34 protein-coding genes and 3 pseudogenes are annotated in these 44,721 nt (G+C 58.7%); 22 read left to right on the forward strand and 15 right to left on the reverse strand.

The annotated features are described in order from the left end of the window. Nucleotides 1–874 precede the first annotated feature (874 nt). The 7 genes and pseudogenes from IPK32_16835 to IPK32_16865 all read right to left on the reverse strand — a co-directional run bounded on the left by IPK32_16835 (nt 875) and on the right by IPK32_16865 (nt 7,883). The gene (locus tag IPK32_16835; protein MBK8093591.1) at nt 875–1,684 is read right to left on the reverse strand and encodes a hypothetical protein; all 810 of its coding nucleotides are present in this window, start codon (nt 1,682–1,684) and stop codon (nt 875–877) included. Nucleotides 1,685–2,187: 503 nt separating this feature from the next. After that, the gene (locus IPK32_16840) at nt 2,188–2,529 is read right to left on the reverse strand and encodes a hypothetical protein (GenBank protein MBK8093592.1); all 342 of its coding nucleotides are present in this window, start codon (nt 2,527–2,529) and stop codon (nt 2,188–2,190) included. Between the two features lie 865 nt (nt 2,530–3,394). Then, the gene (locus IPK32_16845) at nt 3,395–3,550 is read right to left on the reverse strand and encodes a hypothetical protein (protein ID MBK8093593.1); all 156 of its coding nucleotides are present in this window, start codon (nt 3,548–3,550) and stop codon (nt 3,395–3,397) included. 1,584 nt (nt 3,551–5,134) lie between these two features. Then, complete coding sequence (locus IPK32_16850) at nt 5,135–5,305, reverse strand: hypothetical protein (GenBank protein MBK8093594.1); 171 nt, start codon at nt 5,303–5,305, stop codon at nt 5,135–5,137. Between the two features lie 199 nt (nt 5,306–5,504). Continuing rightward, nucleotides 5,505–5,960 carry a hypothetical protein gene (locus IPK32_16855; GenBank protein ID MBK8093595.1) on the reverse strand — a complete coding sequence of 152 codons (456 nt, stop codon included), beginning with the start codon at nt 5,958–5,960 and terminating at the stop codon, nt 5,505–5,507. Nucleotides 5,961–6,177: 217 nt separating this feature from the next. Further along, a pseudogene (locus IPK32_16860) lies at nt 6,178–7,573 on the reverse strand (ABC transporter permease). A gap of 28 nt (nt 7,574–7,601) precedes the next feature. Then, nucleotides 7,602–7,883 (reverse strand): hypothetical protein, encoded by a 282-nt coding sequence (locus IPK32_16865; protein ID MBK8093596.1) that lies wholly within the window; start codon nt 7,881–7,883, stop codon nt 7,602–7,604. Between the two features lie 140 nt (nt 7,884–8,023). On the opposite strand from IPK32_16865, the gene IPK32_16870 reads away from it, so the two are divergent. From IPK32_16870 to IPK32_16895, 6 genes are all read left to right on the forward strand, one after another. After that, the gene (locus tag IPK32_16870; protein ID MBK8093597.1) at nt 8,024–8,893 is read left to right on the forward strand and encodes a CPBP family intramembrane metalloprotease; all 870 of its coding nucleotides are present in this window, start codon (nt 8,024–8,026) and stop codon (nt 8,891–8,893) included. Then, a complete protein-coding gene (locus IPK32_16875; protein MBK8093598.1) occupies nt 8,890–9,597 on the forward strand; it encodes a PepSY domain-containing protein in 708 nt (235 codons plus the stop codon). Before IPK32_16870 ends, IPK32_16875 begins: the two co-directional genes overlap by 4 nt. 93 nt (nt 9,598–9,690) lie before the next feature. Next, nucleotides 9,691–11,304, forward strand: coding sequence for a right-handed parallel beta-helix repeat-containing protein (locus IPK32_16880; protein ID MBK8093599.1), 1,614 nt, complete (start codon nt 9,691–9,693; stop codon nt 11,302–11,304). 45 nt (nt 11,305–11,349) lie between these two features. Beyond that, a complete protein-coding gene (locus tag IPK32_16885; protein MBK8093600.1) occupies nt 11,350–13,299 on the forward strand; it encodes an AAA family ATPase in 1,950 nt (649 codons plus the stop codon). Then, the gene (locus IPK32_16890) at nt 13,296–14,531 is read left to right on the forward strand and encodes a hypothetical protein (protein ID MBK8093601.1); all 1,236 of its coding nucleotides are present in this window, start codon (nt 13,296–13,298) and stop codon (nt 14,529–14,531) included. The genes IPK32_16885 and IPK32_16890 overlap by 4 nt, the downstream gene beginning before the upstream one ends. A gap of 27 nt (nt 14,532–14,558) precedes the next feature. Beyond that, the gene (locus tag IPK32_16895; protein MBK8093602.1) at nt 14,559–15,131 is read left to right on the forward strand and encodes a hypothetical protein; all 573 of its coding nucleotides are present in this window, start codon (nt 14,559–14,561) and stop codon (nt 15,129–15,131) included. Nucleotides 15,132–15,163: 32 nt separating this feature from the next. On the opposite strand, the gene IPK32_16900 is transcribed toward IPK32_16895, so the two are convergent. The 3 genes from IPK32_16900 to IPK32_16910 are packed head-to-tail and all read right to left on the reverse strand — an operon-like array spanning nt 15,164 to nt 17,291. Beyond that, nucleotides 15,164–15,448, reverse strand: a complete 285-nt coding sequence (locus tag IPK32_16900; GenBank protein MBK8093603.1) for a hypothetical protein — start codon at nt 15,446–15,448, stop codon at nt 15,164–15,166. Next, the gene (locus IPK32_16905; protein MBK8093604.1) at nt 15,382–16,575 is read right to left on the reverse strand and encodes a HAMP domain-containing protein; all 1,194 of its coding nucleotides are present in this window, start codon (nt 16,573–16,575) and stop codon (nt 15,382–15,384) included. Before IPK32_16905 ends, IPK32_16900 begins: the two co-directional genes overlap by 67 nt. Next, nucleotides 16,572–17,291 carry a response regulator transcription factor gene (locus IPK32_16910; protein MBK8093605.1) on the reverse strand — a complete coding sequence of 240 codons (720 nt, stop codon included), beginning with the start codon at nt 17,289–17,291 and terminating at the stop codon, nt 16,572–16,574. The genes IPK32_16905 and IPK32_16910 overlap by 4 nt, the downstream gene beginning before the upstream one ends. Nucleotides 17,292–17,366: 75 nt before the next feature. On the opposite strand from IPK32_16910, the pseudogene IPK32_16915 reads away from it, so the two are divergent. After that, a pseudogene (locus tag IPK32_16915) lies at nt 17,367–18,224 on the forward strand (YHYH protein). A gap of 276 nt (nt 18,225–18,500) precedes the next feature. Beyond that, on the forward strand, nt 18,501–19,340 hold the full coding sequence (locus IPK32_16920) for a DUF1566 domain-containing protein (protein ID MBK8093606.1): 840 nt from the start codon (nt 18,501–18,503) through the stop codon (nt 19,338–19,340). 33 nt (nt 19,341–19,373) lie between these two features. Here the strand turns inward: IPK32_16920 and IPK32_16925 are convergent, their stop codons facing one another. Next, nucleotides 19,374–19,985 carry a restriction endonuclease gene (locus IPK32_16925; GenBank protein MBK8093607.1) on the reverse strand — a complete coding sequence of 204 codons (612 nt, stop codon included), beginning with the start codon at nt 19,983–19,985 and terminating at the stop codon, nt 19,374–19,376. Further along, nucleotides 19,982–20,995: a site-specific DNA-methyltransferase gene (locus tag IPK32_16930; protein MBK8093608.1), complete on the reverse strand. Its 1,014-nt coding sequence runs from the start codon at nt 20,993–20,995 to the stop codon at nt 19,982–19,984. Before IPK32_16930 ends, IPK32_16925 begins: the two co-directional genes overlap by 4 nt. A 905-nt stretch (nt 20,996–21,900) precedes the next feature. Between IPK32_16930 and IPK32_16935 the strand changes: the two genes are divergently transcribed. The 13 genes and pseudogenes from IPK32_16935 to IPK32_16995 all read left to right on the forward strand — a co-directional run bounded on the left by IPK32_16935 (nt 21,901) and on the right by IPK32_16995 (nt 38,333). Then, complete coding sequence (locus tag IPK32_16935; protein ID MBK8093609.1) at nt 21,901–22,821, forward strand: fibronectin type III domain-containing protein; 921 nt, start codon at nt 21,901–21,903, stop codon at nt 22,819–22,821. Between the two features lie 50 nt (nt 22,822–22,871). After that, a complete protein-coding gene (locus tag IPK32_16940; GenBank protein MBK8093610.1) occupies nt 22,872–23,249 on the forward strand; it encodes a four helix bundle protein in 378 nt (125 codons plus the stop codon). Between the two features lie 71 nt (nt 23,250–23,320). Beyond that, nucleotides 23,321–24,073 (forward strand): hypothetical protein, encoded by a 753-nt coding sequence (locus IPK32_16945; GenBank protein MBK8093611.1) that lies wholly within the window; start codon nt 23,321–23,323, stop codon nt 24,071–24,073. A gap of 221 nt (nt 24,074–24,294) precedes the next feature. Continuing rightward, a pseudogene (locus IPK32_16950) lies at nt 24,295–25,180 on the forward strand (family 16 glycosylhydrolase). Between the two features lie 303 nt (nt 25,181–25,483). Beyond that, nucleotides 25,484–26,278 (forward strand): class D beta-lactamase, encoded by a 795-nt coding sequence (locus IPK32_16955; protein MBK8093612.1) that lies wholly within the window; start codon nt 25,484–25,486, stop codon nt 26,276–26,278. 325 nt (nt 26,279–26,603) lie between these two features. Then, nucleotides 26,604–26,912 (forward strand): hypothetical protein, encoded by a 309-nt coding sequence (locus IPK32_16960; protein ID MBK8093613.1) that lies wholly within the window; start codon nt 26,604–26,606, stop codon nt 26,910–26,912. Beyond that, nucleotides 26,909–27,739 carry a hypothetical protein gene (locus IPK32_16965; protein MBK8093614.1) on the forward strand — a complete coding sequence of 277 codons (831 nt, stop codon included), beginning with the start codon at nt 26,909–26,911 and terminating at the stop codon, nt 27,737–27,739. Before IPK32_16960 ends, IPK32_16965 begins: the two co-directional genes overlap by 4 nt. A 14-nt stretch (nt 27,740–27,753) precedes the next feature. Then, on the forward strand, nt 27,754–28,107 hold the full coding sequence (locus IPK32_16970) for a hypothetical protein (GenBank protein MBK8093615.1): 354 nt from the start codon (nt 27,754–27,756) through the stop codon (nt 28,105–28,107). A gap of 99 nt (nt 28,108–28,206) precedes the next feature. After that, a complete protein-coding gene (locus IPK32_16975; protein ID MBK8093616.1) occupies nt 28,207–28,596 on the forward strand; it encodes a hypothetical protein in 390 nt (129 codons plus the stop codon). A 391-nt stretch (nt 28,597–28,987) separates the two neighbouring features. Beyond that, nucleotides 28,988–29,872 carry a family 16 glycosylhydrolase gene (locus IPK32_16980; protein MBK8093617.1) on the forward strand — a complete coding sequence of 295 codons (885 nt, stop codon included), beginning with the start codon at nt 28,988–28,990 and terminating at the stop codon, nt 29,870–29,872. A 151-nt stretch (nt 29,873–30,023) separates the two neighbouring features. Further along, entirely contained in the window at nt 30,024–32,738 is a 2,715-nt protein-coding gene (locus IPK32_16985; protein ID MBK8093618.1) for a metallophosphoesterase, read from the forward strand. 333 nt (nt 32,739–33,071) lie between these two features. Continuing rightward, nucleotides 33,072–34,127, forward strand: coding sequence for an exo-alpha-sialidase (locus IPK32_16990; protein MBK8093619.1), 1,056 nt, complete (start codon nt 33,072–33,074; stop codon nt 34,125–34,127). An 84-nt stretch (nt 34,128–34,211) separates the two neighbouring features. Then, entirely contained in the window at nt 34,212–38,333 is a 4,122-nt protein-coding gene (locus tag IPK32_16995) for an ATP-binding protein (protein ID MBK8093620.1), read from the forward strand. A gap of 375 nt (nt 38,334–38,708) precedes the next feature. Here IPK32_16995 and IPK32_17000 read toward each other — a convergent pair whose 3' ends face one another. Next, entirely contained in the window at nt 38,709–39,914 is a 1,206-nt protein-coding gene (locus IPK32_17000; protein ID MBK8093621.1) for an exo-alpha-sialidase, read from the reverse strand. A gap of 144 nt (nt 39,915–40,058) precedes the next feature. Between IPK32_17000 and IPK32_17005 the strand changes: the two genes are divergently transcribed. Next, entirely contained in the window at nt 40,059–42,794 is a 2,736-nt protein-coding gene (locus IPK32_17005; protein MBK8093622.1) for a YHYH protein, read from the forward strand. Between the two features lie 110 nt (nt 42,795–42,904). Here IPK32_17005 and IPK32_17010 read toward each other — a convergent pair whose 3' ends face one another. Together IPK32_17010 and IPK32_17015 are read right to left on the reverse strand one after the other, a co-directional pair. Beyond that, a complete protein-coding gene (locus tag IPK32_17010) occupies nt 42,905–43,819 on the reverse strand; it encodes a hypothetical protein (GenBank protein ID MBK8093623.1) in 915 nt (304 codons plus the stop codon). Next, nucleotides 43,813–44,493 carry an MFS transporter gene (locus tag IPK32_17015; protein MBK8093624.1) on the reverse strand — a complete coding sequence of 227 codons (681 nt, stop codon included), beginning with the start codon at nt 44,491–44,493 and terminating at the stop codon, nt 43,813–43,815. The genes IPK32_17010 and IPK32_17015 overlap by 7 nt, the downstream gene beginning before the upstream one ends. Between the last annotated feature and the right edge of the window lie 228 nt (nt 44,494–44,721).

Below are 44,721 nucleotides of genomic sequence, written 5' to 3' on the forward strand. Positions count from 1 at the left end.
CGCTCCAGGCCACTCTTGTGGCTGGGTTTTCGCCCATTTGGGTCTGCGGAGGCCGACGAGGTAACCGGTGCTGTGGCACGCTGTTTAGCTGACAACCCCATCCAACACCCCTGGCAACATTTGGAAGCCCGGGTTTCACCGCGCAGCGCATCCCCGTCGATCTGTCGCACCCTCCATGCGGGAGAAATCTTCTCCATAGACCCACCCGCAGCCCCCGCAGGTCGCACCCTGCACAGCAGGCATGAAGTCCGCCGGATTCGCCTGCACGATCTGCTCTAGCCAGGTGTAAGATCGCTCCCGCAGCGCCGGGGCAAGCACCGGAGGCAGGTTTATCTTATGCAGGTCATGGGAACCGGTCTGACCCTCATCATACGGCATGCGCGGCCACGAAATCGCACCACCTGCGCAGCCAAAGGCGTCGTGGCGCGATGCTGGGACGGAGTCCCGCAGTGTAAGCAGATATCGGGCATGTGTGGTGAAGAAGTGCTTCGAGTATCCCGATTTCTACCCCCCATGCTCTGCGCTCCTTGGCGCCAGAGGAGGCGGGAATTGCCGCGTCAGCCTTCATCACGCAGGCTCCAGCAGGGAGATCAAGGGCAAAATGCCGTCCGCAGCCAGTCTTCACAAGATTGTCGGCTGGCATCCAATGCGAGCAACGCCTTACCTCGAAGCAGCGAAAAACAGTCCCGGAATGTGCTCCGAAGCCAGTTCGTTCATGAGGTGGCGATTTCCTGCTCGGTCGGATGTGAGCGCTCTGGATCATCAGCGATCAACCAGCGCTGGGAGATGACGATGGATGCACCACACCAGGCACGATGCCGGGCAACTGACTCCTTTGTCCGAGACGATGACGCCTTCCAAGATACCATCGTCATCAAAGATGTGATTGTGCCGGGCAAAGCGTCACGCAGGTGATCGAAGCGGTGGCGGAGGCGGGCTTCCAGCAGCCGTCCTGCCAGCGGGGCACCATGCCAAAGGTTCCTGTCCAGGTCCGCTTCAACGCATAGTGGTCGGAAGTCGCGAAAACGCACCTCGTGCTCGCCTGTTCATCGCTGACCAAGGGCAAGGCTTCAAACTCAGACTCTGCGATCAGGCACTTGGCTGATTTTGCCCACTTGATGAGGCGCTGAACCTGAACTTCCGCGAGGCTTCCGCCTGTGCTGCCAGCACCTGCTGAAGCAGAGGGAGCGGCCGCTTCGCATGCACGAAAGCCCGACGTGTACGCGACGACCTTGGGATGGGGTGTGAGGTGGGAAATGCTCGTTACGGGTTCGACTACCGGGAACCGATTTGTCAATCTGGGAGCCTCACATCGCCGCGTGGCTGCAACTGGAGATTGCCTCACTGCCGAAGTCGGTGTGCCGCGTAGCCGCCAGGCGAGGATGATGGCGGCAGCGGAGTGCGAAAGGCCGCGCTGCACACGCTGCCCGTTGCCGGGTGGCCATTTCGCAGTGAGCCGGAGTGGGCTGCGTCTGGGCGAGGCGAACGGGGGCAGCGTGCGGACGCCAAAAGCGGCGAATTCTGCCCCACGTGCGGCGGCGGCACTGCCGTTGTAAAAGCGAGGCCGAACATGTAAAAAGTGGCCCGCAGGGCGGTAGTGGTGTTGTGGCTGGGCCAGAACAACGCAGCGCCAGAGCATGCCGGGGAGCTTGTAGGCGGCGGGCGCGAAGTTACAGCCTTCCACAGGCTGATTTTGGCCAGCAGCTATGGCTTTGGCATCCAACGATCCACCCCGACCTACCGATATGGTAAGACCACTACTGATCGTCTCACAGCAGCACCAGATAGCGCCGCGATGAAAAAGCCCAGTGGCATGGCCCCCAGGCTGCCTGCAGGGGCACCGATGAGGATGCATACGGGGTGCGGCACGCTGCGTGATACGCCGCCGTGCTGCGCACGCCGAAGCCACCGCTCGGGTGGTGCCCAGGGCAGGAAGCAGCCCACGCTACCGACGCAGTGCGGGCTGGTGACGAGTCCGGCCATGACCCCCGCTGCGCTGGTATCAGCTGACTTGCATGGGCAGGTCGAACCGCCGGCAGCGCCGCTGCGGCGCATTTTGAAAGGCGATGATGAAGAAAAAAGTCCAGCCCGTCAGAAACAGGCCGAAGAGCAGCGCCACGAGCAGCCAGGGCTTATTGGAGATAATCTTTGGGATTGAGGGAACGCATTGTTTTGGAGAGGCGTGGATCAGGTCAAACAGGCGTGTCGATCCCGCGTGTGAGCTGCAGGTCGTTTTGTTTCCGTATCAGTGATGACGCTGAGTAGGATGCCCTCGCGGAAGGACTTCACCGGCACGGAGATGATGAGCGTGCGCTGGTTTTCCTGCCATGGGCTGGAGTGTGATGACCTGCTCATTGCAGCGACCTGCGTGTCTGTGGGCAACCCGCTGTCCAGCGTGATGCGGAAGCCGCCTTCACGGTTGCAGCTTGTTGATGACGCGGATGGTGAGAACTGGTTCACCACCACGCCATCACTGCACTTTTTGAACCAAGAGGCCCTACTCCATTGCGCACCGGGGCTGGCTTGCATCCGGGAAACAGGCGTGAGGCCACGATGAAGGCCGCGACTCCTGCCATATAACATGAAGAGTATAAAACAACGTGCGCGGGCGGATGAGAGCGTGTTTCCCATGCCACGGCCGGTGGTGGCAGATCATGGCGCAGCACTCCCGTGGGCCAGTGCAGCTTGGTCATGATCTCATCGCGAGCATCTACACGCGGCACAACCGATGCCCTCGACCTGGAGCCCATTCCGGACCTCGCTGCCGGTGGGGCACACTTGCGCAGGCGGCGGTCACGCACAGAACCAGCGCTTTCCCCTTTGCCGCGCGTGTCCCCACAACAACTTATCGTGACCGATGACCACGCTGTGATCGTCCGTGAAAACGGTTTGGAGCCTGCCAGGGGGGCATAAAATTCCGCAGAACTACTCCCAGGACCAACGGAAGCTAAAATATGACGCACCTGTCAGAACAGCACCACTCCAAGGCCACTAGATGCTCCTGCGGTGGCCCACTCATCATTTCCTTGCAGCCCATGCCAGAGACAAAGCCGATCAGTTGCCGTATGCGCGATGAGTGCAGAGACAATGGTAGATGCCGTGGCCGGAGCACACGTTTGGTGATTTTTGCGCGGGTCCACGGTGCTGCATCCAGCGCACGCCGATACGGTCACATCTCCGTCGATCAGCCGCTCGTGCGGCGTACGTTTTCAAGAACACCGTGTAAGGGCAGGTCCATCCGCACCAGAGCCGCCAAAGGCGCCGTGAAGGTGGCGAAAGCCAGCCCGTGACGACAGGGAAGCCGATCCACAGATCCTGCGTAGCAAGGTGATGCCGGAAAGTGAAACCGCCGCTCCGTAAAATAAAAACGGCCAGGTAGCTTCGGATGGTGAAATCACGGCGGCGCGACTGCAGCCAAAAGCATCACTAGCGCGGCCCAGCCCTGCGCCAGCGTGTGAAAGGGCCTGCGAACATCCGCTGGATGCAGGGACTTCTTTGATCCGTCTGCGTGGATGCTGGAGAACTCGACGCAATGTGTGTTGGGCTTCATTGTGAGCAGTGTTAACTGTGGCGCAGAATGCCCCTAGAGCTTTCCTCTTTGCGGATGGGTAAGGTAGTTTTTGCAGCTGAACTCCACTTTTCTACGATTCCATGCAAAGATGGTACGCCCATCACGCCATTTCGGGCCACCGATGAAGAGGGGGGCTCTGTAGATTCGCGGGACAGCATCCGTTTTGACCAGCACTTGCTGCTCGCCCAGACTTGGAGGTGCAGATTCGCCCTGCCTGCCATCAACCGCTGGGCGCTGGAGTCGGTTTTGAGGAACAAATCACGCGTGGGCACCACCCAGGATTCATATTCGCGGAGCACATCCTGCGGAGGTGCCCCAGGATCTCGTAGTGCTGGTAGGGAAGACTTTGGCGGCGAGGCGCTTGGTGAGGTCTTTTTGCGGCCTTCGGGGCACTAAGCGCTGCCGTGACCTTGGAGGGCATCATTCACGGCAAATAGGCGCTCCCCAGACTTTACCGTCGGTGTGGCCGGTTTTGGCCAGGAGCGGTACTGGCTGCTGCGCGGCTCGAAGAGATGAAAAACAGCATCGAAGCCTGCCCGAAAGCAGCACGCGGCACGCCGAGGCGCCGCTGGGGCGGCGACAGTTTTGCGGCATTGAGTGCGGGTAGCTTCGTTCCGGCATGCGGAATCGTGTTTCGTTGATGACTGGGCACCTGGGTTGGCCTTTGGCATGGTGGCGCTGGACGAGCAGGACGCTGCCTTTTTCGTCAAAAAACGTGGTGGTAGCCACTTCGGCGTCCCGGATTTCGCGTGGTGTGGACTTTGAAGCGAAGTGATCTTGTGGTCAGCAGGCATGGGCTCTAGGCCTCCGAGCATGATGACAGTGGCGCGAGCTAACTTCAGAGTGGAAGACCTCGGCGCTGATGGTCGGATTCGGCGTGTAGGGCTCAGAATGGCTTTTTATTGGTGCCCGCCTCGAACCCATTTGCATCCAGGCAAAGCCGGCCACGACTAGCGCCGCTGCCGTTTCGCAGAAGTGAACCAGGGCACGCGTAGCCAGCTAAATGACCCGCCGGCATTTTAAACTCTCTGCGCGGCGGTTTTGCTCCCGCTGCTCGTCGATTTCCATTTGGGCGATGCGGACTTGGATGGGAATTGAAAAAGTCCGGGCATGAGGAACGGGCAGCGGGCAGATGCGCCTTGCGCAGCGAGTGGCGCTGAGGCGGCGCATTTGCCTCCGCAGCCGGAGCTGCGGATCGTTTCAGGGCGGCTTCGAAAGCGGCGTTCTCGGATTCGTCATTTCGTCGTCTAGCCAGCGAATGAGGTCGTGGTTTTCGTCAAACAGGTTTCATAAGTGTCTTTGAACATTTCCTGGAGTTCTTTGCGTGCGTAAAGGCGGGACATCACGGTGCCCAGTGAGCAGGGCACCATCTGCGCTGATCTCTCTCTTCGACGGAGCCCCTCCACCTCCGCGGAGGACGACGACTTGGCGGTGATCTGGGGAGAGGCGGCTGATGGCATCCTGGATGCGGCGGCTCAGCGCGCACGCTTCATGGCACGGTCCGGTGCATCGAATGCCTGCGGTGCAGTGCGTCCGGGCATGGCGCGGTGCTCGGTGTGCTCGTCATCGAATTCGCCTGCGCTTTCGATCTTCTTTTGCGCAGCCAGTCGTAGGTGACGTTGTGGGCGATGCGGGCAGCCAGGTGTAGAAGGCCGCGTCCAGCTTGAAGTTCGGCAAGGCACGCCATGCCTTGATGAAGGCCTCTTGGGAGAGGTCCCCATGCTTCAGTTTCATTCGTACTGAGGTGGTAGGTCATGGCGTAGATGCGCCCGCGGTAGCGTGTGTGACCAGCAGGTCAAACGCGCGTGTGTCGCCCGCTTTGGCCTACGTTTGACCGGATCCACGTCGGTGGGTTCGACGGGCTCGGTCGCGGCAGCGGCTGCGGACATGTTTCAGTGGTATTGGCGGGTTTCTGACGCGGGGGCCGGGCTCTTTATTCGGTGAAAAAAATCAGGGAATTTTCAGAGTCTGTCGGGGCGGATGAGATCGCTCGTGAGGCCGTTGGCGGCCTTGATCTTGGCCACGCTGGTCTTTTCTTCAAAGCGATGCCGTAGAGGGTGTCTCCCTTGCCCACAGTGACTTTGGAGCCGCTGCTGGATTTGGGTTTGGCCTTGGACTTCGATTTGGAGGCGGTGGTTTTCGGTTTGGACTTGGGTTTTTGATTGCTGCTGCTCGTGGTGCTGCGCTTGGGCGTGCTGTAGGAGTTGGAGGCGACGGTTTTCTTCGGCGCATCAAAGGAACACGGATTCGCGCGGGTGGCTCTGGTGCGGAGGCGGGTGGTGGCGGTGTCTCGTAATTCGGCATGGTCACATCCGCCGGGCCGCTGGAGCCAGGGTAGGGGTGTAATGGCCGTCGTTGAAGTTCGAGGCGTAGGGGGTCGCTCACACATTCGCTGCGGGATCGTTGGTCGATTTGCAGGCGGCTAGGCAGAGGGATGCGGCGAGGGCGAAAAGAAAGGGCGTTTTTCGTCATACAGAGGTCGCCATGATGCGGTCAGCGGTGGGGATGGTCAAGGCTAGGGAATGTTTTAAAACGGAGAGAAATTAGCCCGCATTTTCGCGCAATGACTCGGAAGTGCCCAGTCCTCAGTGCTCAGTGGGGGAGTTTTACGAGGCAAAAATGCAACAGAGCACTGAAAACTGAGCACTTGGCTCAGAGGGTCGCAAAATCAGAAGGATGCGCTTCCATCCCGGAGTGTGAAAATGCGGGATTAGGCGGCTTACCGCCGCCGCTCTGCCACCACGGCCAGCAGGATCCACAGCTCCGAGCACGATGTTTTGCGTATTGCTCTACATTGGTCAGATTCATGCCGTTCTGGATCACGGCGATGACAGAAGGCACCCAGCAGCGTGCCCAGCATGGTGCCACGCCCACCACTGAGACTCGTCCCGCCGACGACGGCGCGGCGATGGCGTGCAAAGCTCATACTTCGTGCCAAAGGTGCCGCTGCCGCTCTTGGTGCGAGGCCATGACCACGCCGCCCAGACCTGCGAGCAGGCCACAAAGCGTGTACGCCAGCACCGTCACTCGCTGCACCGGCACGCCGGAGATCATGGCCGCCTCCGCATTGCCGCCCACGGCATAAAGATGTCGCCCCAGGGCTGTCTGCGTCATCAGCACATGCGCTACCGCGTAGAGCAGTAGCATGAGTAGCACCGCATTCGGCACACCTGCCAGATCCGCGCCCCGTCCCAGCCAGATGAAGCTCTCTGGCACCTGATACACGCTCTGATTCTCCGCCAGGCGGAATGACAGGCCACTACATACCAGCATCAGCGCCAAAGTGACGATGAAGGCTGGTAGCCGTAGCCGCGTGATGAGCACTCCATTCAACCAACCGCATGCGCCGCATACCGCCACCCCGCATGCGCCTGCCGCCAGCATGCCCACGGTGCCCGCGCTGGTGCCGCCGCAGGCATCACGGATCACCAGTGTCGTCACCACCGCGCTCAGGGCGATGAGACTGCCCACGCTCAGGTCGATCCCGCCTGCCACGATCACCATCGTCATGCCGATGGCCAAAATGGCGATCACCGCGATCTGGCTGGCGACATTGAGCAAATTCTCCGCAGTCAAAAACACCGGCCAGCGTGTGCTGCGTGGCTGGAGCACGCGAGTGTCCTTCATCGTCGGGAAATCCGCGCCCAGATCGCTAAAGACCAGCCACCCCGCAGTCACATCCGTGCCGGCGATGTAGTCCAGCCCTCCGCCAGCCTCGGCGATGCGCCGCAGCGCCGCGCGGGCATCACGCGGCTCGCCCTGCACGACGGCGAGCACGCTCGCGCCGCGATTTCTCAGCTCTGCCTCCGCAGCGCTGGCAAAGGCGCTGTCCTCCGCCTGACCACTGCGCACCGCCACCAGCACGTGGGCGCCTTTTTGCACCTGCGCAGCCACCTCACGCCCAGCAGCCGCGCCACGCGGCATCACCTCCGTCAGCGTCAGGACGCTGAAGAGCCCGCAGAGGACGAGCAGCACGATGACGCGTGAAAACTGGTCGTGCATGGGAGGAAGAGGACGAAATCGGTGTGCCTCACACCGCAGGTGAAGGCGTGTGGCCTTTTTCGATGAGTATCTTGTCCACCATCAGGATGTACTTCAGCGGATACTTCTTCCGCTGGTATTTGCGGAACATCAGATCGCGCAGCATCAGCCAATCTTCATCCGTGGGATGCTCCAGCGGAGCCCAGGCGGGCATCTCGGGCTCGATCAGGTAGTGCCAGATCCAGTTTCGGAAGTCCCAATAGGCACGCACATAGCGCTTGCCTCCTTCGGGGATGGATTCGTGCCATTCGTGCGCTTGGTTTTTTTTCATAGATTGATGCGAGGCTAGCATGCGATAGTCACCCCGCGCATGCAACCTCCCGGTCCATCTCGTTCTGCCCTGCCGCCCCTGCTCGGCTACCTCGCCGCCATCTTATCGGCGGGGCACTCCTCGCGCCGCTGCTCTTTGATTTGGGGAAATGGGCTCAGGCATGGCTCAGCGGCTCCTCGCTGCGTGATCTAGGCATCACGCAGTGGCTGCTGGATGAGATCCGCCGCGCTAGCTTCACTCGCTACTTCAACCGGGCCGTGCTCGTGCTCGCGCTGGGGCTACTGTGGCCGCTCATGCGGCTCATCCGGCTGGATCGGCGTGTGTGGCCTCCGTTGGTGCCTGTGGGCACTGGGATCAAAGAAGCGCTCACCGGCTTCGCACTCGCGGCGGGGCTGCTTTTTGGCCTGGGGCTGCTTTTTATCCAAAGTGGCGTGTATCAGCTCAAAGCGGACGCGGCTTGGCTACGGCTCGCGCCGCATCTCACGGCCGCATTGGGCGCAGGAATCATCGAAGAGCTGTTTTTTCGCGGCGCACTGCTCGGCATCCTGCTTCGCAGCATGAGCACGCGGCAGGCTTTTTGCTGGTGTACCTTCATTTTTGCCATCGTGCACTTTTTGCGTCCACCAGAGAGCTGGCAGCTCGCGGATGAGGCTGTGCGCTGGCATAGCGGATTCGCCGTGCTAAGTCAGCTCTTCAGCGGCTTTGGCGACTGGCGCTTTTTCGTGGCAGAATTCCTCACGCTGACCGCTGTGGGGGCTGTTTTGGCCTTTGCTCGGCTGCGCAGTGGCCGTCTGTGGCTGCCCATCGGCCTGCATGCGGGTTGGGTCTTTGGTTTGAAGTATTGCATGGCCCTCACCCTGCCCACCGCGCTCATCACCAGCGGCCAGAGCCTGCCCTGGATCGGCGCGAACCTCAAAATCGGCCTCGCACCATTCGCGACGGTACTTTTCACTGGCTTCATCGTGTCGCGGCTCCAAAAGAAGCCGCCTCACTCGATCACTCTCACATGAATCCCCGCACCATCCGCAAGCTCCACCGCTGGCTCGGCCTCTTCTTCAGTATCTCCGTCCTCCTGGCCGCTGGCAGTGGGGTGATTCATAACGTCATGACACGCACGCAGGCCCCGCCACCGCAGGCGAAGCCCTCCGGCGGTGGCATGGACGTGAACGCCATCCGCATCAGCGTCGCAGAAGCCACTGCCAAGCTCGGAAACCCCTCACCCGCCGTGCAAGCCGTGAATCTGCGCGGCATCGGTGGCCAGCCCTGGTATCAAATCTACACCCCAGAGTCGAAGACACCGCACTACATCAGCGCCGTAGATGGCCGTGTCGATGCCGCCCAAGATGAAGCCTACGCGGCGGAGATCGCACGCGGCTTCCTCGCAGGCTCCGAGGTGAAAAAAACCGACTACCTCACCGCCTTCAACACCGAGTACCTGAACATCTTCCGCATCCTGCCCGTGTATCGCTTTGATACCGGCGACGCTCTCGACACCCGCGTCTATGTCAGCACCACCACCGGCAGCGTCACACGCCACACCGATCGCCAGCGCCAGCTCGAAGCCACCATCTTCACGAACTTCCACAAGCTCGGCTTCATCCGTGACAAAGACACCCGTGACTTCGTCCTCACCGTGCTCACCGCAGGCACCGCAGTCGTCGCGCTGCTCGGCATCGCGCTCTTTTTCGTCACGCGTCCGCGCTCACGCGGATGAATCGGGGTCAAAATGCCGCCCTCCGCTCTCATGGACATGCCGCACGTTCTTTGAGCGTGGAATTTGGCCAGCCAAAGCCGTTATGATCGCGCCATGAAGCTCTTTTTGTGCCTCGCTCTCCTCACCACCATCACCTTTGCCGATGACTCGGCAAAACTCGCCGCTCTGCTCGCAAAAAGTGGCGTCGTGACCATCCCTGCGGGCGATTACCATCTCGATGGCACTCAGCCGATCCCCCTGCGATCAAACACCACCATCATGGCCCACGGCGCACGCTTCCTCCTGCCGGAGTCGCTGCCGGACAAAGCTCGCGTAGTGCTTTTTGCCGGGGAAAACATCGCGCACTTCGCATGGCATGGCGGCGAGTTCATCGGGCATGTCTTTGACCCCGCGAAGAAGGACAACACCTGGGAACCGAACGCCAACACCAAAGGCATCGAGATCACCACCACCATCGCAGGCGGCACGCACGACATCCTTTTCCGCGATGTGAAATCCAACGGCATAGCCGCCGCCGTCATCGGCGTGCATGGCAAATACGGCACGAAAAGCGAGAGCGAAGTCGAGCACTACGCCGAGCGTGTCACTCTCGATAGCTGCACCCTGCTGCGCAGCGGCAAGTTCATGTGGGACTACGGCTACCTGTGGCAAATCATGACCTTCCCCGAGTCCTACCAGCCCTGGGAAGTCGAGCGGGCCAAAAAATACTTCCGCACCGATCTCATTCGCGAGGTGGCCTTCAGCGGCGACCTCGTGAAGTTCGACAACACCATCAAACCCATCGCCATCAGCGCCACCGATGAGCCGAAAGAGGCGCTAACCTTCATGGGCAATGAATTGCCGAAAAACATCCTTCGCGGCCAGCAATACTTCGTCGCCGAGTCCACCCCCACGCACATCAAAATCGCCGAAAAACCCGGCGGAGCGCCGATTCGCTTCACAAGCGACGGTAGCGGCACTTTGGCCTTCAACATCAGCGCCACCTACCTTTCCGCCTATGCCCCGACCGGCAGCGGACCCGGCAAAGGCACCTTCGACATCGTCGGCGCACGCGATGTGCGTGTCACGGGCTGCCAGCTCAGCGCCATCGGCGACACCATGCACATCCAGCGCTGCAAAAACATCGTCTTCGCCAACAACCATATCCTCGGTAGCCGCATGGGAGCCTTCTTTTTGGCCGAGTATTGCCAAAACGCCTCCATCACCGGCAATCTCGTCGATGGCACCAATGGCAGCCGCGTCATCAGCGTCGAGAAAAGCTGCACGGATGTCACCATGACCGGCAACACCTTCCGTGGCGGCGGTCGCGGCGCCTGGATCAACCAGCCCGTAAACTTCATCATGACCGGCAACGTCTTCATCAACAACACCACCAAAAACGACCCCGACCCACGCCTCGGTCGCATCGCCTTCCAGACCGCGCAGCCTGGCCACTTCCCCGAGCTCTACTTCACCCTCTACGAGCCCGGAGCCACCTACGGCCCCATCATCGTGAAGGACAACATTTTCCACCTCGGCCCCCATTGCCCCGAAGAAGCCGTCACCTTCGCCCCCAATGGCCACGACCTCGTCTTCACCGGCAACACCTTCCAAAACAAGCCCGCCACCATCGTCGTCGATCCCACCTGCACGCGTGGAACCATCGAAGGCAATCTCGGCGCAAAGACCGTAAAGAAGCCCGTCGATTTCAATCACGGGCGGCGGTGAAAAGAACCCGGTTGTTCCGCATTCCTAGCCGGATAGACCTTCCTTATGCTCGTCAAAGCCTTTCTCGATTTCGTCGCCACTGTGGATCGTGCCACGATTCTGCCCACACTTGCGGCGGCGGATCAAACCCGCGCAGAAATCATTGAGCGCTTCCCGCTCGACGAGTTTGCCACACTGCCGCTGGAGCGCTTCGCCGTCGGCAAAAATGACAAATCCACGCTCTGCTATCTGCTTGAGTTTGGTTCAGATAGTCTCGGCAGCATGAGTGGTGGCAGCGCGGGCAAGCTCGGCGTGTATTATAATCGCAAAAGCCAGATGTGGCGCAGCGCAATACCGGACATGCCTGACCCGCAAGCAGCTTGGCAGGCACTACGAGCGGACTTTCTCAGCTGCATCGAACTCGGCAAAACTGGACGTTGGGATGAGATCGACGCACTCCCGGTTGCTCGCTATACCTCAGCTCTGCGCACGAAATGGCTGCACGTACATTTCCCGGATGAAGTCATCAATATTTACTCCTTCTACCACCTCAAGCAGTGGATCAGAATGTTCGGCGGAGTGAGCAAACGCATTCATGGCAAAAGATTCACCGCCTTTGCAAACCGCCAGCTTGTTGAAATCCTCCGCGCTATTCCAGAACTCAACGGACGCAGCCTCCGGGAGATTGGCCACCTTCTTTACAGTTGGCCGGAGAGTCCTTTGCGCAAAACGAAGCCTAGCGACGATGGAGATGACGATGATGAAACCAAAACAACGCCAGCCATGATATGGACGAAACCACCCCTGAACCAAATCCTCTACGGTCCGCCTGGCACTGGCAAAACTTATGAAGTCATTCGCCATGCCGCTGAAATTATAGAAGGCCGCGAAATTCCAGACGATGACCATGCCAAGGCCGCCTATGACAAAGCCTGTGATTCAGGCCGCATCCGCCTCGCCACCTTTCACCAGTCATTCAGTTACGAGGACTTCATTGAGGGCATTCGACCGGTGATGCGCAAAGACGGGACGGCGGGTTTTGAGGTGAGGGACGGAGTTTTCAAGGAAATTGCCAGTGATGCCAGAATCGCATGCTTATTCTCGGCTTCCCAAAGTAACGCGACAGTCACCAGTGGGGGCTATCAGCGGCCCAAAAGCGATGATTCAGAAACGGGACGCGTGTGGAAAATCGCTGACGAGCTTCTGCAAATTTCCGGCAAACAACCTGAACGAAAAGAAATCATCGAGGAAGCGGTGAAAGCTGGCATCAATTTCAACACAGCAGCTACTCAAGCGAGCAAGTGGCTGAATTCCCAAGGCGTCGAACCACCCGTTGAGGATGACGACGAAGTTGATCCTGTGGTTCAGATGGAAGGAAATCGGCCCTACGTCCTGATCATCGACGAGATCAATCGAGGGAACATCAGCCGCATCTTTGGGGAGCTGATCACGCTCATTGAGGAGGACAAGCGTGAGGGCGCGGAGAATGCGTTACGAGTGACTCTGCCTTCCTCGCGTGAGCTTTTCGCGGTGCCACCGAACCTTTACATCCTCGGCACGATGAACACGGCGGACAAATCGTTGGCCCTGCTGGATGTGGCGCTGCGGCGGCGGTTTGAGTTTGAGGAGCTGGCTCCGAACTTCAGTTTTTGCGAGGGGCTGACTGACGAGATGAAAAGCGTGCTGAACCGGCTCAATGAGCGGATCGAACTGCGGAAGGATCGCGATCACCGCATCGGTCATGCGTTCTTCATGGGTGTGAAGGATGCAGAAGGCTTCAACCGTGTGTTTCGACGGAAAGTGGTGCCGCTGCTGCAGGAGTATTTCTTCAATGACATCGACGGTGCACGCTTCGTGCTCGGAGAAGAGGCCCCAAACAGTGAAAAAGGCTTCCTACGGCCCCTGAAAGCCAAAGTGGAGTCCAAATACCAGCGGAACCGCTGGCGCTGGTTCACTGATGAAGAGCCGGAAATGGACTGCTGGGCCGTTTTGAACGCCAACCTCGCTGAAACGTGATTTCTGAGCCTTTCCGCCTCTGCGAGCATCAACGTGTGAACGTGAGCTGGAGCTACGACACACGCCAAGCGGTGCTGGCTTCGGCTACGGCCTGGCAGGAGTCCCATGGGCTGCCGCAGCCGCCATTGAGTTTTGAAGGACCAGACGGTACCGTGTTGAGAGCGCAGCAGCATGTGGGCGTGATCGAGGCGGGTGGTGTTTGTGTGGAGATTTATCCCAAACTCGACGCCGGAGTCGTGAAGGACGGGCAGGTGACGGATCAACGCGCCGTCACAGTGATGAAAAACCTGCTCTGGCTGCTCGAAGAGTCAGGCCACGAAGGTCTCATCGACGCTGGCGAAGCCGAAGTGGAGGAATCTCCCGATTCCATCTGCGATCTGTTGGCGTGGCTCTTTGCGCGGCGACTGCGTCACCAGCTCGGGCTGGGGCTGGCACAGGAATACATCGGCATGCGGGATGATCTGCCGCTAGTGCGTGGGCGCATTGACTTTGCAAGGCAGTCCACGGTTCATTTTGCCCGCCCGGATGTGATCGCGTGCTCGTGGGATGAGTTCACGCCGGATACACCGCTTGCCCGCCTGCTGCGCTGCGCCGCCGAAGTGCTTCTTGAGCGCGTGCGCCTGCCCGGCGCCGCTGCGGACTTGCGTGATGCGCTCGCCATGTTTGATGAAGTCGAATCCGTGCAGCCCGTTCAGGCAGTCGCAGCAGCCACAGGCATTCGCTGGTCACGGCTGAATGTCCGCTGGAGGCCGTGCCATGATCTTGCGCTCGCTGTTTTGACCGGTCAGGGCCGTGAAATGCACACTGGGAGCAGCGGCAGTTTCGTTTTCCTCATCGACATGAATCGCCTCTTTGAGGACTACTGCCTGCGCTGGCTCGAAAAGACCTGCAAGCAGCGCATCGAGCCGCAAAAACGTCTTGGTACGCTGCTTGTGGCCCCGGACAAACGTATCGCGCAGGACGCGGACTTCTTCTGGTTGGATGAAAACGACATCTGGGTCGGCGATGCAAAGTACAAGCTCCCCGATGCCAAAAACTGGCCGCGCATCGAGGATCTGCGCCAGCTCATCTGCTACGGCCAACTCGCACAACGAATCCACACGGGAAAACCCAGTAGGCTCATGATCCTGCACCCTACGACGGGTGAGGAGAACTGTGAGACGGTGCAAACCTTCGATGCACAGGAATTGCGTCTTCAAAGCATTCGAGTCACTCGCAGCGATCTAGCCTGAGATTCATCTCCAACACAACCCACCACCATGCTCCTCCGCCTCATCTCTCTCCTCACGCTCGCTTTTCTCACCACAGCTCGTGCAGAGCAGTTTGTGCTTTTTGATGTGACGTTCACCTTCACGCAGGAAGATGCGCTGAATTCGAAGCCCAGTCAGTCGCACTACTACCTCAAAGACGACCGACTCAATCCGCAGCGTCCGAAGGACTGGACGGCACCGGTGGATTACCGCAACGGCACGGCGCATCTGCGGCTGGAGGTGCTCGAAAAACCAGCTGGGGATCAGCCCAAGTCATGGAGCGTGTGCTACATCCCTTACAAAGGCCAAAACCACGGCTACGGCTGCATCGGCACGGGGGCGTATTCCAAGACGGGCGTGATCGAAAAGGATCTCGATATGACGAAGTTCTGGCAGAACAACGACATCATCTGGAGCCAGGGCATCAAGGAGATGCATCTCGTCCTCAAAGACGATAAAAACCTCCACGCTCACAAGCGGCCCGATCCCGAAAAATTCTTCCCCACGAAGGTACGCATGACGCTGATCCAGGTGTCGAAGGGTGCGAAGTATGATCCCTCACAAGTTCCAGCCGCGAAGTAACGGATCGGCGGATTTTTTGGCAGCCGCTCCTCTCATGGCAGAGTGATCTCCACCACCAGCCCGCCGCCCTCGCGATTCCGTGCTGTCACGGTGCCACCGCAGGCTTCGATGCAGCGCTTCGTGATCGCGAGGCCGAGGCCGCTGCCACCTGTGTTGCGGCCACGGGCCGCCTCAGGGCGGAAAAAGGGCTCAAAGAGGCGTGCAATGGCCTCTTCGGGCACTCCGGGGCCACGATCTGCGATTTGGAGTGTCACGTGGCCGTTTTCAGCGTTGGCGGTGATTTCGATGTTTTTAGCGTAGCGGATGGCGTTGCGCACGACGTTGCCGATGCCGCGATCCAGGGCGTTTTGCAGGCTGTGGAGCTTGATGTCGCCGATCTCGAGTTTGATGCCGTTTTCGGGCGCTTCGCGGGCGAGGATGTTTTGGAGCAATTCGCGCAAATCGAGGTCTTCGGGCGTTTCGCGGTCAGGGATGGTTTCGGCTTTGGAGAAGGCGAGGACCTCTTCGACGAGTTTGGCCATGTGCTGGAGCTCGCGGTCGAGTTTTTGCAGGTAGGTGGATTGATCGGGCGTGCTGCGCTGCTCCACCACGCCGAGCGCCATCTGCATGCGGGCGATGGGGCTGCATAGCTCGTGTGCGACATCGGCGGTGATGCGTTTTGCTCGCGCATGTAGTCGCCGAGCTGCGCGGCCATGGTGTTCACGGAGGTGGAGAGCTCGCCGAGTTCATCGCTGCGTTGTTTTTCGATGCGCTCGTCGAATTTGCCATGCGCGATGCGGCCTGCGGCGTGGTTGAGCGTGCCGATGAATCCGGTGATGCCGCGCACGAAGGGCATCCACATGAGTGCGGAGATGAGGAGTGCGGCAGCAGCGAGCCAGAGCCACGGGCGCAGATCGAAAAAGAGGCCGCCGCCGCTGATGCTTTCAGAGACCATGACGAGCGTGAGTGAGCGGCCGTCCTGCGCGACGAGGTCGAGATGCACACCAGCCCAGTAGCGAGCGGGGTCGCCAGCACGCATCATGAAGCGCGGCTTCGGCGGTGCATCGGCAGGACGTTTTGAGACAGGGCCGGGTGCGCGGCGGGCGAGTTTTTCTCCGAGTGGACGGCGGTCGATGAGTCGCGGCATGACCTCGGGCGGTGGCGTGAGCGGTTTGCCATGGAGCTGCTCGCCGCGTCCGTCAAAAAGGCCGAAGGTGACGTCGTGTTTTTGATCGTAGTCGCTCAAATGAGCGGGCCATTCGCTCTCGGCGAGGCGGGAGAACTCAAAGGTGATGGTCTCGCCGATGGCGGCGATGCGATCACCGGGCTCGCCGGAGAGCATCCAGTCGAGACCGAGGCGGAACTGCGCCTTGAGAAAGAAAAAGAACAGCAGCGCCAGCACCGCGAGGTTCAGGGCGAACCACGAGAGGATCTTGCCGTAAAGCGGTAGGCGCACGCGGCTCATCGGGCGGGAGTGACGAGTTGATAGCCGTAGCCGCGCACGGTTTTGATGAAGCGCGGCTCCTTCGGGTCATCGCCGAGTTTTTTGCGCAGCGTGGAGATGTGCATGTCGATGGCGCGGTCAAAGACATCCCACTCGCGGTCGGCGACCTCCTCAATGAGCTGTTCGCGTGTTTTCACACGGCCATGGGCCTTCGCGAGTGACAAAAGGAGGCCGAACTCGGCTGGCGTGAGCTGCACGGGCTGGTCGCCAAGGATGACGTCGTGTGTTTCGGGATTGATGCGCAGTTCGCCGATGACGAGTTCTTTGACGGGGGCTTGCGGAGCTGTCTCAGCGATCCAGCCGGTGCGGCGCAGCAGGGCGCGGAGACGGGCGAGCAGCTCGCGAGAGGAAAAGGTCTTCGGCAGGTAGTCGTCGGCACCGAGTTCGAGGCCGACGATGCGGTCCACCTCCTCGCCACGGCCGGTGAGCATCATCACCGGCACTTTGGACTTTGCGCGGATGCGACGGAGCACCTCAAAGCCATCGCAGCCGGGCATCATGACATCGAGGATGATGGCCGCCCAAGGCTCGGACGTGGCGCGTTCGGCTCCGTGCTCGCCATCGTGCTCCATTTCGACCTCGAAGCCCATGGGCTTGAGGTAATCGGCCACGAGCTGGCAGAGCTCGGTGTCGTCGTCGATGATGAGGAGGCGCATGGCGGAGTGTGATGCAGACATTCCTGTCTGCAAGGCCGCCTGGAAGCTCGTGCAGACAGGAATGTCTGCATCACCCTTTACACAATCCCGACAAATATGTCTGTAGAGGGTGAAGAGGGCCTGACACGGAGTTTGCAGCATGGGGCAACCATGAAACGCTCTCTTGCCCTCGCCTGCCTGCTGCCGCTCGCTTTGCATGCCCATACTTTGCCCTCTGGGGACAAGGAGGCGCTGCGGGCGCATATTTTGGAAGAGTTTATGCAGAAATCGGGGGCGAAAAAGGTGAAGCCGGTGGAGGCTCCGATCCCGAAGACGCTGAAAAGGCCGCTGCAGGTGGCTTCGTTTTCGGCGTTCGATATTTCGTCGTTCATGACGAGCGGGTCGGCGCTGCCGCCAGCGGGGAACGGGCTGCTGATGGCGGCTTCGTTTGCGCCGTTCAAGCCGAAGGTGCGCTACAACTGGGATGGGACGACCTTTTTCCTCGAATCGGACAACACGCCGGAGGGCATGCCGAACAAGATGTTCGGGATCACGACCTGGCAGCAGCAGGTGCCGATCCCGGCGGCTTACTTTGCGCATTCGACGAGCAATGAGAACAACGCGGGCTCGCTCGGCTATCAGCAGCCGAATGTGTGGCGCATCCCGCTGGTGCCGGTGCCGTCGGCATCGCCCATCGTGATCTACAATCCACCGGCTCCGCCGACGAACTTCCTGCGCGGCGCGGTGGCGCTGGCGTCGAACGGCATCGCGATCTTCAATCCGTCGAACAACGGAGGGAATGTGTCGTATGAGATCGGCGAGCTGGACTACTACGGCGGTCACTGCGGTCTGGCGGATGATTACCATTACCACATCGCACCCACGCACTTGAACACGCGCTTCGGTGGGCCGTTGGGCGATGACAAGCCCATCGCCTGGGCGCTGGATGGCTATCCGATGTATGGCTTTGTGGAGCCGGATGGCTCGCCGCGGCAGGCGCTGGATGCAGAAGGTGGTCACGATCACGGCGGTGGCTGGGGTTATCACTATCATGCCATGGGCACGACGACGGTGGATGCGACGCATCCGTATGGCACGCCGCAGTCGCCTTACCTGATGAAGGCCTTCCACGGCACGGTGGTGAATTTTGGCAATCAGGTCGATGGTCAGCCTGCGGTCGGAAATCTGCGTGCGGATGGCACAGGCGGCTACAATGCGAAAGCAGTCGCCGGGGCCTACATCGTGGCGCAGATGAATCCGGCGCCGCTGGTCACGGATGGCAGCGGGCATCTCAATCTCATCGCGGGCGTGAATCTGACGAACTGCGCGACGACTTACGGCAGCACGACAGTGACGTGTGCGAGCACGACAGGGCTGACGACGGGGCTGGCAGTGGTGGGTTATGGCGTGAGCAATGGTGCCCGCGTGACCTCGGTGACGAATGCCACGCAGTTTGTGATCAGCATCGCGGCGATCGCGACGACGACGGGCCGGAACTTCAACGCGGTGTCGATGGCCAACGCCTCGCCGGATGCGCATCTCATGCGCGTGAACATGGGCGGCCTGGACTATGACGAGTGCTGGACGATCAATCGCAAAGTGAATCCACGCTCGCTGACGATGACCTGGCGTGCGCAGGCGCTTGTCGGCGGAGTGCTCAGCGGTCCGGTTTTGACGACGACGCAGACTTACACGCCCACGGCGGGCACGGCTCCGGCGAATCGCCTCACGGCGTATCCGATGGGCGCTTGGTCGGAGGTGAAGCTGCCGGACACGAGCCAGGCGATCAGCACCACGACGACCTTTGGCGAGGACAGCGACTACACGACGGCTCCGGCGGCGAATCCGCAGTCCTTCACCGACAATGGCGACGGCACGATCACGGACAACGTGACCGGCTTGATGTGGCAGAAGGCCGACGCGGGCGAGATGACGTGGGAAAACGCGGTGAACAATGCCTCCGCGCAATCCACCGGCGGCTACAGCGACTGGCGTCTACCGAATCCGCATGAGCAGAGCAATAGAAGCGCGGCTATCCTACCGATTACCTTTGGCGCAATGCGTGATGCGCAGCATCTGGCAGTTCTTTGATGGCAATGCGAATGTCGGGAGCACACTGTAGAATCAAGGTTCGACACCGATTACGACCAAAGGCACAGCAGGAACGCCTCTTCCATTCCGAATCACGTTGTATAGTTCACCTTCAAAGTAACCTGGTCCCGAGGACATCTGCCGCTGAAGCGACTTCATCGCTAGTATCTCAATCCCAACGTCGATCTGATCACGCATATAGAAGGCAAGGTGCTTCACGAACAGGTCATAGGCGACAAACGAATACTTTCCGAACTGCACTTCGATAGCGACCCGTTCTTTGACGAAGTCAGTCTGATTGTAGCTCAGAATCGGCGTGTAGCCGGCACTGGTGATTTCGTCTTTTTGTTCGTCAGCAGATTTTTGCAGTGTTTGCCGGATCAACTTCTCGTCTTCGGTAACCCAGTAGGTGACTCGGCTCTCCTTCCACTGCTTGTCGGCCAGCAATGTCTTGAATGATTCATTCATCGCTGGCGGACTGTAGAGAATGTCTCCCTCCATGCCTTTCTCTTTACTGATTTTTGTCTTACAGGCTTCGGCATCGACAGCAACAATGACGTCTTGAACCTCTTTCCAAAGCTTCTTGTGATGAACCATCAGGTATTCAAGTCCATTGAGATGGGAGTAAATTTTCGCGATTCTCATTTTGTTTTGCGGGCGCGTTTTGGCTTCGGATATGTAACCGGAACACGGTTAAGGTTCTCTACTTCACTGCGATCTGGAGTCTCAAGGAGCATCATCTGCTCATTTTCATGGCCGTTTCCATTCAGCCAGGGTGCGGAACGCAGTGCTAATCCTGCATCATCGGGATTAAACACAGGCTTGTTCATGGGCCGAACTGGCAGGGTGCCTTGGATTGACTTGGTCACTCGGTCACGCGCAATCTCGGCGTAATGGGGCATTACTTCCGCGCCGACCCCCCTGCGCCCATGCCTTATGGCCGCAATAATTGTTGTGCCTGCGCCCAAGTATGGATCGAGAACAAGATCGTTTGGACGAGTGAGGGACAAAATCAAACGCTCGATAAGTTCGACCGGAAACTGACACGGATGATCACTCTTCTCGACATGGTTACTCTTGACGTTTGGAATGACCCACAAGTCACCCGGATTTTTCCCAAGCGGATTGCAGGAATACTCGCCGGCCTTCGGCCCCTTAAAATACTTCTTACCCGGATACTTTTGAGGAATTCGAATTGGATCGACATCAAAGTGGTAATCATCACCTTTCGTGAGCCACATGATTACCTCATACCGACCAGATAGTCTCCGGCTGCAATGTAGTCCATGTTCAAAATGCCAGACTACCCGGTTTCTCATCTGGAGACCTAGTTCGCTAAAAACAGGGAATAAGAGGTAATCCAGTGGAATTATCGCCCCGCGATCCACATAGTTTCCGACTTGCCAGCATATGCTGCCTCCTGGCTTGAGTGTCCGGACGCATTCTTGAATTACAGCTCGCTGGTCATCCACATATTGCGCGACGGGGTTTCGCCTCTCGTAGGCCTTTCCAATATTGTAAGGGGGCGAGGTTACAACAAGGCTGGCGGCACCGTCGGGAATGCTGCGCAGCAGTTTCAAGCAATCGCCTTCAAAGACAACTGCGCGTTCTTGAGGCCCATATTTGCGGGCTATTTTTGGATCATTTTCACTCATCATCTTGGTCTCAGCTTAGGCCAATCAGACTGCCATCAAATGTTGAATGGCAAAAGGGCGTTCTCTCGGCGCAGTGCATGGCAGCGATTTGCGTAGCACAGCTTTTGGTGGTGCGCTCGATGAGGCCGGAGATGTGGATGCCCTTGGTCATGCCGCAACTTGAAACAATTCTTGGCCGCTGTCTCCACTTTTAGCTTTGACCTTGTCAGCGCGTGAAAGAGCCCTTGCCAAAATCCGGCCCGTTGAGGCAAATGTCTGTCCCATGCCGAAACTGTGGTCCTGGGACTCTGGTTTGGGGTGGGAGAGCCTCACACCGGGGATGGCATGGGATGCGATGACTGCAACAGCCCCGCCCCCGGCACCCCAAACGCCTCCCGTTTGGTCCTGCCGACGCGTCGGCAGCGCTAGACGGCTCTCATCTGCGATAGCCGGGGCGTCGGCAGGGCTGGACGGCTCCCGTTTGGGGCAGCCGAGGCGTCGGCGGGGCTGGACGGCTCCCGTTTGGAGCTGCCGAGGCTCCGGCAGGGCTGGACGAGGCCCGTTTGGGGCAGCCGAGGCTCCGGCAGGGTGAAACGGCTCTCATCGGTGAGAGCCGAGGCGTCGGCAGGGGTAAACGCGTCCCGTTTGACGCTGCCTTTGCGGCTTTTTGACCGGGCGGGGATTCCGCCAAGCCCGCAGTGGCATGGCAGGGCCAGGCGGGGGTTGACGGCTGAAACACGACGCATATTTTTCGGGCCAGTTCGTCCTTTATCACATCGGACTGGTTGTCCGGCGGAGGGAAGAACCCACCAACCAGCGGCAACCCTTCACACACGAAATACGTGGCTCGATTCGGACAAGCATTCTTCGGCGACGGCTCACGCTTCGGGGCGCAGGACCCTCCGCGACCAACTAGAACCAAAAACATGGCTTCCAACGCCCTACCAGATAAACGCGACCGCCTTTTCGCACTCGGCGATGATATGTGCGACGGTGCCCATACCCACGAAGTGGCGATCGGGCTCAAACAAAACACCGAAGCCGTGGTGCGCCCGGCGCTGGATGCGGCACGCGCTGCCGAATCCACCTACGGTGCCTGCCAGGTGCTGAGAAAAAACGCGAACGCCGCCCACAACACGGCGGACAATGCGGCGAAGGTGTTCATCACCAACGCCAAAAAGCGCCTGTCGAAGTTCTTCGGCGAAGCCTACACCACCGAATGGGGTGCGGCGGGCTGGCCGAACAACTCCACAGGAATGCCAAGCACCCAGGCGGAGCGTTTCAGCCTGATCAACAGCCTGAAACTCCACTTCACCGCCAACCCCGCCCATGAAAGTGCGGACATGGAGGTGACAGCGGCGCTGGCCACCACGCTGCATACCACGATCAGCAATGCACGCGCGGCGCTGGACCAAAAAGTGACGGAGAGCGGGCAGGCGAAAGCTGCCCGCGATGCCGCCGAGACAAACCTGCGCAAGCGCCTCCGTGGCATGATCACCGAGCTGGAAACGCTGCTGGGCGCGGAAGACCCACTCTGGCACGCCTTTGGCCTCAGCCGCCCTGCGGATGAAGAGACGCCCGAAGCGCCCAGCTTCACCACGGCGACTCCGGGCGGTGCTGGCATCACCCATGTGGACTGGGATGATGCGCTGCGTGCGGATCACTACCGCGTGTGGATTCTCATCGTGGGCACGGACAATGATTTCCGTGCGGTGGAAACCGTGACCGATAGCGATGCGACCCTGAGCGGCCTGCCAAGCGGCAGCACGGTGAAGATCCAAGTCACCTCCGTGAACGGTGCGGGCGAAAGCGGCGCGGGACCGATCGCGCAAATCGTTGTTCCGTGAGTTGAAGACGGGGAGACTATCAGACTATCAGACTGGGAGACGATGAGACTATGAAGACGAAGATTGTTCGGCATACGGATTTGGAAGTGTATCGGCGTGCGTTTGCGGCGGCGATGCAGGTGTTCAAATTGAGCAAGGCGTTCCCGAAAGAGGAACGTTACTCGCTCACCGATCAGGCTCGCCGCGCTTCCCGGTCTGTCGCCGCCAACATCTCTGAAGGATGGCGCAAACGGCGTTACGCGGCCTCGTTCGTCAGCAAGCTCAACGATGCTGAAGGCGAGGCCGCAGAAACGCAAACGTGGCTGCAATTCGCCGTGGAGTGTGACTACCTCAAACCCGAGGACACCCGTGCTTTATATGCCGAATACGACCAACTCATCGCCATGCTCGTGACGATGCAAAACCAACCCGAAGTTTGGAAACTTTGAGACTGGCAGCAGTCTCCCCGTCTGAAAGTCTCCAAGTCTGACAGTCTCAAAGTCTCAAAGTCTTCCCAGTTATGCCTTTCGACCCAGCATGGCCCCAAAACGGCCAAAACATCGACGCTGACCGTTTTCGTGGTCAGTTCGCCGGAATCATCGACCTCATCGGCAGCGGCTCCGGCATCAATGCCGCGCAAGTGGACAGCACGAACACCCTGCCGCCGAGCACTCCGGCGAATGCGAGCGTGAGTGTGGTGGGGAACACGCTGCATTTTACCTTTGAAATCCCGCAGGGGCAGGAAGGCCCGATGGGCCAGCAGGGGCCGCCCTTTTCACAGGCGGTGGTGGATGCGGTGAACACCGTGAACCCCGGCGATCCCGCTGCCGTGGGCGTGAGCTTCGATGGAACAAACGTGCGCTTCACCTTCGACATCCCGCGTGGCAGTGATGGCGGCCAAGGACCCGCCGGAAATGACGGTGGCCAAGGGCCACCCGGCAATGACGGCGCTCAGGGACCGCCCTTTGCGCAAGCGGTGGTGGACGGTGTGACCACACTGGACCCCGGCAATCCTGCGACGGTGGGCGTGAGCTTCGACGGATCAAACGTGCGCTTCACCTTCGGCATCCCACGCGGCAACGATGGCAGCAATGGAAGCGACGGCTCCCAAGGCCCACCCGGCGAAATCAGCCAAGCCCAACTCGACAGCGCGATCAGCGGCACGAGCGCGAACACCAACAACGTGAGCACGCTGGACACTGCTTTCGCCGATCCTGACATGGAAGCGATGCGCCAGAAGCTCAATGAGATGATCCTGAATGGGCGGAGGTAATGTGACTGCCATTCTCCTCAAGGCTTGACTTGGCTTGTCATGCTTCGTTACTCCGTTTGTCCTGTCTGACCTTCGTTTGGTTTGACTGGCATCCAAGCAAACGGTGGGCGAATCAACTGCGCCCACCATTTATTTTGGATAAACACCGTTCTGGCAAAAAAATGAAACTTCCATCCATCACCTTACCGCTAAGCGTCTTCTTCCTCATTAGTAGCGCTGTTATGTCCCAACTATCGGGACAAACCTCGCAAAATGTCAGGCCCCTCACGGCAGCAGCGGGCGAGAACTGGGTGATCCGGTGGAATCGCTCAGATGACTTCAATGCCAGAGAGGTCGATTGGCGGAAATGGCAGAAGAGCCCCGAGCAGTTCAGTGGCTGGAGATGGGACAATGAGCGAAACGTCACGGCCCAAGATGGGCTGCTGAAGATCACACTCCGCAACGACTCCCCGGCGATGAAAGGAAAGAACGAGAAGGACAGGGAGGGGCAGAGCCTACACCTCTGGGATGCTGAAGTCGTATGCGAAGGGAACCAATGGCTACTACGAGGCCCGAATCAAGGGGGCTCCGATGTTTCCAGGAGCAAGCCCCGCCTTCTGGCTTTACAGCACGATCGACGACACAATCACTCAGGCTGGAGAGGCGCGATACAGTGAAATTGACATCGTTGAAATGACGCAGAGGCAATCGCAGAAGGAAGGGAATGAACGCATCACCGACCATAACCTCCACGCTATCTTATCAAACGGAAAGCCGGGGGTGCCGGGACGCGAGTGGCATCGGCCAAACGATGAACGTTTCCGCGAGGCTCAAGCAAACGAATACCGCACGGCGTTCGACCCGAGGACGGATTTTCACACCTACGGATGTAGGGTCGCAACCGACATGATCATTTGGTATGTCGATGGTGTGGAAGTGGGACGGAAGCCCAATAAATTCTGGCATCGACCCATGTCTGTTGCGCTTTCGCTTGGTCTGCGCGCACCCTATTTGAAGTGGAAAGACAACAGACTGGTTTTGGATGGGGAGGTTGGTGCCGGCGAATTCCCAACTGAGATGCTCGTGGATTATGTGAGAGTTTGGGAACTCGATGGCAAGTCGGAATAGCAGCAGTCATATGTGCGCATGGTTCAAGCACAGAAGGCCAGAACAAAGGCTCTGCTGGACACTGGCTTTGCCGATCCCGACATGGAGGCCCTGCGGCAGAAGGTGAATGAGATGATTCTGAACGGGCGGAGGTAATATAACTGGGATTCTACACAAGTCTTGACTTTCCATGGTATCCTCGGAGACTCGCGCCGCACGTCCGGCCATCGCTTGGTCGCATGGGCATTCAAGAAGCTGAGGTCGGGGATGGTTCACCACATTTTCCTGGAGCCAAACAACGTTAGGTGAATTCACAAAACTCGCGTGAAACCGACTTACCTTCTATATATTTGTGTGTGGCTGGGGAGTCATGCATTCGCAGCAGAGACTTCCGTGGAGCGCGACCTCACGGCAGAGTTTGGTTCCTATTCCGGCGCATTCACGCTCTATGACGAGGCGCAGCAGCGTTGGCTACGTTATCAACCAGAACAATGCCTCATCCGCTCATCCCCGTGCTCGACCTTCAAGGTTCTCAACTCCCTGATTGCTTTGGAGACCGGCGTGGCCAGCGGCGCTGATTTCACCCTGCCTTGGGATGGCACTCGCCGCTCCATCGCGTCCTGGAATCAAAACCAGACTTTGCGGAGCGCTTTTTCCTCGTCCTGCGTTTGGTATTATCAGGCTTTGGCGACGCGCATCGGCTTGGAGCGATACCATCAGATCATTCCAAAAGTCGGCTACGGCAACAATGACCTGAAGGGCGGCGTGACCCAATTCTGGCTTCAGAGTTCTCTGACGATTTCGCCTGACGAGCAGGTGGATTTTCTGCGCCGCCTTCACGCCCGCAAGTTACCCTTTGCCGCCAAGAGTGTGGATACAGTGCTCGACATCATGACGCTCGCGCAAGCTGGGCAGACGGTTTTCCGAGGCAAGACTGGAAGTGCCTTCGACGCGAAGAAGAACGTCCCGACGCTTGGTTGGTTCATCGGTAGCGTGTCCACACCGTCAGGTCTTTATCTTTTTGCCACCCGCATCACCGGCGGCGAGAACCCTTCCGGCATTACCGCCCGCAAGATGACCGAGTCCATACTTTCCACGCTCAACATTCTTCCCAAATGAACCGTCATTTAACAACGCCATCAGCGGCACGAGCGCGAACACGAATAGCGTGAGCACGCTGGGCAGCGGCTCCGCCGATCCCGACATTGAGGCCCTGCGTCTGAAGTTGAATGAGATGATTCTCAATGGGCGGAGGTAATATAACTGGGATTCTACACAAGTCTTGACTTGGCTTGTCATGCTCATAGACTCCGCTTGTCCTATCTGACCTCAGTTTGGTTCGACCGGCATACAAGCAAACAGTGGGCGAATCCGATTCACCCACCATTTATTTTGGCTAAACAATGCCCGCTAAGAAAACAAAGACCAACCAACGACGAAACAAATGGCAATATCAGACATCCAACTCAAAGGCAGCTACTACAACGTTTACGATGGCAGCAAGAAGATCAAAGACTTGCATGCTCCGGCTGTCGGCGAACTTCGCGGATTCAGCTCCGAGATCATCGTTTGCGAGAAGGGAAGTTATTTCTCAATATACGACGAGAGCGGCAAGAAGCTCAAAGACCTACACGTGCCAGCCGTTGGTGAATTCCGAAGCGTATCAGGGCGGACTGTTTTGTTCAAGAAGGGTAGCTACATCGATACATACGACATCAGCGGCAAGAAGATCAATTCACGCCACAGCCCATGAGTGATTCCACAGTTGCAGAGCGCTTCGCTGCTCGTTACCAGCCTGCGATTGAGAGCTTCGTGAATGATATTGAGGGTTTGGATGCCTCCGGTATTCCAGAACCCCATTTGCCATATTGGGGGCCACTTTACGAGGCGGCACCGCTGCGAATTGGGGTCATCGGGCGCGACACTCGGGGATGGGGAAATATGACGGAGTTTATTGATTCCGTTAAGGTTGACTCACAGGCAGCGTTACAGCGGCATCGTGAAGGACTCGATGGATTGGTGTTCACAGGCTGGACGAATAATTTCGGCAAGACATTCTGGGATACGACGATGAAGATTCTTGCCGCGATGCACGGCGTGAACGACTGGAAGCTTTTGAAGAAGCGGCAGGAGACAACCCCTTTAAGAAGCTTCTTCTGGGCGAACGTGAACACAATCGAACGCTTTGAGGTTTGTCCGCGGGATAACGGCGTTCCATGGGACACATGGCGCAAGGTCAAGGATTCGTCAGAGAAGCATTTGGATTCCTTTCAAGGCATTCTCGATGTATTCCGTCCGCACATCGTTTTTCTCATGAACTGGGATCCAGGCGATCACTTTCTGGATTTTGAGATCCAGTGGAAGACCTTTGGCGATCACCAAGCGTCAGCATTTTACGAACCCACACAGACACATATTTTTGCGACAGCACATCCCACATGGCTGAACCAGAATTCGATCTACGATGAGGCCATCACCGGAATAATCGAAGAAGCGAACAAGACGGTAGTGGCAACGGCGGGTAACGCCTCTCTTTCGCTTCGCTCTGGCAGCCCAATCTCCGCCGTGCCACACCTTTGACGTTAACCCAAGAAATGAAGAAGATTGGAACAACCACCACAGGCAGCGTGATCGTTGAGATGACGACGCAAGAATATGACGCGCTGCAACAGCTTCAGGTCGGAGGATATGCCCCCTCTGCGAAGGTTGTGACCGATCACGAGGTAGCCCCCCGCATGAATCATACCGAGAGGTCGTCGTATGTGGCAGACCGATTGAAGAAGCTAAGCCCGAAGAAGAAGGACGGAGTCATTCGGTCCATTGAGGCGATGTTTCAGTTTGGTGGCGGCATCGACTCTTCCGAGGTTGAGAAGGTCATAGCCACGCTCCAGAAGCAGAAGTTTTTCTCCATTGCTCCAGATGGCCGAGTTACCTACACCAAGGGTTAACAAGACAGTGGTGGCAACGGCGGGCATCGTCCCTCGTTCGCCGCCCCCTGATCCGAGCCGTTAGGATGCGAAATTCTACATAAACAAGCACACACAATCATGAAGAAGCCGGAAGACATTGTTTGGGACACAATTACCGATAGTGCGAAAACTCGATTCGATTACGCTGAGTTTGCCTCGGGATTGTCGGAATTCGACGACGGCACGATGGCTGACAACATGCTTTTCTTGACCATTATGGGACATGCCCAAAAGCAGTCAGTCGAAGCTATTGCGAACGACCTTTCCAATCAATTCCTTATGCTGGGTCTCGGAGGTGATCCGGCGGCACTGCTGGAGTTCGTGGCCGACCGAGGTAGAGACCTTCCACTAGAGATAAAGGCTGCTAATCAAGCGCTGGCCTTTTATGAGATGGGCTTGCAGACACCGGGTATTTTGGTTCAGGTTCGCAGCATACTCAAAGTTCAGCGGAAAAATGAAGAAGCATAAGACAGTGGTGCGAGCGGCGGGCAATGTCCCTCGTTCGCTTCGCTCCGGAGGTTGAAACTCCGCCGTGCCACACTTCAAACATGGGCACGCTGGACACTGCTTTCGCCGATCCTGACATGGAAGCGATGCGCCAGAAGCTCAATGAGATGATCCTGAATGGGCGGAGGTAATGTGACTGCCATTCTCCTCAAGGCTTGACTTGGCTTGTCATGCTTCGTTACTCCGTTTGTCCTGTCTGACCTTCGTTTGGTTTGACTGGCATCCAAGCAAACGGTGGGCGAATCAACTGCGCCCACCATTTATTTTGGATAAACACCGTTCTGGCAAAAAAATGAAACTTCCATCCATCACCTTACCGCTAAGCGTCTTCTTCCTCATTAGTAGCGCTGTTATGTCCCAACTATCGGGACAAACCTCGCAAAATGTCAGGCCCCTCACGGCAGCAGCGGGCGAGAACTGGGTGATCCGGTGGAATCGCTCAGATGACTTCAATGCCAGAGAGGTCGATTGGCGGAAATGGCAGAAGAGCCCCGAGCAGTTCAGTGGCTGGAGATGGGACAATGAGCGAAACGTCACGGCCCAAGATGGGCTGCTGAAGATCACACTCCGCAACGACTCCCCGGCGATGAAAGGAAAGAACGAGAAGGACAGGGAGGGCAGAGCCTACACCTCTGGGATGCTGAAGTCGTATGCGAAGGGAACCAATGGCTACTACGAGGCCCGAATCAAGGGGGCTCCGATGTTTCCAGGAGCAAGCCCCGCCTTCTGGCTTTACAGCACGATCGACGACACAATCACTCCGGCTGGAGAGGCGCGATACAGTGAAATTGACATCGTTGAAATGACGCAGAGGCAATCGCAGAAGGAAGGGAATGAACGAATCACCGACCATAACCTCCACGCCATCTTATCAAACGGAAAGCCGGGGGTGCCGGGACGCGAGTGGCATCGGCCAAACGATGAACGTTTCCGCGAGGCTCAAGCAAACGAATACCGCACGGCGTTCGACCCGAGGACGGATTTTCACACCTACGGATGTCGGGTCGAAAAAGACATGATCATTTGGTATGTCGATGGCGTGGAAGTGGGACGGAAGCCCAATAAATTCTGGCATCGACCCATGTCTGTTGCGCTTTCGCTTGGACTGCGCGCACCCTATTTCAAGTGGAAAGACAACAAACTGGTTTTGGATGGGGAGGTTGGTGCTGGCGAATTCCCAACTGAGATGCTCGTGGATTATGTGAGAGTTTGGGAACTCGATGGCAAGTCGGAATAGCAGCAGTCATCTGTGCGCATGGTTCAAGCACAGAAGGCCAGAACAAAGGCGCTGCTGGACAATGCCTTTGCCGACCCCGACATGGAGGCCCTACGGCAGAAGGTGAATGAGATGATCCTGAATGGGCGGAGGTAGCGCGCCGCTGGCGTCGATGTTCACCACAACGAACGCGATCAACACCACCGGCGCGAGCGGCTTCATCGAGTTCTATGTGCAGACACGCGATCTCTTTGCCACGAACAATTGCGGCTGGACGATGCAAGTCTCCTCCGACAACGGTGCGACCTGGAACACGCGACTGAGCGAGGATTGGAACGCTGAAACGGTCTCGCTGAGCAATGTGGTCATCAATGCGGCCGGTGCGGTCGCTGGCAGCACGACGGTGACCTGCACCAGCACCGCCGGGCTCACGACAAGCCGCAGCGTGCTCGCCGCGCCGGTGAATGTGACCATCGGCATCACGAGCGGCAGTTCCACCGCGACCTGCACGAACACCACGGGCCTCGTCGAAGGCATGTTCATCACCGCCACGGGCATCCCGAACAACACGCGCGTCGGCCCCATCACGGCGAACACGTCCTTCACCCTCGTCACCGGCACGACGGCCACTTTGGTGAACGCCACCGCGACCAATGCTGCCGCCAACGCCGCTGCGAACTACTTCGCTGGCAACGCGACCGTGAGCAGCATCACGAACGGCACGACCTTCGTGCTGAACACCGCCGCCTATGCGAACACGAGCGCCGCCCCCATCGGCACCGCTTTCGCCACGACGGTGAACCACGGTTACCAGCTCTTCCATTATGACCTCGCGGGTGCAGAACTCGGCACGCAGACGAAGATCCGCTTCCAGGCCACCGGCTATGCCGCCACGGCTCCGACTCGCACACCGCGCATCAGCATTGACGACATCGTCATCGCCACCACCGCACCGCCTCCGACCATCACGCTGGCGATGTTTGACGACGGCCTACACGGCGATGGCGCGGCCAATGACGGCGTCTGGGGCGCGGCGATCCCCGCGCAGAACGGCGGCACGACCATCAACTTCAAAGTCGTCGCCACCGACAACACGAACGCCAGCTCCACCAGCCCCGGCAGCGGCAACTACCTCTACACGGTGAACAACCTGCTCACCGATGCCACCATCGTCGGCGCGGAGTTCCTCACGCTGCCGAAGTCAGACGGCGTGACCTTGAACCTCATCGCATCGGTCAATCAGCAGGTCTTTGTCGAATACGGCACCGCTCCCGGCCAATACACAGCGAGCACCACGCCCGCGACGTTCAACATCGACAACGCCAAGCCAGAGTTCAAAAACCCGATCCGCATCCCGATCACCGGTTTGCAGCCCGACACTGAGTATTACTACCGTGTGCGCCATCGCAATGTCGGCGCTCCCTTCTACAGCGCCCGCGGCGAGCGCAGCTTCCACACCGCTCGGCCTCGCGGCACGACCTTCAGCTTCACCGTCACCGCCGACCCGCATATCGACGTGAACACCGACATGCAACTCTTCTGGCGTGCGATGCAGAACATCAGCCTCGACCAGCCCGACATCCATCTCGACGTGGGCGACATCTTCATGACCGACAAGCTCGCCGACGGCCTGCTCGGCGTGCCGCCGAAGTGGGGCGGCGGCGTCACGATCAATCAGACGAGCATCAACAACCGCGCCATCATCTTCCGCAATGCCTTTGAGCGTGCCTGCCACAGCATCCCGTTCTTCTTCGGCCTCGGCAATCACGAGGCGGAATACGGTTACCTCTTCACCGCCGCCGCTGACAAGCAGAACAACATCCCCGCCTGGGACCTGAAGGCCCGCAAAGCCTTCTACCCCGCGCCGACGCCTGACACCTTCTACACCGGCAATCCAACCCCGAAGGACTACACCGGCGGCACCCTCGGCTTGTTGGAAGACTACTACGCCTTCGAGTGGGGCGAGGCCCTCTTCATCATGCTCGATCCCTTCTGGAACACCAACACGAACCCCAACTCCTCCAACGACGCGTGGAACTGGAGCCTCGGAAAAGCGCAGTATGACTGGCTGCGTGACACGCTGAAAAACAGCAGCGCGAGATACAAGTTCGTCTTCATGCACCACATCGTCGGCGGCAGCACGCAGGCCATCATCAACAACGTGCCCACGCCGCAGTTCGCCGCACGTGGCGGCATCGAAGTGAGCGACAAATACGAGTGGGGCGGCAAGAACATCGACGGCAGCCCCGGCTTTGCCACCAAGCGCCCCGGCTGGGACATGCCCATCCACGATTTGCTCGTGATGAACAAGGTGAACGTCGTCTTCCACGGCCACGACCACCTCTACGGTTACCAGACCCGCGACGGCGTCGTCTATCTCGAATGCCCGCAGCCCGGCACGCCGAACTACACCAGCCTCGGCAGCGCCGTGGACGGTCAATACGTCAATCTCGGAGCCAACAGCACCAGCTACCTCCTGCCGAACAGCGGCCACATCCGCGTCACCGTCGGCCCCGATCAAGCCGTCGCCGACTACGTCCGCAGCTACCGCACCGCCACCGACCCCATGCCGCCCGATGCCAGCAGCGTCTTCAACGACGAAACGCCCACTCGCATCAACCGCAGCATCTCCCACAGCTTCGTCCTCGCGCCAAAGGTCAGCCCCCCCATCGAAGTCGCCAACGTCGCCCCCGGCCAAGTCGGCCTCCGCTGGAACGCCATCCCCAACAAACCCTACCAAATCCAATGGAGCACCGATTTGATCACCTGGACCACCATCGAGACCCTCACCTTCACCAACACGAACACCAACGCCACCTACACCGACAACCTCCCTGCGCGTGTGAATGGTCAAAGAGCGTTTTATCGGGTGATGTGGAATCCGTGAGGCGAAAAGTGTGATGCAGACATTCTTGTCTGCAAGACCGCCAGGAAGCTCACGCAGACAGGAATGTCTGCATCCCTCTTCACAGAATCCCGACAAAAAGCCGCCGGTCATGATCCGATCAGCAAAGCCAGTGATGGCATGGCGCACGGTTCGTAGGTCCAGAAGTAGGCCATAGAATGACGGCAGTAGAATTTCAGAAACAGAAAACCCAGATCCCAAAGATTCTACTGCCTCCATTCTACTGCCTGTGGATTCGGCTTTGAACGCTTTGAGAACATCTGGCGCGGCAAGATGTCGGCCAAGCTCTCGCGTATGCGTTTGTTATTCATGCTCATGACCTTCACGCCCTCGTTCATCTTCGCGCTGCTTCTGGTTCCATTCGCAGCGCTCCATGCCGACCCGGTCAGCGTCACCGACCGCAGCATCGTCTTCAAACACACGCACACCGATGCCAAGGCAGCGGACAACACTTCGGGCTACAATCTCGGGCCGAGTGTCGCGGTGCTGCCGGATGGGCGGGTGATGTCGGTTTGGTTCTCCGCACCGAGCGAGGGGGCCGCGTCGCAGCGGATCATGCAGGCGTTTTCATCGGATCAAGGCCGCACCTGGGGCGCGGCGAGCGTGTTGCAGGACTCTGAGGGCCGGCCTGACTTCGATCCGGTGTTGCTGGTGGCGGGCAAGGAGACGTTTTTGTTCTTCTCGTCGTTCGATCCGCAGCTCGACATCTATGTGCGCCGCAGTCATGACTCGGGCGTGAGCTGGTCAGAGCCGCATAAGCTGAATCAACCGAATCACACCACGCGATCGAACGGCATCCAGCTCACCACCGGCGAGTTGCTCGTTCCGCTGCATCTGCGCGGCACCAAGGCCGGCGGCGTGATGAAATCGAGCGATGGTGGCACCACCTGGAAACGCTTTGGCCAGGTCGCAAATCCCGAAGGTCAAGGCGGCGAGCCCACTATCGCCGAGATGCCATCGGGAGCCGTTCACATGCTTTTGCGCACCAAAGACGGCCAGCTCTGGCGCTCAATCAGCCGCGACAAAGGCGAGACGTGGAGCGACGCGGAGAAGACCGGCCTCACCGCCACCTCCAGCGCCTCTCATCTGCTCTGCACACGCTCCGGCACGCTCATCGTCACGCACAACCCCGGCCCCGTGCCCCTGCGCTTCCCCCTGCACCTGCGCCTGTCACGAGATGAAGGCCTCACATGGAGCGAACCCATCCTGCTGGCCGACCGCCCCACCAAGACACCCGGCTGGTCGATCTGCTACCCCACCCTCACCGAACTGCCCGATGGCACCGTCCTCGCCATCTGGGCACAGATCAAAAGTTCGACTGGTGAGGTTTACGGGGACATCCACACGGCACGGATCGTTTTGAAGAAGTAAGTAGCAGGATACAAACCCTGCCGCTCCTGCTCACTCTGCTGGAAGCGCTGCGATTAATGCCTTTAGGTGTCAACTTACAGCCACATGAAGCAATCGAAGCCTATTTCGAAAAAGAATCAGCTTATCCCCTTCCAGGACCCCAGTTTCGGTTATGGGGACTTCGAAGGCTTTTTTGCTGATTATCTTAATTTGCATCCGGTCATCAAAATCAGCCGGGATGGGGCCGAACTGACAGGCAGGATCACGAATGCCTGGCGATACGAAACCTCTGGTGATGCACAGAACGGCATCGACATCCGAGCCGAGGTGCAAGTGCAGCAATCCGATGGCAGCACTCGTGAAGAAACGTGGGGCTTCCAGTGCAAACACCGCGTCAAATGGTCGGCCTCGCAGACGAAGGCTGCCATTGCCTTAGCAAAGAAGAAGTTCCCCGCAGACTTCCACTTTCTACTGGTGACCTGCGACCTGAGCAGCAAGACCGTGAACGAGGGCCGGTCACACTCAGGCTGGCAGCTTTGGAGCCGGGGCGAGATCACCGCTCGTGTGCGGGTGCTGACGAATCGCGATGAGGCAGCTCGACTGATAAACACCTACTTTGGGGCGCATTGGGCGGAGGAAATTTTGGGAATCACTGGCAGTGGCCCACTCCAGGCCTGCGGTGCCTTTTTCGCGCGACAGATGGACCAGGAGTGCCTCTTCCACCACAGAGCCAAGGTAGAAGGTAGGCAGGAGGAACTGAAGCAGATACACGCATTCCTGGCGGATGTGGGTAAACAACTGCTCATCTTGCCGGGACCGGGCGGCAGCGGGAAAAGTAGGCTTCTCAAGGCGTTCAGCCAGTCGCTCTCGCCCGCACACCGAGCGAAGTGGACCATTCGATTCTTCGATGACATCGGTGTGCAGCTTACTGAGCTTGATCTTCAGGCCCTTGAATCCACTCCGGTCGTCATCGTGGACGACGCCCACCGGCGGGAGTTGGAGCCACTGCTTCGTCTCGCGCTCCGTTCGAAGACGACAAAGGTGATACTCGTCACGCGTCCGCAAGGCAGGACCCTCATTCAAGGAGCTGCCACAGCAGCGAACGTGGGTGCCCCACTTATTGAGGAGATGCCCACACTGAAGCGATTGACTCAAAAGCAGATCACGAGCATCGCCGAGTCACTGCTTGGAGACCAGTTTCGCGCACTGGCACCAGAAGTAGTGACACAGGCTCATGGCTGCCTGCTAATCGTCGTCGTCGCTTGTGAGTTGATCCGCCAGAGGCGACTCACGGAAACACACCTAGCCTCGAACAAAGACTTCGAGCGGGAAGTTTTTGTGCGGTTGATTGATGAGAACATTGCCCGCCTCAGGCTCATCACTGCCCGCGAACGTATCGACAGGATGCTCGACCATCTCTCGTTGGCTGGCCCCATTCCGCGCGATGGCCCCTGGTTTAACCTCTTGGTTCAGGACATCGGGAACGACGTGAAACCCTCCGAAGTTCGCTCCTGGATGGAAGGACTGAAGCTCACCGGATTGCTCACGGAGAATCGAGAGGGCTATCGCGTGACACCTGATCTTCTCGCTGATCACTTGCTGTATCGCCGAACCTTCGATCCATCGCATCGCGATCAAGGATATGCGGCGGACTACCTCGCTAGCGTGCCCGAACAGCTTCAAAACGAAGCCATGATCCGCTGTTTGCCAAATCTGGCGGAAGCGGAGTGGCGCGCGCGATGCGAGTCAGAAGGACAGCAGCAGTCGGTGGTCGAACCGCTACTGGCCTCATGGATTGACCAGTTCCGCAGTGCTAGTTTTCATCGTCGCCGTGAGTTGCTTGGTCACTGGTCACGCTTCGGCGTGTATCTGCCGGAGCAGACTCTCCGAATCGCACAGTTGGCACTCAACCTCACTCGCAGCGACGCGCCGAGTGAAGACGGTTTCTTTGGTCCCACGCACGATGCTCACGATGACGTCATCGATGCGGTCACCCCGCTATTGAAGGACGTCGCCCTTCATCACCCAGATCACATGCACGAGTGTTTTGACCTGCTCTGGGCCATCGGCTGCGATCAGCCGAAACGCTGGATGCACAGTAACCAATACCACCCGCTCAATGCCATCACCGAAGTCTCGGGGCTGGAGTTTCGGAAGTCGCTTATCGTCAACGACCGAGCGCTCGCATGGATCGAAATGCAATTCACCAAGCCGGAGGTCATTGAGCGCCTTAAGACACCTGTCTGGTGGTTTAAAGCACTGTTAGCATCTTTTCTCAAACACAGCATCGAAGTCAATCAGTATGACTCCGACTCTGGAGTGTTCACCATTGAGCAAATCCCGGTTGATGCGGCCAAGGTGCTAAATCTTCGAGACCGCGTGTTCACGCTTGCCTCGAGATTGGCAGAGCTAGGTGACGAGGGAGTCGCCATGAATGCACTCAGTATTCTCGGTGAGGGTGTCCGAATGGTTGACGAGCCTGGGCTGAAGGAGAATCGCAAACTCCAGCAGAATTGGCTGCCTCAGCGTCGTGATGCTCTGGGGCGAATTGCCTCCATTGCCCAGCGTTATCAGTCTGGATCAATGCACTGGGCCATTTGGCATGAGCTGTGGTGGCACATCTGCTACGAGCCCGGCTACCTGCTGCGGTCTGAGGTCTGGCAGTTGTTTGATCTGCTTACCGACACTTTCGAGCTTCGTCTCGTGAGAGCCACCTGCTCATCAGGTGATTCCGAGATCACTCCTAACCTCAAACGCGATGCGATCCTGAACCGGGAAGAGCACTCGTGGGAGCAAAGCCGCGAGCTATGGGGCCAAGTTTGCGCCCGTGTGGCAATCGAACTGGCCCAACGTCATGTGGACGCCCGGTGTCTCCACGATTTCCTCGCAGATTTCATCCAGCGGGCCGCGGTCCTGGGGTTCAGTCCCACTCTGAGCACTGTTCTTCTTCCGCTCGCAAAACACGCTCCGGCTCTCGCGGAGGCCCTAGCAAATGAAATCATTGCCTCTACACAGCACGAGACTCAGCACGCCTTTGGGGATCTCGTGGATGGCCTCAGTCCGACCGATAAGCCTTTGCGCCTTGATCTCGTAAGAGCTGCCATTCACTCCTCGAAACCTACGCTTCAGGAAGAAGCATCACGAGTGCTATTCTGGTGGCGTAGACAATCTCGCCTACCCGACGATGGTCGGCAAATATTGCTCGAACTCGTGCGCACAGCCTCGCAACAAATTGTCCGCACCGCGCTGAGTCAGGCATCCCTCATGCCGGATGCGGCGGACTCCTTTGCCAAAGATCTTCTGGAAAGTGTGCTGGCGAATCCTACGACGGATGACATCACGGAGCCGCTGCTGGCTGCTCTGGACCGTGCCGAGAGGAAAGGCGATACCCAGCTTCCCGGTTCACTTGTCACAATTGCTCTGGCCAGACTCGTTAAGGTGCCCAGGATTCATGGAGCGATGGAGCGGTATCACTTAAATCATCTCATCCAAACTCATCCCTGTGAGGTATTCGAGTTCTACCGGCAGCGAATCGAGTTCAGTCGCGGTCTTGCACGCCAAGACCCCATGGACAGGTCCACTTATGACGCGCTGCCCAGCTACGGAGATAATGTCTCACTGGCTTGTTTTGCCAAGCATCCATCCTTTGAACTCAGGTTTTGCGAACTGAGGGATGAAATGATCCAACTCGTGCGCACAAAGGCCGAATCCGGTGACAATCGCCGCATTTTCGAATACGGCGGTCACCATTGGAAGCTCCGTCAACTCGCTCGATGGATGTTGGAGGACTCGGGCGGAAAATATGCCGATCTAATCAGCTCTTGGCTGCCAGAGATCAAGTCGTTGCACGACCTCTGGCTCTTCCTCGATGCCGCTATCGGTAACTCACCAACCTTCGTGCTTGGCCACCCGTCCCTGTTGGAACGCTTGCTGACGCATCTCGACCAAGCCCTTCCTGAACACAAAGAGAAGGCAACGAAGCATTTGATGTCTGGCATCAGCCACAAAGTCGGCTCCACAAGCGGACTTCGATGGCGCAGAAATCGTCAAGAGAGCGAGGAAGACACTAAACGACCGATTATGCCGAGCGTTGAAAAGCTCATCAAAGATCACGCCAATCAGCCGACGCTGTCCGCGTTCTATCGTGAACTACTCTCCGAGTGTGAATCAATGCACGACCTCCACCGCCGCGCCGACCGTCAGATACCCGATGACGATGATCTTTGATCCCGCTCGTATGATGACGCCCACCTTAACGTTCCTCACCGCTCTCTTCCTCGCGCCGCTCTCTTCCTCGCGCCGCTCACGAAGATGCACGCCGCTGAACTCACCGTCGGTGCAGGTGGCTTCAAAGCCATCGGTGAAGGCGTGGCGGCGTTGAAGGTGGGGAATGCGCTGACGATCATGCCGGGAGAGTATCGTTAGAGTGTCGCGGCGACGCTGGTGGGCACAGCGGAGGCACCTATTGCGATCTGGGCCTGACTGGCGGGTAGTGTTCTGATGCATGGCGATGTGGATTTGAGCGAGTTCAAGCCTGCACCTGATCCCCGCATGATGAGCGGCTTCGATGTAGCGAAGGGCAGGCCGAAGAATTGAGTGCGCTCACGTCCCCACCAACCCATTCGGCTTCCGCCACTTCACGCGGGCGAGGTTGAGTTCGCCTGTGTTGGTTTTGGGGCACCAGGAGCCGTCGGTGATCCAGGATTCGCCGGGGCTGGCGTTGCAGACGCCGAAGTTGCCGTTGAAGGCGACGAGATCGGCGGCGTTCACGCCATCGCCGATGAGCGGGAGCACGACGCGCTCGGTGGCGCGGATGAGGCGGAGCGTTTTCGGGTCCACCTGCGCCACCCAGAGCGGCGCACGCCAGCGGATGACCTTTTCGTTGGTGGGATCGCGTCGCGTATAGACGAGGAAGAGGCCGTCGGAATGCGTGAGCCAGTGCTGCTGCGTGCTGTTCGTCATGAGCGGCGTGCCATCGTCCCAGGTCCACGGCTGCTGCGGTTCGTAGTGCAGGCCGTCATCGCTCACGGCGACGTAGCCTTTGCGATCCTCGGCGCGGATGGTGAGGTAAAAGCGGCCGTCGAACCGCGTGAGCGAGGGCTCGAGCAGTCCACGGCCGACGCTGTTGGTGAGCGCGTTGCCGGTTTTCTTGATGAGCAGCTCGTTGCCATCAAAAGAGCAGCGCACGCCGCACACGGAGCGTGGCTTGCCTTTGACGCCGAAGGTGAAGCTCATGAGAACATCGCCATCCGGCAGCACGTGGCGCTGGCCGCAGTTGTTCGAGTAGATCTCGGTGGCACGCGGGTCGTCCCACACGAGCTTGCGCCGCGGACCCCACGCGCCGTCTTTCCACACGGCGTAGATCGGCCAGCGCGGCGGTTGGTCGCGGAAGAAGCCTCGGTCGCGGTAGAAGACATTGTGACCGAGCGCGAGCACGCTGCCGGTCTGCGGATGAAACTCGGGCGTGATGTCGCAAACGGCCTCATTCAAGCCATCGGGCAGCTTTTCCCAACCCAGCGGCGGCGCGGGTGTGAAGTCGGTCCAAGTTTGGCCGAGGTCATCGGAGGTTGTCCAGTGCACATGCCCGAAGTGATCAGAGCCCATGATGGGCTGCGTGGTCATGAAGGCCTTCTTGCCGACCATGCAGGCTCGCGGATGGAACCAGGTGCCCTTGGGCAGTGTGGGTGTCTTCAGCACGACTTTCTCGATGGACTCGATGAGCGGGTCTTCGGCGGCGAAAACGTGTGTGTGAGCCGACGCGAGCGCGAGGCTGGCGGTTTGGAGAAAATGGCGGCGGGTGAGGTGCATGCAGTTGATTAAGACGCGTCGCACTGGCAGCGCTTTGCAGAAGTGGGCGCGAATGCCTGCCTGCGGCTGCCTTGACGCAATCCTGACAAATCTCCCGAGAATCGCTGAAGCCGTTTTGACGTGGCGGAGGTTTCATCGGTTACCATGAAAACGATTTCAATGCTTCTTCTGCTGGCGACGAGCCTCGCGGCCCACGATTTGACCACGAATGACCGGGAGGCACTGCGGGCGCACATCTTGGAGGAATGGATGGAGAAGGGAGCGCGGGCACTCCTGCCCGCCTCTTCTGGAACTGGCGGCGAAGCCGCGAAGATGAATGAAGCGGAGAGGAGTCTCCGCGCTCCTCTTCTCGCCTCCACGGCCTCGACGCTGCAACTCGCCGCTGCGGCAGCCGCGAACGCGGCGAATGCACCGCAGACCGCGAAGGCTTTTCTGCCCTTCACGAAGCTCGATCTCCGTGCGGACGGCGAGTTTCTCTATGTTGGCTCGAATGGCCTGCCGGATCACAATATGATGGTCGGTATCACCGCGTGGCAGCAGCAGGTGCCGCTGCCACAGCCGTATTTCGGCGAAAATGCCTGGCGCATCCCGCTGAAGCCCGTGCCGGCGAAGGAACCCGCCATGATCAAAGGCCGTTTCCTGCGCGGTGCGATCGCTTTGGCTGTGAATGGGATCCCGATCTTCAACCCGCAGAACAATCGCGGCGAGATCAGCTACGAAATCGGCGAGCTGGACGAGTGGGGCGGGCATTGCGGACGTGCGGATGATTACCACTACCACATCGCGCCGCTGCATCTCCAGGCGCAGGCCGGGAAGGGCATGCCGGTGGCTTATGCGCTGGATGGTTATCCGATCTATGGCCTCACGGAGCCGGATGGCTCGCCCGTGGCGAACCTCGACGAGTGCCACGGCCACGAATCGCCCAGCGGCTATCATTATCATGCGTCGAACAAGTATCCGTATGTCATCGGCGGCTTTCATGGCGAGGTCGTGGAGGCGGGCGAGCAGGTCGATCCGCAGCCGCGTGCTCAAGGCGTGCGCGAGGCCCTCACGGCGCTTCGCGGTGCCAAGATCACCGCCTTTGAAAGCACCAGCAAGGACAGCTACAAGCTCAGCTACGACGTGAATGGCGACAAACGCAGCGTCAGCTACTCGATCAAGGCGGATGGCACCTATCCCTTCCACTTCGACAATGGTCGCGACGGCACGGCGGATGAAGTCTATACCGCACGTCGTCAAGGCGGCGGCGGTGGTCGGCCGCCCGGTGGTGGTGGCCCCGAAGGCATGAAGGGCAAAGGAAAAGGCAAGGGACAGGGCAAAGGTGGTCGCGAAGGCGAGATGCGTCGCGGTGACGAACCTCCGCCGCGTCCCGGCGAGGAAGGTGGCCGCCCGCCGCGTCCGCAGGCCGAGGTGGAAGGCATCCTCGATGTGAATGGCGATGGCATCGTCACGGCGCAGGAGTTCGCCGACAATGCGAAGGCCAACGCTGCAAAGAAGGGCACCCCAATCGCCGATGCGATGATGAAGGCCAAAGAGCAGTTCAACACATTTGACCACAATCGTGATGGCAAACTCGACACCCCAGAGCTCGATGAGCTCGCAGGGAAAGCTCCTGCCGGTGACGACCCCCGACCCCGTGACAATGAACCTCCTGCACGCGAAGAGATGAAGCGCGGTGAAGGTGGAGGTCGTGGAGGCATGCAGGAAACGTTCGTCGCACTGCCGGATCAGCCTCGCAGCAGCGATGGCAAGTTCATGCTCAATAGCCCCGTGGTGGAAGACCTCAAGAATCTGCCCATTGAGTTCACTGGAGACGGAGACGGCATCAGCCCACCTCTCGAGTGGATCGGGGCACCCTCTGGCACACAGAGCTTCGCCTTGATCATGGATCATGTGACGCCTGATGGTGACAAGAAGTGGTATTGGACCGTCTATGACATCCCCGCGAGTGCCGCGAGCCTGCCAAAGGATTCGCAGCGCATCGGCAAACTCGGCACCGGCTTCAAAGGCGAAGTCGGCTACGAACCGCCGCACTCGAAAGGCCCAGGCGCAAAGACCTATGTGATCACGATGTATGCCCTTTCGGAGCCGTTGAAGGTCGCAGGCTCACCCGGACGCGAAGAACTCATCGCCGCGATGCAGGGCAAGGTGCTGGCGAGTTCTTCGCTACGCGTCGTTCACTCCAGCGGTCAAGTAACCGGGGCATTCCTGCCCCGAGAGAGCAATGACGGGCCAGGAATGGCCCAAATACCTGCCAAGAGCAAAGGAGGCCCGCCCGGCCTCGTGAAGCCCAGCATTGCCGACACGATGAAACTCAACGTCTATGCCGATAACTGGTTCATGCTCTATGTGAATGGCCGCCTCGTCGCCGTGGACAGCATCCAGTTCACGCCGCACAACGTCGTGAGCGTCGATTTCCTCCCGGAGTATCCCATGATCATCGCCGTGCTCGCGAAGGACAACGCCGACCCACGGACCGGCATGGAATACGGCACCAGCATCGGCGACGCCGGCCTGTGCATCAAATTCGCCGACGGCACCGTCACCAACGCCACCTGGAAGGCCAAAAACTTCTTCCACGGCCCCATCAACGCCGACACCGCGAACCCAAAAGTCATCCAAGAGCCTCTTCCTGCCAATTGGTGGACCGTGGACTTCGACGACAGCACCTGGAAAAACGCCAAGGAATACACCGTCGAAGAAGTCGATCCCAAACAGCCCTACTTCGAGAACGACTTCGAAGGTGCCAAGTTCATCTGGAGCGACGACATCGCCCTCGATAACACCGTCATCTTCCGCACCAAGGTCGAAAAACCCGGCTGGACGCCAAGATGGAACACGAAGCCCGATCTCGATGTGAGCGGCGTGCCAGTGAAGTGATGGTCCTCAAGTGATGCATTCCAGTAGTGCTGGTAGGAAGCCTTTCACGGGTCATTGCCCCACACTAAAGCGAGCGACACCATGTAGGTGGGGCACTGCCCCGACTTCAGCTAGTCCTTTCCTTCTTCCTTCATGCGAATGAAGGGGCGGAGAACCAGAAGCAGCAGCGGAGCCAGTAGGACAAGGCCACCGACGATCATCCACATTCGGCCGGGATCTCGTGGGCCTGTAGCCGGGCAGTATCGCTCCATGATTCCGGCAAAAAGTGCACCCGTAGCCAGCTTGCTCATCAGCAGCGGAATGTAGGACAATGATGCGAATGAGGCCTCCTGGCCTTTGGGCGCTATGGAGGCCGCATACTCATACACACGCGGCGAATAGAGTGCCTCCCCGATTGAGAACACCACCTGCCAGAGAACAATCATCACGATGTAAGGATGAATTTGCCCCTGAAGACCTAGGTAACCATGCCCCACCGCGTCACCAAGCCAACCGTCGGCCAACCCGGTGAACAAACTGCCCGGGAGCGCCATGAATATAAATGAGACCGCCGTGACAAATCCGCCGAAAATAACCATCGAATAGGCTGAATGCTTCCGCGTGAGCACACCGATCAGAGGTGCTAGCACTAGAATGAGCACACTGTTGACCGCATTGAAGCGCCCCACTCGATCACGGCCTTCCACTCCAATTTCGCGTTCCGCGAAAGTGGGAAGCACGCTGTCCATCGTTCCAAAAACGATCTTGAGAAGGCCGATCATGGCTAGGAAAGTCAATAGCCGCGCGAAGCCAGGGTGCCGCACCAATCCCATGAGTTGTTTACCGGTTTCACTCGCTGTGTTCCGGATGGTGGTGCCAAATTTCGCCAGAAACCCACCGTCTTGGCCACTGCTTTTAGTTGCAGCGGTCATATCATGGTCGGCTCGCATCAGCCACAACAGAGGCAACATGAGCAACTCCACTGCAATACTCACGAAGATGAGCACCCGTTCTTGGCTAAATGGCACTCCAGTAAAACTCACCATTCCAGCTTGATCGGGCGGCAGAGCGGAGAAGACGGAATCGCGAAGAAATAAGCAACGAGGAAACCAGCGTTCATGATCGCGTAGAAGATCGAGAACGCCACGGAGCGCTGTTCCGGCGTGGTGAATTTACGCGTGGCCGCCACGAGCACTGGCGTGCAAAATGCCTCGCCGATGGCTGCTGGCACCATGCCAAACACAAGAGCGACCCATACGTTGGTGCTGGCAAACATCACGGTCCGGAACACGACGGAAAGCAGCATGCCGATCATCAGAGTGCGTCGCATTCCAATCGCATCAGCAAGAGAGCCAGATAGCAACGTGGCAACCATGATGAATGTGCCCCAGGCAGCAAAGACCGCCTGCCCCTGAGCATCACTCAAATGAAGGTCTTTGATTGCCCAACTTGTGATTACCACGTTGAGCAACTTGTAGGCGGTCACGATTACCATCTTCAAACCAAAGGTAATCCAAAGTTCACGCTGGGCTCCCGCGAGCTTGATGAGCGCAAACATTCCGATTCCGAAAATTGCCCCTCCAACAATGCAACCTGGTACGACACCCATTTTTGCCTTCTCCGAGACAAGATAGGCAAAAGCTGCGCCGATGAGTGCCAGCACACCTCCACGGAGGAGGAGCGGTGAAAACGAGGTGGTAGCAGGAGGAGTGTCAGTCATGGGCAGAGGGGGACAGCTTATGTGCCTTTGGGTCAAGCTCTGTGGCGAGGCAACGATCTTATCTTGCCCCTCCAGCGAGTGATGAGAGGCAGCATCACATGATTCACAAATGGATCGACCAGGGCCCCCGACGATCACACCGAGGATGGATGCGATGCCCGCCTGCCCCAGCCACGCCAGAAAGCCGTGCAGAGCAGGCAACAATCCAGCAAAAGCCTCCGCCGCGTG

Source organism: Verrucomicrobiaceae bacterium (assembly GCA_016713035.1).
Classification (GTDB): domain Bacteria; phylum Verrucomicrobiota; class Verrucomicrobiia; order Verrucomicrobiales; family Verrucomicrobiaceae; genus Prosthecobacter.

Coding starts and splice junctions, on each gene's coding strand:
- IPK32_16840 (MBK8093592.1), bottom strand. CDS start 2,529: ATGCAAGCCAGCCCCGGTGCGCAATGGAGTAGGGCCTCTTGGTTCAAA.
- IPK32_16845 (MBK8093593.1), bottom strand. CDS start 3,550: ATGAAGCCCAACACACATTGCGTCGAGTTCTCCAGCATCCACGCAGAC.
- IPK32_16850 (MBK8093594.1), bottom strand. CDS start 5,305: ATGAAACTGAAGCATGGGGACCTCTCCCAAGAGGCCTTCATCAAGGCA.
- IPK32_16855 (MBK8093595.1), bottom strand. CDS start 5,960: ATGTGTGAGCGACCCCCTACGCCTCGAACTTCAACGACGGCCATTACA.
- IPK32_16865 (MBK8093596.1), bottom strand. CDS start 7,883: ATGAAAAAAAACCAAGCGCACGAATGGCACGAATCCATCCCCGAAGGA.
- IPK32_16875 (MBK8093598.1), top strand. CDS start 8,890: ATGAATCCCCGCACCATCCGCAAGCTCCACCGCTGGCTCGGCCTCTTC.
- IPK32_16880 (MBK8093599.1), top strand. CDS start 9,691: ATGAAGCTCTTTTTGTGCCTCGCTCTCCTCACCACCATCACCTTTGCC.
- IPK32_16885 (MBK8093600.1), top strand. CDS start 11,350: ATGCTCGTCAAAGCCTTTCTCGATTTCGTCGCCACTGTGGATCGTGCC.
- IPK32_16895 (MBK8093602.1), top strand. CDS start 14,559: ATGCTCCTCCGCCTCATCTCTCTCCTCACGCTCGCTTTTCTCACCACA.
- IPK32_16905 (MBK8093604.1), bottom strand. CDS start 16,575: ATGAGCCGCGTGCGCCTACCGCTTTACGGCAAGATCCTCTCGTGGTTC.
- IPK32_16910 (MBK8093605.1), bottom strand. CDS start 17,291: ATGTCTGCATCACACTCCGCCATGCGCCTCCTCATCATCGACGACGAC.
- IPK32_16920 (MBK8093606.1), top strand. CDS start 18,501: ATGAATCCGGCGCCGCTGGTCACGGATGGCAGCGGGCATCTCAATCTC.
- IPK32_16925 (MBK8093607.1), bottom strand. CDS start 19,985: ATGAGAATCGCGAAAATTTACTCCCATCTCAATGGACTTGAATACCTG.
- IPK32_16930 (MBK8093608.1), bottom strand. CDS start 20,995: ATGAGTGAAAATGATCCAAAAATAGCCCGCAAATATGGGCCTCAAGAA.
- IPK32_16935 (MBK8093609.1), top strand. CDS start 21,901: ATGGCTTCCAACGCCCTACCAGATAAACGCGACCGCCTTTTCGCACTC.
- IPK32_16940 (MBK8093610.1), top strand. CDS start 22,872: ATGAAGACGAAGATTGTTCGGCATACGGATTTGGAAGTGTATCGGCGT.
- IPK32_16945 (MBK8093611.1), top strand. CDS start 23,321: ATGCCTTTCGACCCAGCATGGCCCCAAAACGGCCAAAACATCGACGCT.
- IPK32_16960 (MBK8093613.1), top strand. CDS start 26,604: ATGGCAATATCAGACATCCAACTCAAAGGCAGCTACTACAACGTTTAC.
- IPK32_16965 (MBK8093614.1), top strand. CDS start 26,909: ATGAGTGATTCCACAGTTGCAGAGCGCTTCGCTGCTCGTTACCAGCCT.
- IPK32_16970 (MBK8093615.1), top strand. CDS start 27,754: ATGAAGAAGATTGGAACAACCACCACAGGCAGCGTGATCGTTGAGATG.
- IPK32_16975 (MBK8093616.1), top strand. CDS start 28,207: ATGAAGAAGCCGGAAGACATTGTTTGGGACACAATTACCGATAGTGCG.
- IPK32_16980 (MBK8093617.1), top strand. CDS start 28,988: ATGTCCCAACTATCGGGACAAACCTCGCAAAATGTCAGGCCCCTCACG.
- IPK32_16985 (MBK8093618.1), top strand. CDS start 30,024: ATGTTCACCACAACGAACGCGATCAACACCACCGGCGCGAGCGGCTTC.
- IPK32_16990 (MBK8093619.1), top strand. CDS start 33,072: ATGACCTTCACGCCCTCGTTCATCTTCGCGCTGCTTCTGGTTCCATTC.
- IPK32_16995 (MBK8093620.1), top strand. CDS start 34,212: ATGAAGCAATCGAAGCCTATTTCGAAAAAGAATCAGCTTATCCCCTTC.
- IPK32_17000 (MBK8093621.1), bottom strand. CDS start 39,914: ATGCACCTCACCCGCCGCCATTTTCTCCAAACCGCCAGCCTCGCGCTC.
- IPK32_17005 (MBK8093622.1), top strand. CDS start 40,059: ATGAAAACGATTTCAATGCTTCTTCTGCTGGCGACGAGCCTCGCGGCC.
- IPK32_17010 (MBK8093623.1), bottom strand. CDS start 43,819: ATGGTGAGTTTTACTGGAGTGCCATTTAGCCAAGAACGGGTGCTCATC.
- IPK32_17015 (MBK8093624.1), bottom strand. CDS start 44,493: ATGACTGACACTCCTCCTGCTACCACCTCGTTTTCACCGCTCCTCCTC.